The 56,902-nt window shown below is 61.2% G+C and carries 54 protein-coding genes (2 of these 54 cut by a window edge); 34 read left to right on the top strand and 20 right to left on the bottom strand.

What is annotated here, in order from left to right:
- The 7 genes from HCN50_RS33120 to rlxS all read left to right on the top strand — a co-directional run.
- Positions 1-251, top strand: the 3' portion of a protein-coding gene (locus HCN50_RS33120; protein WP_210264991.1) for a hypothetical protein. The gene continues 25 nt to the left of window position 1, outside the view; the window shows 251 of its 276 coding nt (coding positions 26-276); the start codon falls outside the window, past its left edge; it ends in the stop codon at positions 249-251.
- Positions 252-979: 728 nt separating this feature from the next.
- The gene (locus HCN50_RS20165) at positions 980-1,297 is read left to right on the top strand and encodes a DUF736 domain-containing protein (RefSeq protein WP_171711395.1); all 318 of its coding nucleotides are present in this window, start codon (positions 980-982) and stop codon (positions 1,295-1,297) included.
- Positions 1,298-1,466: 169 nt separating this feature from the next.
- Positions 1,467-1,706 carry a hypothetical protein gene (locus HCN50_RS20160; RefSeq protein ID WP_171711394.1) on the top strand — a complete coding sequence of 80 codons (240 nt, stop codon included), beginning with the start codon at positions 1,467-1,469 and terminating at the stop codon, positions 1,704-1,706.
- 652 nt (positions 1,707-2,358) lie between these two features.
- Positions 2,359-3,162 carry a DUF2285 domain-containing protein gene (locus HCN50_RS20155; protein WP_171711393.1) on the top strand — a complete coding sequence of 268 codons (804 nt, stop codon included), beginning with the start codon at positions 2,359-2,361 and terminating at the stop codon, positions 3,160-3,162.
- A 153-nt stretch (positions 3,163-3,315) separates the two neighbouring features.
- Positions 3,316-3,534 (top strand): helix-turn-helix domain-containing protein, encoded by a 219-nt coding sequence (locus HCN50_RS20150; protein WP_171711392.1) that lies wholly within the window; start codon positions 3,316-3,318, stop codon positions 3,532-3,534.
- Entirely contained in the window at positions 3,524-4,063 is a 540-nt protein-coding gene (locus HCN50_RS20145; protein ID WP_171711391.1) for a S26 family signal peptidase, read from the top strand. Before HCN50_RS20150 ends, HCN50_RS20145 begins: the two co-directional genes overlap by 11 nt.
- Before the next feature lie 332 nt (positions 4,064-4,395).
- Positions 4,396-6,363, top strand: coding sequence for a relaxase/mobilization nuclease RlxS (gene rlxS, locus HCN50_RS20140; RefSeq protein WP_171711390.1), 1,968 nt, complete (start codon positions 4,396-4,398; stop codon positions 6,361-6,363).
- An 8-nt stretch (positions 6,364-6,371) separates the two neighbouring features.
- Here rlxS and HCN50_RS20135 read toward each other — a convergent pair whose 3' ends face one another.
- The gene (locus tag HCN50_RS20135; RefSeq protein WP_171711389.1) at positions 6,372-7,721 is read right to left on the bottom strand and encodes a GSU2403 family nucleotidyltransferase fold protein; all 1,350 of its coding nucleotides are present in this window, start codon (positions 7,719-7,721) and stop codon (positions 6,372-6,374) included.
- A 424-nt stretch (positions 7,722-8,145) separates the two neighbouring features.
- On the opposite strand from HCN50_RS20135, the gene HCN50_RS20130 reads away from it, so the two are divergent.
- The 12 genes from HCN50_RS20130 (at position 8,146) to HCN50_RS20075 (ending at position 20,202) form a co-directional block, all read left to right on the top strand.
- Positions 8,146-10,173 carry a conjugal transfer protein TraG gene (locus HCN50_RS20130; protein WP_171711388.1) on the top strand — a complete coding sequence of 676 codons (2,028 nt, stop codon included), beginning with the start codon at positions 8,146-8,148 and terminating at the stop codon, positions 10,171-10,173.
- A gap of 12 nt (positions 10,174-10,185) precedes the next feature.
- Entirely contained in the window at positions 10,186-10,737 is a 552-nt protein-coding gene (locus HCN50_RS20125; protein ID WP_171711387.1) for a CopG family transcriptional regulator, read from the top strand.
- Positions 10,730-11,713 carry a P-type conjugative transfer ATPase TrbB gene (trbB, locus tag HCN50_RS20120; protein WP_171711386.1) on the top strand — a complete coding sequence of 328 codons (984 nt, stop codon included), beginning with the start codon at positions 10,730-10,732 and terminating at the stop codon, positions 11,711-11,713. Before HCN50_RS20125 ends, trbB begins: the two co-directional genes overlap by 8 nt.
- 117 nt (positions 11,714-11,830) lie before the next feature.
- Positions 11,831-12,100: a TrbC/VirB2 family type IV secretion system protein gene (locus tag HCN50_RS20115; RefSeq protein ID WP_235977108.1), complete on the top strand. Its 270-nt coding sequence runs from the start codon at positions 11,831-11,833 to the stop codon at positions 12,098-12,100.
- A complete protein-coding gene (locus HCN50_RS20110) occupies positions 12,100-12,357 on the top strand; it encodes a VirB3 family type IV secretion system protein (RefSeq protein ID WP_171711385.1) in 258 nt (85 codons plus the stop codon). Before HCN50_RS20115 ends, HCN50_RS20110 begins: the two co-directional genes overlap by 1 nt.
- Entirely contained in the window at positions 12,351-14,936 is a 2,586-nt protein-coding gene (gene trbE / locus HCN50_RS20105; RefSeq protein WP_171711384.1) for a conjugal transfer protein TrbE, read from the top strand. Before HCN50_RS20110 ends, trbE begins: the two co-directional genes overlap by 7 nt.
- Positions 14,937-14,965: 29 nt before the next feature.
- Complete coding sequence (gene trbJ / locus HCN50_RS20100) at positions 14,966-15,718, top strand: P-type conjugative transfer protein TrbJ (protein WP_171711383.1); 753 nt, start codon at positions 14,966-14,968, stop codon at positions 15,716-15,718.
- Between the two features lie 11 nt (positions 15,719-15,729).
- Positions 15,730-16,893: a P-type conjugative transfer protein TrbL gene (gene trbL / locus HCN50_RS20095; RefSeq protein WP_171711382.1), complete on the top strand. Its 1,164-nt coding sequence runs from the start codon at positions 15,730-15,732 to the stop codon at positions 16,891-16,893.
- 3 nt (positions 16,894-16,896) lie between these two features.
- Positions 16,897-17,601 (top strand): conjugal transfer protein TrbF, encoded by a 705-nt coding sequence (trbF, locus tag HCN50_RS20090; protein ID WP_171711381.1) that lies wholly within the window; start codon positions 16,897-16,899, stop codon positions 17,599-17,601.
- The gene (gene trbG / locus HCN50_RS20085) at positions 17,598-18,623 is read left to right on the top strand and encodes a P-type conjugative transfer protein TrbG (RefSeq protein ID WP_171711380.1); all 1,026 of its coding nucleotides are present in this window, start codon (positions 17,598-17,600) and stop codon (positions 18,621-18,623) included. The genes trbF and trbG overlap by 4 nt, the downstream gene beginning before the upstream one ends.
- 80 nt (positions 18,624-18,703) lie before the next feature.
- The gene (locus tag HCN50_RS33695; protein WP_235977062.1) at positions 18,704-19,894 is read left to right on the top strand and encodes a TraB/TrbI/VirB10 family type IV secretion system protein; all 1,191 of its coding nucleotides are present in this window, start codon (positions 18,704-18,706) and stop codon (positions 19,892-19,894) included.
- Positions 19,895-19,899: 5 nt separating this feature from the next.
- Positions 19,900-20,202, top strand: a complete 303-nt coding sequence (locus HCN50_RS20075; protein WP_171711378.1) for a DUF2274 domain-containing protein — start codon at positions 19,900-19,902, stop codon at positions 20,200-20,202.
- Positions 20,203-20,326: 124 nt separating this feature from the next.
- Here HCN50_RS20075 and HCN50_RS20070 read toward each other — a convergent pair whose 3' ends face one another.
- Positions 20,327-20,728, bottom strand: coding sequence for a hypothetical protein (locus HCN50_RS20070; RefSeq protein ID WP_171711377.1), 402 nt, complete (start codon positions 20,726-20,728; stop codon positions 20,327-20,329).
- A gap of 29 nt (positions 20,729-20,757) precedes the next feature.
- Between HCN50_RS20070 and HCN50_RS20065 the strand changes: the two genes are divergently transcribed.
- The 3 genes from HCN50_RS20065 to HCN50_RS20055 all read left to right on the top strand — a co-directional run bounded on the left by HCN50_RS20065 (position 20,758) and on the right by HCN50_RS20055 (position 24,484).
- Positions 20,758-21,081, top strand: coding sequence for a helix-turn-helix domain-containing protein (locus tag HCN50_RS20065; protein ID WP_311968079.1), 324 nt, complete (start codon positions 20,758-20,760; stop codon positions 21,079-21,081).
- Positions 21,082-21,513: 432 nt separating this feature from the next.
- Positions 21,514-23,586, top strand: coding sequence for a PQQ-dependent sugar dehydrogenase (locus HCN50_RS20060; protein WP_171711376.1), 2,073 nt, complete (start codon positions 21,514-21,516; stop codon positions 23,584-23,586).
- A complete protein-coding gene (locus tag HCN50_RS20055; RefSeq protein ID WP_171711375.1) occupies positions 23,546-24,484 on the top strand; it encodes an SMP-30/gluconolactonase/LRE family protein in 939 nt (312 codons plus the stop codon). The genes HCN50_RS20060 and HCN50_RS20055 overlap by 41 nt, the downstream gene beginning before the upstream one ends.
- 175 nt (positions 24,485-24,659) lie before the next feature.
- Here HCN50_RS20055 and HCN50_RS20050 read toward each other — a convergent pair whose 3' ends face one another.
- The 3 genes from HCN50_RS20050 to mblB are packed head-to-tail and all read right to left on the bottom strand — an operon-like array spanning position 24,660 to position 29,234.
- Entirely contained in the window at positions 24,660-25,859 is a 1,200-nt protein-coding gene (locus HCN50_RS20050; RefSeq protein WP_171711374.1) for a patatin-like phospholipase family protein, read from the bottom strand.
- Positions 25,837-28,077 carry an anti-phage 6A-MBL system cap2_3 protein gene (gene cap2-3 / locus HCN50_RS20045; RefSeq protein WP_171711373.1) on the bottom strand — a complete coding sequence of 747 codons (2,241 nt, stop codon included), beginning with the start codon at positions 28,075-28,077 and terminating at the stop codon, positions 25,837-25,839. The genes HCN50_RS20050 and cap2-3 overlap by 23 nt, the downstream gene beginning before the upstream one ends.
- Positions 28,074-29,234 carry an anti-phage 6A-MBL system MBL-fold protein gene (gene mblB / locus HCN50_RS20040; protein ID WP_171711372.1) on the bottom strand — a complete coding sequence of 387 codons (1,161 nt, stop codon included), beginning with the start codon at positions 29,232-29,234 and terminating at the stop codon, positions 28,074-28,076. The genes cap2-3 and mblB overlap by 4 nt, the downstream gene beginning before the upstream one ends.
- Positions 29,235-29,567: 333 nt before the next feature.
- Between mblB and HCN50_RS20035 the strand changes: the two genes are divergently transcribed.
- On the top strand, positions 29,568-30,812 hold the full coding sequence (locus HCN50_RS20035) for a Swt1 family HEPN domain-containing protein (protein WP_171711371.1): 1,245 nt from the start codon (positions 29,568-29,570) through the stop codon (positions 30,810-30,812).
- A 288-nt stretch (positions 30,813-31,100) separates the two neighbouring features.
- Here HCN50_RS20035 and HCN50_RS20030 read toward each other — a convergent pair whose 3' ends face one another.
- Positions 31,101-32,195 (bottom strand): site-specific integrase, encoded by a 1,095-nt coding sequence (locus tag HCN50_RS20030; RefSeq protein ID WP_171711370.1) that lies wholly within the window; start codon positions 32,193-32,195, stop codon positions 31,101-31,103.
- Between the two features lie 133 nt (positions 32,196-32,328).
- On the opposite strand from HCN50_RS20030, the gene dusA reads away from it, so the two are divergent.
- Both dusA and HCN50_RS20020 read left to right on the top strand, forming a co-directional pair.
- The gene (dusA, locus tag HCN50_RS20025; protein ID WP_171711369.1) at positions 32,329-33,324 is read left to right on the top strand and encodes a tRNA dihydrouridine(20/20a) synthase DusA; all 996 of its coding nucleotides are present in this window, start codon (positions 32,329-32,331) and stop codon (positions 33,322-33,324) included.
- A 276-nt stretch (positions 33,325-33,600) separates the two neighbouring features.
- Positions 33,601-34,215, top strand: a complete 615-nt coding sequence (locus tag HCN50_RS20020; RefSeq protein ID WP_171711368.1) for a hypothetical protein — start codon at positions 33,601-33,603, stop codon at positions 34,213-34,215.
- On the opposite strand, the gene HCN50_RS20015 is transcribed toward HCN50_RS20020, so the two are convergent.
- The 5 genes from HCN50_RS20015 to HCN50_RS19995 all read right to left on the bottom strand — a co-directional run bounded on the left by HCN50_RS20015 (position 34,208) and on the right by HCN50_RS19995 (position 39,644).
- Positions 34,208-35,302, bottom strand: coding sequence for a maleylacetate reductase (locus HCN50_RS20015; protein ID WP_171711367.1), 1,095 nt, complete (start codon positions 35,300-35,302; stop codon positions 34,208-34,210). The genes HCN50_RS20020 and HCN50_RS20015 overlap by 8 nt on opposite strands.
- A 75-nt stretch (positions 35,303-35,377) precedes the next feature.
- Positions 35,378-36,754: an MFS transporter gene (locus tag HCN50_RS20010; RefSeq protein WP_171711366.1), complete on the bottom strand. Its 1,377-nt coding sequence runs from the start codon at positions 36,752-36,754 to the stop codon at positions 35,378-35,380.
- A gap of 44 nt (positions 36,755-36,798) precedes the next feature.
- A complete protein-coding gene (locus HCN50_RS20005) occupies positions 36,799-37,824 on the bottom strand; it encodes an amidohydrolase family protein (RefSeq protein ID WP_171711365.1) in 1,026 nt (341 codons plus the stop codon).
- Between the two features lie 25 nt (positions 37,825-37,849).
- Positions 37,850-39,082 (bottom strand): acyl-CoA dehydrogenase family protein, encoded by a 1,233-nt coding sequence (locus HCN50_RS20000; RefSeq protein WP_171711364.1) that lies wholly within the window; start codon positions 39,080-39,082, stop codon positions 37,850-37,852.
- A gap of 43 nt (positions 39,083-39,125) precedes the next feature.
- Complete coding sequence (locus HCN50_RS19995) at positions 39,126-39,644, bottom strand: flavin reductase family protein (RefSeq protein WP_171711363.1); 519 nt, start codon at positions 39,642-39,644, stop codon at positions 39,126-39,128.
- Positions 39,645-39,823: 179 nt separating this feature from the next.
- On the opposite strand from HCN50_RS19995, the gene HCN50_RS19990 reads away from it, so the two are divergent.
- Positions 39,824-40,306 carry a MarR family winged helix-turn-helix transcriptional regulator gene (locus HCN50_RS19990; RefSeq protein ID WP_171711362.1) on the top strand — a complete coding sequence of 161 codons (483 nt, stop codon included), beginning with the start codon at positions 39,824-39,826 and terminating at the stop codon, positions 40,304-40,306.
- Positions 40,307-40,362: 56 nt separating this feature from the next.
- Here the strand turns inward: HCN50_RS19990 and HCN50_RS19985 are convergent, their stop codons facing one another.
- On the bottom strand, positions 40,363-40,557 hold the full coding sequence (locus tag HCN50_RS19985; protein WP_171711361.1) for a hypothetical protein: 195 nt from the start codon (positions 40,555-40,557) through the stop codon (positions 40,363-40,365).
- A gap of 437 nt (positions 40,558-40,994) precedes the next feature.
- Here HCN50_RS19985 and HCN50_RS19980 point away from each other — a divergent pair, with 437 nt between their 5' ends.
- A complete protein-coding gene (locus HCN50_RS19980; protein WP_171711360.1) occupies positions 40,995-42,473 on the top strand; it encodes a BA14K family protein in 1,479 nt (492 codons plus the stop codon).
- 137 nt (positions 42,474-42,610) lie between these two features.
- On the opposite strand, the gene HCN50_RS19975 is transcribed toward HCN50_RS19980, so the two are convergent.
- The 4 genes from HCN50_RS19975 to HCN50_RS19960 form a co-directional block, all read right to left on the bottom strand.
- Positions 42,611-43,168 carry a TIGR02281 family clan AA aspartic protease gene (locus HCN50_RS19975; RefSeq protein ID WP_171711359.1) on the bottom strand — a complete coding sequence of 186 codons (558 nt, stop codon included), beginning with the start codon at positions 43,166-43,168 and terminating at the stop codon, positions 42,611-42,613.
- A 28-nt stretch (positions 43,169-43,196) separates the two neighbouring features.
- Positions 43,197-43,400: a DUF1289 domain-containing protein gene (locus HCN50_RS19970; protein WP_171711358.1), complete on the bottom strand. Its 204-nt coding sequence runs from the start codon at positions 43,398-43,400 to the stop codon at positions 43,197-43,199.
- A 45-nt stretch (positions 43,401-43,445) separates the two neighbouring features.
- A complete protein-coding gene (locus HCN50_RS19965; protein ID WP_171711357.1) occupies positions 43,446-45,047 on the bottom strand; it encodes a sensor histidine kinase in 1,602 nt (533 codons plus the stop codon).
- A gap of 202 nt (positions 45,048-45,249) precedes the next feature.
- Positions 45,250-46,215, bottom strand: a complete 966-nt coding sequence (locus tag HCN50_RS19960; RefSeq protein WP_376700302.1) for an NAD(P)-dependent oxidoreductase — start codon at positions 46,213-46,215, stop codon at positions 45,250-45,252.
- Between the two features lie 80 nt (positions 46,216-46,295).
- On the opposite strand from HCN50_RS19960, the gene HCN50_RS19955 reads away from it, so the two are divergent.
- The 4 genes from HCN50_RS19955 (at position 46,296) to HCN50_RS19940 (ending at position 50,579) form a co-directional block, all read left to right on the top strand.
- Positions 46,296-46,733 (top strand): VOC family protein, encoded by a 438-nt coding sequence (locus tag HCN50_RS19955; RefSeq protein WP_171711355.1) that lies wholly within the window; start codon positions 46,296-46,298, stop codon positions 46,731-46,733.
- A 176-nt stretch (positions 46,734-46,909) separates the two neighbouring features.
- Positions 46,910-48,049 carry an Mrp/NBP35 family ATP-binding protein gene (locus HCN50_RS19950; RefSeq protein ID WP_171711354.1) on the top strand — a complete coding sequence of 380 codons (1,140 nt, stop codon included), beginning with the start codon at positions 46,910-46,912 and terminating at the stop codon, positions 48,047-48,049.
- Between the two features lie 185 nt (positions 48,050-48,234).
- A complete protein-coding gene (locus HCN50_RS19945) occupies positions 48,235-49,323 on the top strand; it encodes a TRAP transporter substrate-binding protein (RefSeq protein ID WP_171711353.1) in 1,089 nt (362 codons plus the stop codon).
- Positions 49,324-49,490: 167 nt separating this feature from the next.
- On the top strand, positions 49,491-50,579 hold the full coding sequence (locus HCN50_RS19940) for a TRAP transporter substrate-binding protein (RefSeq protein ID WP_171711352.1): 1,089 nt from the start codon (positions 49,491-49,493) through the stop codon (positions 50,577-50,579).
- A gap of 85 nt (positions 50,580-50,664) precedes the next feature.
- On the opposite strand, the gene HCN50_RS19935 is transcribed toward HCN50_RS19940, so the two are convergent.
- The 4 genes from HCN50_RS19935 to HCN50_RS19920 form a co-directional block, all read right to left on the bottom strand.
- On the bottom strand, positions 50,665-52,266 hold the full coding sequence (locus tag HCN50_RS19935; RefSeq protein ID WP_171711351.1) for a TRAP transporter large permease: 1,602 nt from the start codon (positions 52,264-52,266) through the stop codon (positions 50,665-50,667).
- On the bottom strand, positions 52,263-52,802 hold the full coding sequence (locus HCN50_RS19930) for a TRAP transporter small permease subunit (RefSeq protein ID WP_171711350.1): 540 nt from the start codon (positions 52,800-52,802) through the stop codon (positions 52,263-52,265). The genes HCN50_RS19935 and HCN50_RS19930 overlap by 4 nt, the downstream gene beginning before the upstream one ends.
- Before the next feature lie 382 nt (positions 52,803-53,184).
- Complete coding sequence (gene moaA / locus HCN50_RS19925) at positions 53,185-54,174, bottom strand: GTP 3',8-cyclase MoaA (protein ID WP_171711349.1); 990 nt, start codon at positions 54,172-54,174, stop codon at positions 53,185-53,187.
- A 255-nt stretch (positions 54,175-54,429) separates the two neighbouring features.
- Positions 54,430-55,116, bottom strand: a complete 687-nt coding sequence (locus HCN50_RS19920; RefSeq protein WP_171711348.1) for an HAD family hydrolase — start codon at positions 55,114-55,116, stop codon at positions 54,430-54,432.
- Between the two features lie 116 nt (positions 55,117-55,232).
- On the opposite strand from HCN50_RS19920, the gene rpiA reads away from it, so the two are divergent.
- The 3 genes in view from rpiA to gor are tightly spaced (at most 33 nt apart) and all read left to right on the top strand, a layout consistent with a single transcriptional unit that may run on beyond the window.
- Positions 55,233-55,931 carry a ribose-5-phosphate isomerase RpiA gene (gene rpiA / locus HCN50_RS19915; protein WP_171711347.1) on the top strand — a complete coding sequence of 233 codons (699 nt, stop codon included), beginning with the start codon at positions 55,233-55,235 and terminating at the stop codon, positions 55,929-55,931.
- Between the two features lie 25 nt (positions 55,932-55,956).
- Positions 55,957-56,502 (top strand): DUF2059 domain-containing protein, encoded by a 546-nt coding sequence (locus tag HCN50_RS19910; protein ID WP_171711346.1) that lies wholly within the window; start codon positions 55,957-55,959, stop codon positions 56,500-56,502.
- 33 nt (positions 56,503-56,535) lie between these two features.
- Positions 56,536-56,902 carry the 5' end (the start) of a glutathione-disulfide reductase gene (gene gor, locus HCN50_RS19905; protein WP_171711345.1) on the top strand. Its footprint extends 1,019 nt past the window's final position, so 367 of the gene's 1,386 nt are visible here — the first part of the coding sequence; the start codon lies at positions 56,536-56,538; the stop codon falls past the right edge of the window.

The following is a 56,902-nucleotide window of genomic DNA, read 5'->3' as shown; positions in this document are numbered from 1 at the left end:
TCGCGTCGGTCTATTCTGCTCAGATCTTTGCTCTCGCTGTAGACTCCCTTTCATTCCTGGTTAGGTTCACTGCCGGCGTGATGGTATTTCATAGTGCGGGCGCCATCGGCGCGTTGCTCGTCGGCATCGCTCCCGCCGCGATGATGCCCCTCATTGGTCAGATCACCTTTGCCACCGCGCGGTCATTTGTCTTGCGCGCAGCCATCGCGGCAGTCTTTACCATTTCGGCCGCCGTTGCCGTTATTATGTGATTCTCGGATATCCTATGTTGGAGTGCCATCCCCGCGCTGGCACGAGATCCTTGGCTGCATCGGTTCGATCTTCATCGGTGACACGGGGCGGGCGCGCATGACCGTCTTGGCCGAGCTTGGCCCGCTGCAGTCAGTCAGGGCAGGGCGAACCGAACGTCAACCAGTTCTCGCGGCTAGCACGGCTATAGCCCTTCGGCTCGGCGCCCAGGGTTCTCCTCAATCATTAGGCGCGTCGAGATCGCCAATGATCGGCATCGCAGGGAGGGGTGGTCTCCTCAGAGCACTACACGGCCATTATGCCAATCATCGGCAACTCTGTTAGTGTCGGGGCGGGCGTTCTCTAACGGCTGTTTCGGGGCGCCGACGCCCGACTTTTCCCGCAGGTTGTTTTCCTTTCTTCGCCTGACCCAATCGATCTCTTGTACAGGACGACCGACGTCCGCCGCCCCGTCTCCTTAAGGCTGTTCAGCGCACGGACGCACCTTGCCTCTTGATGGCTGATCTGGCCGAAGACCGGCTCCGCCTCGATCGTCTGAGCCGCAACGCCGCCGTTAAGACTTTCTTCCCCTGGGCTGACGCCCATTCCTCGCGAGCCAAGAAAGTCTTCCGGCTAGCGTCCTCCGCTACGCTCCGGCCCGCGAGCGGGTGCGTCGCCGATCGTCATTCGGCCTCTCGATCACCATCGAGGCCGCGGTGGTCGCGGGCTCGAAAACTCAAGGAGAAGTGACATGGCTAACATCGGTTCCTTTAAGAAGATCGGCAACGATTTTCAGGGCGAGATCGTCACGCTGAGCGTGCAAGCGAAGGGCGTTCGCATCGTCGCCGAGCCCAATCGCGCCAACGAGAACGCGCCCAGCCACCGCGTCTATGTCGGCCGGGCCGAGATCGGGGCAGCCTGGTCGAAGCGGTCAGAGGAGGGCCGCGACTACCTTTCGCTCAAGCTCGATGATCCTTCGTTCAACGCGCCGATCTACGCGAACCTGTTCGAGGATGAAGACGAAGGTCATACCCTGCTCTGGTCGCGGCCGCGGAAGAACGGCGACTAAGGTTCTCTCCTCCGAAGCCCCGCCCGACCCACTCGGGCGGGGCCCTTTTAGCCGCGCGACGGAAGCCGTTAATCTTTTGTTTACCTGAACTTAGGCCAACCGATTCGGCACGGCATCTCAATTCGTTCCCCCAAGTTTGCCGCAGCCGAGTCGGTGAAGAGTCAACCTTATGGGCAACAAATATACTGCATCGCGATCGGCGCGACTCACCCTATTTCTCGGCCACTACAAGCGCGTTCACCACTTCACGGAGCTGACGATGGCGAGTCCGTTCATGTTGTTTCCCGAGCCAGAAACGGTGACGCTTAAGCGCACTTGCCTGGCGCAAATGATTATCAGCCTTGCCGCGCTCACCTCGACCGGCGTCCTGCTATCGAAGGTCGTGACGGTGATGAATGGAATGCATTAGAGGCGCCGGCCAACTCAGGACAGAGCTGCCAGAAAGGCTGTAAGAATCTTAGGGCCGGACTGCACAGTGCCCAAGGCGCCATGCGGTCCGGCCCAACCATTGATCGATCCATTCAGACCAAAGCGAGGTCGACTATTGCAAACGTTGCCGCAGCAGACATCTTGCTAGGAACGAGCAGAAGGTCGTTGAAGACTTACTTCTTCATCTTCTTCTTTTTGGCCTTTTTCACGGTGGTCTTCTTCGCCTTCTTCGCTTTCTTGGCCATATGCCCCTCCGTTAAATCTCAAATGAGATCGCTTACTGCGCAGACCGGAATCGGCCCGCACACGAGAAAGCGTACCACAGAATATGCAAGATTGACATTGAGACGTCTTGTTCGCGAGGCTACCGCGTTCGAGTGTCTGCCGTGGGGCCAGCACGGGGGCGAGAGAAGGATTCTCGCAACCAGGGCCGATTGGCATTACGTGATCCGGTGTTGGGCGATCCGCAAAGACACTAGCAGAAACTTGCGCGGGCATGATCTCGACTCTGGCGGACTGATGCAATCGGCGCCCGAAATTACCCGCTGGGCCGTTCTGTTGCCCCATTTGGCCGAAACGATCAGCGCTCCGAAGTGCTTTCTAGCTTGGGGCAGGCCCTGAATCATCCCGTCATGTCTTCGCACCGCCGTGCGCGCGATGGCGTCGCTCGCCTTGATCCGGCGGGCTACGACGCATGCGACTGGGCGTGGGAGTTCTTGCGCCGGAACAAAGACTATATCGCCGAGTGGCGAGGCTCCGTTCCCCGACGTCTGCCGTACATCAGACTTAGCGATGGGACGTGGCTGTTGCGGCTGCGGCGACGCTTTCCTCGCGCCGAACGATGGGGACTTTATGCCTTTGCCGACCCCGCGCTATGCGCCCGGCAGGCACCGGTGTTCTGGCACGTCGATGCCCTGAAGCGGGTGATCCGCCTCAACACCCAAAGACAAAATGGGAACGAAAACACGCCCCCGTCTACGCTTGCGGACTTTAAGTTCAATCGAATGGCGGTCATCGGTGTCGACGAGGTCCCGTTGGTGTTGGTGAAGGGAGCGGGCGTTTATGTCCCCCTCGAAATCCGCGGTCTTCATGCCCTGACTGCGGCATTTGCGCCGGTCTTTGAGCTCCATGGCCTCGGCGACCTCTCCGCGCAAATCGAGCTTCTGAAGCGCCTGAAGCGTTTCACCGACCCTGTCCAGAGGCCGATACAAACGCCGCCATTCGCAAGCGACGAACGTATGCATCACGCCCTGATCGCGCTCGATGAAAGCCTGGAGGGCAAGACCTACCGCCAGATCGCAATCACGATCTTCGGGGAGAAAAAAGTTGCGGAGGAATGGTACGGGCATAGTCAATACTTGAAGGATCGCACGCGACGGCTTGTTGCCAAGGGAACCGAATTGATGAAGGGCGGCTATCGCGATCTCCTGAGCTAGCCGCTTCTTGTCGCGGCTGCTTGACGAGATTTGCTTTTGCAGGATGGCGAAACAGACCATGCCGCATTCGCCACTCCCAATCAGATGGCCAATGTGACGACGCTTCTTCTCACGCCTCGTGCTTGACGAGGTGGTTGACAAGGAGCGTCGGAAATGACGAAGTGTGACGACACAGGGTCCGATAAGCCGTTTCTCAATACAGTAGAGGCTGCTGCCTGGCTGCGCCTCACCAAGAATACCCTTGAAAAAATGCGGGTGAACGGCAGAGGGCCCGCCTACCGCAAGCACGGACGCTATGTCCGCTACCACATCGAAGACCTCATCGAATATTCGCAAGCCAATAAGCGGAGGTCAACCTCCGATGCTGATTGATCGCGCAAGTCGCTGGCGCCAACTGGCCGTGCTCTCGGCCATGTGCGCCAGCATCATCGCAGTGCTGATTTCCTTCGCGAACGGGATGCCGCTTTTGATCTACAACGCCTCGGGCAGCGCGCCACTCGGCTTCTACTATCTGGAGCAACGGCTGCCCGCGCACGGTGAACTGGCGCTGTTCAGACCGCCGCCGGTTATTGAGCTTTTGATCATCGCGCATGGCGTTTTGCCGCGGCCCGTACCCCTTCTGAAGCAGGTGGCTGCGGCCGGCGGCGATGAAGTGTGCCGCGCCAGAGCACCGATCGAATCAATCTTGGTTAATGGAAAGGTCATTGTAGAGGTGCTTCAAAACGATCGAGGGGGACGGCCCCTGCCAACCTGGGAAGGCTGCTTGCGGCTTGTTGAAGGAGAATTTTTCCTGCTGCAGCCGCACCCTCATTCGTTCGACTCGCGATACTTCGGCCCGGTGCTACGCTGCGACGTCCTAGGCGTGGCGCATCCGCTCTGGACCTGGAATCCAGATATTTGAAGTTCCATGACAGCGATCGTGCGTGTCAGAAAGGGCGCGCACCTTTCCCTGGTATGCCGCTGAGCCTTCGTTCGGGCACATCTCGAAGCTGCGGTGAAGCAAGCTCTTCCATTGAGATCAACGGACAGCGAAGCGGGAGGGCAAGATAAAAGCACTGGCGCCACGGAGCGCCTAAGTCGCTGTCTGCACATCCAAGGTTTAGCGCTCTCCGGATCTTTATTGTCACCAGGTTCGATCCAACGCAATGGCCGACTTGCCTATTGCGTCTTCGTCTTGGCGCGCGCTCGTCGGCTTCACATATCGGCAGCTTCTCCCAACGGCGGATGCATGCCATGCGAGAGATCGACGACGAATTCGAAGTGAAGCTCGGGCGGATTGGCAACCGCAGAGCCAGAAGGGCGACCAGCTATCTTCGACGCGTCCGCCATGAGGCGGCGAAGGCTGGCGCCGGTGCGCGAGCGGGTTCGTCGTTTCGCGGCGGCCGCATCGGCCGCGGCCACGCGCAAGGTGCGGTGTTGGCCGGGCGCGGAAGAAGCCAGGGCCAGCGCCGTGTCGTGGTCAAGGCCCGGATCGTGCGGATCAAGTCAGGTGACTTAAGTGCCGTGCGAGCCCACCTCCGTTACGTCCAACGCGACGGTGTCACGCGCGAAGGCGAGCCAGGGGAGCTTTACGACGCCAGCAATGATCGCGCCGATAGCAAAGCCTTTACGGAACGCAGCACGGGGGATCGCCATCAGTTCCGGTTTATCCTGGCGCCGGAGGACAGCGCAGAGCTGGCCGACCTGAAGCCGTTCGTCCGCGACCTCATGCGGCAGATGGAGCAGGACCTCGGCACCAGGCTCGACTGGGTTGCTGCCGATCATTTCAACACCGGCCATCCCCATACGCACATCGTCTTGCGTGGCAAGGACGGCGATGGAAACGACCTCGTCATCGCGCGCGACTACATCGCTCACGGCTTTCGAGCGCGGGCGGCCGAGCTCATCACGCGAGAGCTCGGCCCTGAAACAGAGATCGAGATCGCTCGCAAGCTTCAGCAGGAGATCACGGCCGAGCGGCTCACGCGGCTTGACCGGAGCATCCTGCGAGATGCTCAAGGCGGAGTTCTTGAGCTGGGTGCGCTGTCAGGACGGGAACCCTTCTGGCAAACGGCGCGGATCGGACGGCTGCGAACGTTGGAGCGCATGGGCTTGGCAGAGGAGAATGAGCCCGGCCGGTGGCGGATCGACGCCGAGCTCGAGCCAAAGCTCAGACGCATGGGGGAGCGGGGCGACATCATCAAGACCATGCACCGTGAGATGGCCGCTGCGGGAATTGCACGGGCGGCCGGTGACTACACGATCTTTGATCCGGAACGAGGCGTTCATAGCCTGGTCGGGCGGGTCGTTGGCGAAGGGTTTGCTGACGAACTGACGGAACGCCGCTATGTCGTCATCGATGGGGTGGACGGCCGAACGCACTATGCCGAGCTCGGTACCCTCGGTGCCAATGAGGAGCCACCTGTCCGGAACACGATTCTGGAGCTCAGATCGCGCGTTGCCGAACCGCGCGCAACCGACCGGACGATCGCAGAGATAGCCAACATGCATGACGGTATTTACAGCGATCGTCTGCATCGAGAATTCGATCCGAAGGCATCCGGCGAATATGTCGGATCGCACGTGCGGCGCCTGGAGGCGATGCGGCGCCAAGGGCTGGTAAGCCGTCTTGCCGACGGCAGCTGGAGCGTGGGGCGGGACTATTTCGACCGGGCGCTTCGGTACGAGAAACTCCAGCAATCGCGTAGTCCGGTGCGGGTCGCGGTGCTCTCATGGCAAAGGCTGGAGGATCTGCCGCAGGCGTTGGGTGCAACCTGGCTCGATCGTAAGCTCGTTGGGAAGGAGCCGGCTGAACTCGCGTCGACCGGCTTTGGCGCGGAAGTCGAGACGGCGTTGCGAACGAGGCGCCAATGGCTGATCGAGCAGGGGCTGGCGCGAGAGGAGGGTGGCCAGACGCGTTTTGCGCGGAACATGCTCGAGACCCTCGAGGCACGCGAGCTGGCGCGGACCGCTGCGGATATATCCGCGCGCACCGGCCTTGAACACGTTGATGCCAAGTCCGGCGACAAGATCGACGGCATCTACCGGCGTGTGCTGACGTTGAACAGCGGACGGTTCGCTTTGATCGAGCGATCCCACGAGTTCGTGCTCGTACCCTGGCGGCCGGTGCTGGAGCGAGCCCGTGGACAGTTGGTCACCGGTCAGGTCGGCGGGGAGGGCATATCCTGGTCGATCGGAATCAAGCGCGGGATTGGACGGTGACGAAGGACTTACTTCCGTTTGGACGCTCGTTGTATCGAAAAATGATCGACGTCGGATGTCTTGACCAGGACGGTGCTGGGCTCGTCGACCGGCGAGGAGAGATATTTGGCGCGAGCGATCTCCTCGATGCTCGACCTGTTCTTGAGGAACGCTTGCAGCCGACCTTCTTGCCCGAGACCGTCGGCACCGAAATGGTCGTCCAGCGCCTCGCGGCTGACCGCGCAGTTGACCGCGCCGCCGAGTGCCTGGCCCTGGAAGGTCACGACGTCGCGGCTGAAGTCATAGCGAGCAGGCGGATTGTCGAAGGAAAGATCGATGCCTGCAATGACCGAGCGAGGCGCGCCAATGGTTTTGAGCACCACATCACGAACGGAGCCAGCAAGCAAAGCCAGCCCTTCGAGCATCAATTGGCGCCATTTGGAACCGCGGCCATGGCCCTCGTCCCAAGCAGACTTCAGCTCCTGGGGCCGCTTTTCGGCGAGAACCGCGAGCAAGGCCTCTGCCTGCTGCAGGTCCTTGTCGCGTTTTGCAAACCCCTCCGGACGCCGGCGAGAGATGATGAGCTTGTGGACGGCATAACGCGCCGGAGCGGGTACATGCACGTAGACGCCGGCGCCATGCAGGATGACCGCGGGCTCAGGATCGCGGATCAGGAAATCCAAAAAACGAAGCGGCTGGGCGTCCGTGTTCAGGGCAGGTAGCTTTTGGGGACGGCCCGTCTCGTTGCCTTCGTGGGGCGTGAGAAAGTCGACGCGCAAGCCGCCTTTGGCGGCGTAGCTCGTCACGCGCCGGCCATCAGATACGTGAGGGACGGCACGAAATGATTTGTCGACTTCCTTCAGCACGTCCAGAACGGGCGGCGTGGAATCCTGGACCGCCACCGAGACATTCTTGAACTGGGCAATGTCGACGTCGCCGGTCTGGAGCGAGCCGGCGGACAGGCGAACGCCAAGCATGGCAGCATATGTTTGGTAGGCGATCGTTCCGACGAGCACGCCGCGAAGGCGAAACACGCCAGCCTTGGCAAGTGCTGCGATGACGTCGCCGATCTCGGGAATGGGACGGGGAAAACTGAACGAGCGGACCAGGGTGGACACAAGCGCCCGGCGCTCGCGTTCGTCCTCGCGAATTTCCTTGTGATGGGCGATGCGCTCCAGGAGTTCCGGCGTTTCCGGCCCGACATAGCGCTGAGACCGCTCGGCGCCGGTACCGGTCTGGAAGTACCAATATTTGCGGCCATTGATGCTCTTGGCCGTGAACGAGCCGGCGGCCGCGAACGCATCCTGAAAGGCGGCGTTGGCGGTGCGCTCAAGGAGCTCGGCATAGGTCGTCTGGGCGACGAGGGTGGGGGCAGGCATGGTCGTTTCCCGAGTTTATACTCAGCTTGCGGATTGAGTATAATTGGCGTCGAACCGGGCGTCCAGCGGGTTTATACTCACTTCGCGACGTGAGTATAACAGGAATTAACCGTGATTTCGTGCCGAATCGGCGCGCCTGGCCCATCAATTGCGTTGTTTGGCTGGTTCCGCCCCTGACCTTGGCAACCTGCGTTCGGCGCGCCGCTGTCCGCGAAGGATCATCCAAATTGAGCTGGTCACTCACCCTTTGTTGAGGCGTTGGGTCATCTCGGCCGAGATTTGACGCAGATCCTTCTCACCTCTCGCACGCCTCATCGACATTGCTCTCGCTTCCCGGACGCGATTTTTATTTCGATTGAACGCTAAGCGCATTCGCCCCTTTCATCGCGCCGCTCACGTGGGGTGAGTGGGTGGGGCGAGCCGGATGTTTCCAGCAAAAATCTATGTCGGTCAGATTGCCGTCGTCCTCGGCATCGTTGTCGCGTCGACCTGGGGCGCGACGCAATGGACCGCCGCGGCTCTCGGCTACCAGCAGCAGCTGGGTGAGCCCTGGTTCTTGATCGTCAGCTATCCGGTCTATCTGCCCTGGCGGCTGTTCGAATGGTGGTTTGCCTACGAGGCCTATGCGCCCGAGATCTTCGAGGAGGGAGGAGCCATCGCCGCAGTCGGCGGCATTGCAGGGGCGATGTTTGCGATCGTCAATTCGGTGTGGCGCGCCCGCCAAAGCCAACTGGTGACGACTTACGGTTCGGCTCGATGGGCTACGCGGAACGAAATCAAGACCGCTGGCCTGTTCGCGTCGAAGGGCGTGTTCCTGGGGCGGCTCGAGAACAACTATCTGCGCCATGATGGACCGGAACACGTCATGTGCTTTGCTCCGACCCGGTCGGGAAAGGGCGTGGGACTGGTGCTGCCCACATTGCTGTCCTGGACCTCGTCTGCGGTGGTCCACGACATCAAGGGCGAAAACTGGGAATTGACCTCCGGTTGGCGTTCGACGTTCTCGCATTGCCTCCTGTTCAATCCGACCGATCCAAGAAGCGCTCGCTACAATCCGCTGCTTGAGGTGCGCAAAGGGGCGGCCGAAGTCCGCGACGTCCAGAACATTGCCGACATCCTGGTCGATCCCGAAGGGGCGCTCGAACGCCGAACCCATTGGGAAAAGACCAGTCATTCGCTTCTGGTCGGTGTCATTCTTCACGTCCTTTATGCGGAAGAGAAAAAGACGCTCACCCGGGTCACCGAGATCCTGGCCGACCCTGCGCAGTCCTTTGAGAAGACGCTCAGGATCATGCTGGCCACCAATCATCTTGGCACCGAGGCCGAGCCGAAGGTACACCCGGTCGTCGCCGCGACTGCGCGAGAGCTGCTCAACAAGTCCGAAAACGAACGCTCTGGCGTCCTGTCGACCGCCGTGAGCTTTCTCGGCCTCTATCGCGACCCCATCGTCAGCCGAAACACCGAGAGCTGCGACTGGCGCATCGCCGATCTCGTGAGTGCCGACAAGCCGGTCACGCTCTATCTCGTCGTTCCGCCATCGGACATCAGCCGGACCAAGCCGCTGATCAGGTTGATCCTCAACCAGATCGGCCGCCGGCTGACTGAGACGCTGAACACCAAGGCAGGCGACCGCAGGCATCGCCAGCTCCTGATGATGCTGGATGAGTTTCCTGCTCTCGGCCGGCTCGACTTCTTCGAAAGCGCGCTCGCCTTCATGGCCGGCTATGGCATCCGCGCCTACCTGATCGCGCAGTCGCTCAACCAGATCGCCAAGGCGTACGGCGAGAACAACGCGATCCTGGACAATTGCCACGTCCGCATTGCTTTTGCCGCCAATGACGAGCGCACGGCCAAGCGGATCTCGGACGCGCTGGGCACCGCGACGGAACTACGCGCACAGCGCAACTATGCCGGTCACCGGCTGGCTCCCTGGCTTGGCCATGTCATGGTCAGCCGTCAGGAGACCGCGCGTCCGTTGCTGACGCCAGGCGAAGTGATGCAGCTGCCTCCCGACCAAGCCATCGTGCTGGTTTCGGGGCTGGCACCGGTCCGGGCGATCAAGCTGCGGCACTATGAAGACGCAAACTTCGTCAGTCGTCTGCGCAAGCCGCCAACTTTGGTGGGCGACGAATATGCTGATCGGCCGGTGGCTCGCACTGACGATTGGCGCGGCGAAGTGCGCACCACCGACCTTCGCCTTGCGACCCTGCCTTATCGCGAACTCATGCAGACCGGCGGCGAGGAGGGTGGTCTCAAGCAGAAACTGGCGTTGTTCGACGAGGCCTCACCGGCTGTGAACGAGCCTCGCGCCTTCGAGGAGCGATTGCTCGACGACGAGGCCGACATCGCCGCCGACCGCAGCCAGATGCAGCAGGCAGCAAGCGCGTCAAGCAACGTGCGCCGAGCCCATGCGGTCACCCGCGACGACGACGATCTTCTTCCCTCGTTCTGAAGAGCATCCCCGATGAAACCCAAACTATCGGCCTATGTCTCCGACAGCGTGGCAGAGCGGCTTGAGCTCGCAGCCAAGCGCCCCGGGGCCAACAAATCGGCCATTGTCGATGCCGCGCTTGATCGCTTTCTCAACCCCGAGCGGGACACGAGCGGCGATGCGGCGCTGATCCGAAGGTTGGACCGGATGAGCCGGCAACTGGAACGCGCCGACCGCGACGTGAGCGTCCTGGCGGAGACCATCGCGCTGTTCATCCGCTACTACCTGACCATCACCCCGCCGCTGCCCTCGCAAGATCAGGACGCCGCGCGTGCGCTGGGCCGGGAGCGGTTCGAGATGTTTGTCGCCCAGGTCGGCAAACGCGTCGCCTCCGGTGGCCGGCTAGTCGCCGACGTCATGGACCGCGTCAGCGCCTCGAAACCGGATCTCTTCATGCGGAACCTAGAGGAGGGCGCCCCTCTGGGCGCTGCCCAAACTGCCGATACAGGATCCCGCGCGCCGAACGCGACGGGTGAGCCGCCGGAGCGTTCTCCGGCAGGGCGAGAGGAGGTCGGCAATGTCTGATCTCCTCTCGCCAGAGACTCGCGAACGACGCCGCGGCATGCTGCGGACCGCGATGGGACCCGCGATCGCGCTTGCTCTGGAAGAGCCTGATGTCGTCGAGGTCATGGTCAATCCCGATGGGAGGCTTTGGCTTGATCGGCACGGGACAGGCCGCGCTGACACCGGCGTCGTTCTGACGCCGCAGGAGTCGGAGCGGATCATCCGGCTTGTTGCGAGCCACGTGCGGGCGGAAGCGAGCGGTTCGTCTCCCATCATCTCGGCGGAGCTCCCTGAGACTGGTGAGCGCTTTGAAGGCGTCTTGCCACCCGTCTCGCTCGCGCCATGCTTTGCGATCCGCAAACCCGCAACGACCACGTTCCGACTGTCCGACTACGTCAAGGCGCAGATCGCCTCGCCATTGATGGCAAAGGTGCTGACATCGGCGGTCACCGAAGCGCGCAGCATCCTGATCGCCGGGGGCACCGGCTCGGGCAAAACGACGCTCGCCAATGCGCTTCTTGCGGAGATCGCCGGCCTCGAAGAGCGGGTGGTCATCATCGAAGACACCCGCGAGCTGCGCTGTGATGCCAAGGACGCCGTGACGCTCCGCACCAAGCCGGGTGTGGCAAGCCTTGCCGATCTGGTGCGCTCCACGCTGCGTTTGCGGCCCGACCGCATCATCGTCGGCGAGGTCAGAGGCGCCGAAGCCCTCGACATGCTGAAGGCCTGGAATACGGGCCATCCCGGCGGAATTGCCACCGTCCACGCCAACTCGGCACGAGCTGCGCTGTATCGGATTGAGCAACTCATTCAGGAGGCGGTCGCAACCGTGCCACGCCGGCTCATTGCCGAGGCGATCGACCTGATCGTCTTCATCAAGGGACGGGGACCCGCGCGGCGCATTGAGGCCGTCGCCGAGCTCAAAGGCCTCGATCCGTCGGGCGACTACCTGCTCGAGACCCCGCCCGGACTTCCGAACACCGCCCATCGCCCCTGACCTTAAGGAGACTGCAACATGTCTATTCGACTGCGTCTAAACGTGCGTTCGCGCCTTCGCGGCTTCTGTTCGGTCGGCGGTTTGCCTCTGGTCGAGCTCGGCGTGGCCTCGACTTGCATGCTCCTCAGTGTCACGGCGGCACACGCCGCTGGTTCGGGCATGCCATGGGAAGCCCCGCTCGAGCGCGTCCTGGAATCCGTCCAAGGGCCCGTCGCCAAGATCGTCGCCGTCATCATCATCACGGTGACCGGCATATCGCTTGCCTTCGGCGACACCTCCGGAGGATTCCGCAAGATGATCCAGGTCGTGTTCGGTCTCTCGATCGCCTTCGCCGCAAGCTCCTTCTTCCTTTCGTTCTTCTCGTTCGGCGGCGGAGCACTGATCTGATGCGTCCCGATGGTTTTGAACTTGTTCTCCACCGCTCGTTGACTGAGCCCATCCTGATCGGCGGTGCCCCGCGTGCCGCCGCCATCCTGATCGGGACTCTGTCAGCCGTGCTGGCGCTCGGCCTGCGGCTTTGGCTGGCGGGCCTCGTCCTCTGGGTCATCGGCCACAGCGCGGCCGTTTGGCTCGCAAAACGCGATCCGGCCTTCGTCGAGGTCGCCATCCGTCACACCAAGCACAAAGGGCGGCTCGCATGCTGAACTTGAGAGAATTCCGCGGCAATGCTTATCGGCTGGCTGATTGGCTGCCATGGGCATGCCTGGTCGCTCCAGGCGTCATCCTGAACAAGGATGGCAGCTTTCAGCGGACGATACGCTACCGCGGGCCGGACCTCGACAGTGCAACCGAGGCCGAGCTGATGAGCGTGGCGTCGCGCGTCAATAACGTTCTGAAGCGTTTCGGCTCAGGCTGGGCTCTCTTCTTTGATGCCACGCGCATCCCAGCCTCCGAATACCCGCGGTCGGAGTTTCCGGATCCGGTGTCCTGGCTGATCGATGAGGAACGACGCGCCGGTTTCGAAGGCCCCGCCGGCGTTGCATGGGAGGACCCGTCACGTCCCGGCGGGCAGCATTTTGAAAGTGTGCTGCATCTGACCCTGATGTACTTGCCGCCGGCCGAGAGGATCTCGCGCCTTGAGAGTCTGTTTCTTGAGCGTCCGAAAGAGAAAGATCGCGCGGCCAGAAGAGATCGGTGGATTCGTCGGGATCGATCGGCTGCCGATGCCGATCGACGCGAGAGCGCAACGCTGCTCGACATTCCCGATGCCGATATCGATGGCCAAAGGCCTGAGAGAAGCGAGCAGGGCTACCGGGATCACCTCCAACGGTTCATCCAGGAAACCGACCGGACGATCGATCTGCTCTCGTCGGTCTTGCCCGAGATCTGGCCCCTCAACGATGCGGAGACGCTCACCTATCTTCATAGCTGCGTCTCGACCAAGCGCCATCCGGTCCGCGTTCCCAAGACTCCAGCCTATCTCGATTGTTTCCTGAGTGATGAGCCGCTAACTGGCGGATTGTCCCCGGCCATCGGGCGGAGCCATCTGCGTGCGCTCACCGTCCTCGGGTTTCCGCACGTTACCTTTCCGGGCCTGCTCGACGAACTGAACCGGCTTGGCGTTGCCTACCGCTGGGCAACCCGGTTCATTCCGCTTGATCGCACGCAGGCAAACGCGACGCTGTCACGTTACCGGCGGCAGTGGTTTGCTAAGCGGAAGTCGCTCGGTGCGATCCTGAAGGAGGTCATGTTCAACGAGCAGGCGGCGCTGCTCGACACCGACGCCAGCAACAAGGCTCTCGACGCCGACGCGGCGCTCTCGGAGCTCGGCGACGATCTGGTTGCCTTCGGCTACATCACGACGACGGTTACCGTAAGCGACGAGGATTCGCATCAAGCGGAGGAGAAGATCCGCGCGGTCGAACGGGTGATCAATAGCCGCGGGTTCACGGCCATCCGCGAGAGCGTCAATGCGGTTGAGGCCTGGCTCGGCGGGCTGCCGGGGCAAGCTTATGCCAACATCCGCCAGCCCATCATTCATACGTTGAACCTCGCCCACATGTGCCCATTGTCGGCGGTTTGGGCCGGACCCGAACGGTGCGAGCATCTCGATGGACCGCCACTTCTGATCGCCAAGACCAAGGGCGCGACCCCGTTCCGGTTGTCGCTCCACGCCGGCGACGTCGGACATACCATCATTGTTGGTCCTACCGGGGCGGGCAAGTCAGTCCTGCTTTCGATGCTCGCCCTTCAATTCCGGCGCTATCCCAACGCCCAATTGATCACGTTTGACAAGGGTCGGTCGGCACGGGCTACCACGCTCGCGTTATCAGGAGCCTGGTATGAACTGGGCGCCAAGGGCGGCATTGCATTCCAGCCGCTCAAGGATGTCGCGGAGGAGGGAGCGAGGCTTTGGGCTCTCGACTGGCTTTGCGGCGTGCTCGCCCATGAGCGCGTGACCGTAACGCCCGAAGTCAAGGAGGCGCTGTGGGCGGCGCTGAGGAGCCTCGGTTCGGCGCCCGTCCCGCAGCGAACAATGACCGGGCTCGTCGCGCTGCTTGCCCGCGACGCGCTACGGCAGGCCCTACAGCCTTACACGCTCGAAGGACCCTACGGTCGGTTCCTGGATGCTGACGCCGACCGTCTTTCCGGTGCGGACGTGCTGACCTTCGAGATGGAAGAGCTAATGGCGTTGCCCGGCCTGGTGGCGCCGGTTCTGACCTATCTCTTCCACACCCTGGAGGACCGCTTTGACGGCCGGCCCACCTTGCTGGTGCTGGATGAAGCCTGGGTGTTTCTGGACGATCCGCTGTTCTCGAGCCGCATTCGTGAATGGCTGAAGACGCTGCGCAAGAAGAACGTCTCGGTCATTTTTGCGACCCAGTCGCTTTCCGATATCGCGGACAGCCAGATTGCGCCTGCGATCATCGAATCCTGTCCAAGCAGGATTTTTCTGCCGAATCCACGTGCGCTGGAGCCGACCCAGACCGAGACCTATCGCCGGTTCGGCTTGAACGACACGCAAGTTCGGTTGATCGCGGAGGCGTTTCCCAAGCGCGACTACTATCTGCAGTCCCGCGCCGGCAACCGCCTGTTCGAGTTAGGCCTCGGACCGGTGGCGCTCGCGATCGTCGCGGCATCCTCGCCTGAGGATCAGCGTGCCATCGACGCGGTTCTGTCCCGCTCGGGGCCCCATCATTTTGCCAAGCGCTATCTCGCCGAACGAGACCTGCACTGGGCCGCGAACCTGATCAGCACCTTCGAACAGGCCCAGAAAGCCTGACCCCAATCCTAACATCTGAGGAGCTATCCATGCTGAAGATCTTTGGCACGCCCGTCGCATGCCAGACGCTAAAAGCGAGCGCAATTGTAGCGCTGTCCCTCGTCATTGCGCTGAACGGGTCCCACCGGCTGGGGGCGCAAGTTGTCGTCTTCGATCCATCGAACTACAGCCAGAATCTCCTGACGGCTGCTCGTACGCTTGAGCAGATCAACAATCAGGTCAGAAGCCTTCAAAACCAGGCGCAGTCGTTGCTCAATCAGGCCAAGAACCTCACGAGCTTGCCCACAAGCGTCATCGGCCAGCTCTCCTCGACGATCAATCAGATGAATGGCCTGATCAGTCAGGCAAAGAACATCTCGTTCGACGTTCAGAAGACGCAGCAGGATTTTGGGCGGTTTTACCCTCGCGAATACGCAGCGGCCGTCTCGTCGGACAAGATGGTGCAGGACGCGACAGCGCGTTGGGACAATAGCTACGATGGACTGAAGCAGTCGCTCACCGTTCAATCCGCCATTGTAAGTGGCTTGGATCAGGACGGCCAGACGCTTCGAACACTGATGGCGAATTCGTCCTCTGCGGTCGGCTCGCTACAAGCCCAACAGTCTGGCAACGAATTGCTTGCGCTGCAGATCAAGCAATCGTTGCAGACCCAGGCGCTCATGGCAACCCAAGCGCGCGCGGACACGTTGCGCGCCGCTGAACAGCAGGCGTCGTCAGCCGCCGCAAAGGAGCGATTTACCCGCTTCATCGGTGATGGCCATGCCTACACCAGCGGCAAGTAGGTGAGGGCGCCATGGCTGATCTCTCCGTCATTGACCGCTTTACCGAGACCTTCTCGCGCTACATCGAATCTGGATTTGGTCTTCTGTCCGGCGATGTCTCATTCTTGAGTTCAACTTTGATCGGCATCGACCTGACGCTTGCCGGACTTGCCTGGAGCATGCGCGCGGACGACCACATCCTGGTCACGCTTGCGAAGAAGGTGCTTTATGTCGGCGCCTTCGCATTCATTATCGGCAACTTCAAAAGTCTCGCCGATATCGTCTTCGCGTCGTTCTCCAGCATCGGTCTGAAGGCATCCGGCGGTAGCTTAAGCGCGGCCGACCTGGCGCGGCCGGGCTTTGTCGCCTCTGCCGGGTTTACGGCTGCTCATCCTCTCCTGGAGGAGACCGGCCAGTTCTCGGGCTTTGATGTCCTGACCAACCTGCCGACGATCCTAATCCTGCTGTTTTGCTGGATCCTAATCGTGCTCGCGTTCTTCATCCTCTCGGTGCAGCTCTTTGTCACCCTGATCGAATTCAAACTGACGACGCTTGCAAGCTTCATTCTCGTGCCGTTCGCGTTATGGGGAAAGACCGCGTTCCTCGCGGAAAAGACGCTCGGCAACGTGGTCGCCTCAGGCGTGAAGGTGATGGTTCTTGCGATCATCATCGGTATCGGCTCGACCATCTTCGGCCAGCTCGCGAGCACGCTGACGCGGCCGGTCGACATCGTGTCGGCCATGAGCTTGTTGCTTGCGGCCCTTTCGCTGTTTGGGCTTGGCATCTTTGGCCCGGGAATCGCGGCGGGATTGGTCTCTGGCGCGCCTCAGCTTGGCGCAGGCGCAGCAGCAGGAACGGTGGCGGGTGCGGCGGCCATCGCGATCGGCGGCGGAGCGGCGGCCGCGGGCGGTCTTCGCATTGCGGCAGGCGGTTCAATGATGGCGGTTCGCTCCGCGGCATCGCTTACGGGAGCATCTTCGGCTGCGGGCACGTCTGCCCGAGCCGCAACCGTGGATCAGCTTTCAAGGGGGAGCGCTGGCAGCGCAACGAACGGGGCGGCTGCGTTAGGCGCTGGGCGTGCGGCGGCGCCGTCAGGACGCGGACATGCAAGGGAAGCGGCACAAGTCGCTGCTCACACCCTGAAGGAGGGTGACAAGGGCGGGCATTCGTCGGGTCCGAAGCTGGGGGAGGAGTAGGATATGGCAAGTCATCCCTTTCAGCGCGTGTCCGTTCGGTATGGCGAGACGCCAGAGCCGGTCACGCCCTACCAGAAGGCAGCCCAGGTCTGGGACGAGCGGCTAGGCTCTGCCCGTGTTCAGGCGAGCAACTGGCGTCTGGCAGCGCTGGCAGCCATCGGCCTGTCCAGTGTTCTTGGATTGGCGATCGTTACGCAGATCGCTCGCTCGGGTGTCGTTCCCTATGTGGTCGAGGTCGATCGGCTCGGCGAAGTCCGAGCAGTCGGGCCGGCACTCGAAGCCTATCAGCCGTCAGACGCGCAGATCGCGCATTTTCTTGCGCGGCTCATCGAGAATGTTCGTTCGTTGTCGATCGACCCGATCATTGTCCGGGCGAACTGGCTGCGCGCCTACGACTTCGTTACCGACCGCGGCGCGCAGGCGCTGAACGACTACGCGCGGGAAGCCGACCCGTTCACAAAAATTGGGTCCAAGACGGTGACGACCGAAGTCATCTCGGTGGTGCGTGCGTCCGGCGACAGCTTCGAGATCCGCTGGAAGGAGAACACTTACGAGAACGGCGCGATCGCAAAGACTGAGCGTTTCACCGGTCTTGTCACCACCGTTCTCAAGCCGCCCGCGGATGCCGAAACGCTGCGGACGAATCCTCTCGGCCTCTACGTCCATTCCCTCAACTGGTCGCGCGACCTCATTGGAGACGCCAAATGAATTCCAAAGCCCTCACCAAGCTCGCGTCGACCAGTGTCCTCACCTTATCGCTTGGGCTTGCCGGATGCGCCACCAAGCTCAATCTCGAAGCGCCTTATGATGAGATGACCTTTGAGAAGGCACTTCCGGACGCCGACCCGCCAGCGCCGGTGCAAGTCGTCGAAACGCCCAAGGTCCTGCCGTTGCCTGGCCAGCTGAAGCCGCTTCCGACGAAAGGTGCCAAGGAAGAAAAGCTGCCGCCGGAGCAGGCGATCGCGAAGGCAAACAAGGCGGCGCGGATGGAGCCGACACGCGCGGGCTATATCAACGCCATCCAAGTCTACCCCTGGACGGAAGGCGCTCTTTACCGGCTCTATGCAAGTCCAGAGAAGGTTTCGACCATCGCGCTGCAACCGGGCGAGGAACTGATCGACGTCTCGACCGGCGATACAGTTCGCTGGGTGGTCGGTGATACTTCGAGCGGGCAGGGCAGCGCCCGGCGGGTGCACATCCTGGTCAAGCCAACGCTTCCGGATATCCAGACCAATCTCGTGGTCCTGACGGATCGGCGTGCCTATCACCTCGAGCTCGTCTCGACCAAACAGACGTATATGGCGTCAATCTCTTGGACCTATCCCACAGATACGCTTGTCGCCCTCCACAAGCAGAACGTCGTCGCCCAGGAAATCGAGGAGCGGATCGCCGATCGCGGCGTGCGGCTCGACAGCCTGAACTTCCGCTATCGGATTGAGGGAGACGATCCGCCGTGGCGTCCGCTGCGCGCCTTCGATGACGGCCGCAAGGTCTACATCCAGATGCCGTCCGGCCTATCGCAAGGGGAGGCGCCGCCTCTGTTCGTTGCCGGCGCTGATGGCCGGCCGAACCTCGTCAACTACCGGGTCCGCGGTTCCTACTACATCGTCGATCGGATGTTCGGTGCCGCCGAGCTTCGCCTTGGCGAAAATCCTCAGCGCGTTGTTCGGATCATTCGGATCGACGCGCGGCCCGTGTCACAGGCCTTCAGCACCGGGAGCGCCTCATGACGAGCCTGGATCAGGATCCGGAGCCGCTGGAACTACGGGCGCGGCCGCGGCCCGTTCGGCGCCTGAATAGGCGCGCCCTCATGATTGGCTGCGCCGTCGCGGCGCTGTTCATTGGCGGGGCGATACTCATTGCGCTCCGACCGCACTCCTTCAAGCAGTCGGAGCGGACCGAGCTTTACAATACCGACCGCAAGCAGACCGCCGAGGGCTTGAGCAAGCTGCCAAAGTCCTACGAGGACCTGCCTCCATCGACCCCGAGACTTGGACCACCATCCCCGGGGGACATCGGCCGGGCTTTTGCCGAAAATGAGAAGAAGGCCGGCGTGGCATCGGACACGGGCTTCCGCACCAACCCAGAGGAAGATGCCGAGCGAGCCGAGCGAATCCGCCAGACACGGGTCGCTCAACAGGCAAAGGAGTCGGGCTTGTTCGTGCGCCTGTCCGAAAAACAGGAGAAGCGCAAGCAGACAAGCACTACCGAGGCAACGGCTGCTGCACCATCGGCATTCCGGCCTCCAACGTCCGATACAGGACCATCTGCCGCGGAGCTCGCAAAGACTGCGCAGGCAATGATCGACCGCTCCAGCGAGATCATTCCCTCGTCGCAGGCGCGAAAGCTGGCCTTCGTGGGAGCGAAAGCCGACACGGAGACCACCAATCCCCATGCGCTCAAACCGGCACCATCCACCTATACCGTGATGGCGGGGTCGATTATTCCGGCGAGCCTCGTCACTGGGCTGAATTCGGACTTGCCTGGCACCACCATCGGCCAGGTCACCGAGAACGTCTACGACACGGTAACCGGCGAGCATCTCTTGATCCCGCAGGGGACAAGGATCGTGGGCAAGTACGATAGTGTCGTCGCCTTTGGCCAGAAGCGGGCGCTGGTCATCTGGAGCCGGCTCATCCTGCCCAACGGCAATTCGATCGTGATCGAGAACCTTCCGGCGACTGATGTTGCAGGCTATGCCGGGCTCGAGGACCAGGTGGATTTCCATACTTGGCAATTGCTTAAAGGCGTGGCCCTGGCGACCCTGATCGGGGTCGGGACCCAGCTGTCGATCGGCAACGACGAGAGCGATCTCGTGAAAGCGCTGCGGGAAAGCACGCAGCAGACGACCAATCGCGCCGGCCAGCGCCTGGTCGAGCGCGAGCTCGACGTGCAACCGACAATCACGGTGCGGCCCGGATGGCCGCTGCGGGTGATTGTTTCGAAGGATTTGGTGCTGAAGCCCTATCGGGACGTTCAAACATCGGCAAAGGCGAGATAGTGCCGATGAAGCTTTCGAAACTGCCCGACCGCACCCCGGTCAAGCTCAGCACCACGCTAACGCCGACCCTCGCGGCGCGGCTTCGCGACTACGCCGATTTTTACGCTGAAACCTACGGGACACGGGAGGAGGTGACCGATCTCGTGCCGTTCATGCTAGAGGCGTTTCTAGATGGCGATGCGGATTTCAGACGCGCCAGCCGAACAGGCGGCGTGAAGAATACGGCGGACGCCACTCATCAAATTCTTGAGGATCGCCGGACCCGTAAGGGGCGAGATCAAGGTGAGGAGAGCCCGAGCAAAGATTAGGCGGATAAATCACTCCGCCCGTGTATCATGTCTTGGTGCGGCGCTCATTGTTAGCGCGCGCGAGGAGGCGACTCGTGAGTTCACCTAGGAAGGGGGGAGTGGACCCGAAGATCTCAATTGTGACTTAGAAGTGGCCTTTGGAACTATTTGCCATTTGGCCAATCGTCTCGCTGACGAGGCTGGCCGAATAATTGAGGCGCTGCAACAATATTTCTAGATCTGCGACTGTCGCTTCTTCCATACGAAGATTCTCCGAATTGAGCGATCGAGCGATAAATGCATCAATCGGCTCGGCAACGATCGAATCGCCACCTTCGACACCCCTCACTGTTGATACGATGTGTCCGTCAGGTGTTGTCACAATCACCAGGCCTGAATGCGCGAGGATTGTCGACTCAGCAATTGATGCAGGTAGCTCAATTGCGCAAATAACATCACCCGTTTCAACGCAGCGATATCCAGCACGATAGGAAATAGGACCGGTAGCGCCGCTACCCTTGGCGGCAACCTCCAAAAACGCTTCCACTGTACTTCCGCTGTGCTTCATCTGCCCAAATGAACGTCGCATCTTCGGGGGAAATACCCTGTCTCGGTGCATTATGTAACTTAAAAGCGGTCGCCTTAAAAGCGTCAATCCGCACCATGTGCGCGGTGAAACGGACGCACAAAGGCCCTCTGCGCGATATCCTGGCGAGAAATATGCGCCGGCTACGTGCTGCGCGTGGCTTGAGCCAAGAGGCTCTCGCCCACGATTGTGGGATTAACCGTACATATCTAAGCGGAGTCGAGCGTTCGGAGCGCAATGTGTCGATCGACAACATTGCTCGCATTGCAAAGGGACTCGACGTTGAGCCTTGGAAGCTCTTGCGTAAAGAGTAGGTTACGGGATGGTTTTCTCGTAGGTTCCGGGCTATGCGCCTTCGATATTTGTGCACGACTGAGGCATTGTAGTCGTGAGTAATGCAGACCGTTCGCATATCTCGAAGCAATGCTAAACGTCACGCTAGCTCTGTTTGGAACTACAACGCTGGTTTCATCAAGATAGTTGGCATTCACCACAACGGCGTTCATTTAGGGTGCAGCAGAGAAGCCAGGCTGACCAATCAGAAAACTAACGAAAGATGATAAGTCCGACTGGACTAGATAGGTTTCCACAGAAGCTTATCAGTCTGAAACGGGCGACACTTGGGACGATCGATCCGATCGAAGAAGAGAAAGACGCTTGGTTGTAGTTCTAGAGGGCGAGTATCAGAGGTCATGTTATGGTATGATGCGTGGCGACTCGGGTCTGCGACAAATTCGGAGATTGCCATGGCTCATGCTGGTCTTGCCCGTTCTCCCCGGCGGGGGATTCGAGCGATCGCTGCGCTTGCTGCCGCTGCTTTCTGCGGTTCGTCGGCTTGGCCGGCTGAACCCGAAAGGAAGAGTGGCTACGCGATTGGCTCCGAGCAATGTGGCGGCCGTGGGTTATCCTTTCCCAAGATCAAGCTCGACATGAAGAAGGGATTCTGCGCCGGGCTGGTTCTGAGCGATGAGGACGGGCTAAGGTTCCCACGCTCCATCGTGCAAATCCCTGGGCACGAGCAGTTCGTGATCTCAGACATGGGAGGGTGGAATCGCTCAGACGGCCGGCTACTGCTGCTCGACCCTCGCGCCGCCGAAGGCAGGCGGGTCAAGGAAATCGTCACGAACCTCGAATATCCGTTCGGCCTTGCGATCGGGCCGGATAAGAAGGTCTATGCCTCAACCCATGAGACGATATTCCGGCTCGATCCGCTCGCGGCAAACCCGAGGAGCACGATCGAGACGATAATCCAGGGTCTGCCGGGCCGTCGGATCTCGCTTCCGGACGGCACCATGATTGAGGAGAGCAGTCATTCGCTCAAGCATTTTATCTTCGATAGGACGGGCCGCATATTCATCAATGTCGGCTCGCACAGCGACGACTGCATCACGAAGCCGCCGATTACCAAGCCGTGCGCTGCGGGAGAAGGCGTATCGCCGCTTGCCGCGATCTGGATGTTCACGCCACCATCCGGCGGAGTCTTTCCAGCGCTAAGGCCGAATGATCCCAATCCGCCGCGCGAGATTTATGCACGCGGTCTCCGCAATTCGATGGCGCTTGCCATCCATCCGCGCTTTCCCGACGCGGGTTACGCCTTTCTCCAAGGCGAGAACGCGCGGGACCTGCCGGATATCTTCAAGCCGAATGAGGAGATCAACGCAATCGAGAAGGGCAAGCATTACGGCTGGCCATATTGCTATGACCTTTCATCGGCAAGCCCTGAATTCAAGGTGGTGCTTCAGTCTGGGCCGTACAAAAACTTCTGCAATAACACGGCCGTCTACAAGCCGCCTTACTCTTTGCTGCCACCGCACGGCGCGCCGCTCGGGATGCTGTACTACCACGGGGGCAAGTTCCCGGAGCTTGACGGTAAGCTTCTCGTCGGCCTGCACGGGTACCGCCCGACGGGAAGCCGTCTTCTCATCTATGATGTCGACGGCCGCGGCTTTCCGAAGATAAGCCCGCCGCCCGTCCGCTATCAGGTGAGCTGCGGTGCGGAGCCCAGCCGCGCCTTTCAGACCGACGCCGGAAATGCTCCGGCTGCGGCCTATGAGGAACTAATATCCGGCTGGCACAGGGTGAATGGCGTGCGTCCACAAGGCGCCCCGGTCGGCATCACCGTCGCGGCCGACGGCGCGATCTGGATCGCCGAGGACAAGAACAAGTCCGTGATCCGTATCGACCGTACCTCCAGCAATCCTTCCGATCCGCTGCCGTGTGGTGTACGGACGCCGGAGCAGATCGATGAGCTTGCGCGCTTCGTCGCTAACGATCCCAAGAACAAGGTCCGCCTGACGGGAGTCCGGACCAACCTCGTCGAAAAGCACTGCATCGGGTGTCATTCGGATTTTGGTCTCAAGAAAGGACAGCCGGAAGCGGAGAAGGATCAGACTGTCTTGCGCTTCATGCTCGCGCAGGATGGATGGATTTATCCCGGCGACCCTGATTCCGGCAAACTGCGCATCCGGCTTCGCGGCCTCGGAGCGGAGAAGCTCATGCCTCCGGGCGGCGAGAAGCTGCCGCAGACAGAGCCGGGCTACGCCCAGGTTCTCAACCTTGCCGATTATCTCGCCGGGACAATGGTTCCCGGGACGAGAATGAGGATCAAGCCTGGCCCAGTGCAGAGGAAATTCTTCAGCAAAACCGACAAAGAATGTGGCGAAATCCCGACGACGAAGGTCGTCGTAGTGACACAAAAGAACGCTGCAGCTAAGCCCGGCTTTAGCCAGTTCTACCGGCCGGCCGACATCTTTCTCAACGGTGAGTGTACCGACGCTGATGGCTACTATATCCGGCAAGAGCTTCTGGTGCCTTTGTAGCGCGGTCCTGATCCTCACTGCAGCAGCCGCGCACGCCGAGCAGAGACTTTTTGAAAGCGTCCAGGTCACGCCTGCGGGCGAATACACTTCCGGCATCGAAGGGCCTGCCGTCGATCTCGACGGCAATCTCTATGTCGTTAATCTTGGCAGGCAGGGCACGATCGGTAGGCTCGCGCCCGGAAGCGGGGCTTCCGAAAAGTTCATCGACCTTCCCGAAGGCAGCGTCGGGAATTCGATCCGCTTCGGCCGCGACGGTACGATGTTCATCGCCGACTATAAGAAGCACAACATCTTCGCGGTGAAGAAAGGCGGTACAACGCCCGAGGTCTGGTTTCATTCTGACCAGATGAACCAGCCCAATGACATGACGATCGCGCGAGACGGCACGATCTATGCGAGCGATCCGAACTGGAGGGGGCGCAGCGGGCAGATTTGGCGGATCGAGAAGGCTGCTGACGGGGCGGTACGGGGGCAAGTCATGGCAGCATCGCGCGCTATGGGCACGACGAACGGTATTGACCTCAGCCCGGACGAGAAGACCCTCTACGTCGGAGAATCTGAGAGCGGCCAAATTTGGGCTTATGCCGTTTCCGGCAGCGAGCTGACCAATGCGAGGCTCGTCAAGACTTTCGAGCGCGATACGATTGATGGGGTACGTGCTGACGTCGAAGGAAAGCTACTGATCGCCCGTATCCTGAAGGGTTCAATTGCAATTTTGACCCCAAACGGCAAAGTCAAAAGAGACATTGCACTCAAAGGCAAAGAGCCATCAAATCTCGCCTTTGGCGGGAAAGACGGCAGGACGATCTTTGTTACGCAGCGACAGGGTGGCTTCATTGAATCCTTCCTCACAGACCGGGAAGGGCGCGAGCACTGTCTACAAAGAACTGATTGTTAGACGTAACTGATAAGGTTTCGAGCAAAAGCTTATCAGTTGGCGACTAGATTGATTTCCACCAAAATCCGATCAGTCTTGAACGGCCGCACGCAGCTTTAGTTGCTTCGGGGTTTAGGGAGGTGCCACTACCAAAATTGAAGCGGTGTTGTCCCACATAGCTTGAACTGTCGTGTTTCTAAAGCTGTGGCAGATATCGATCGATAATGATGTGGGTCAGCTGCTCACCTCTCATGGTCAGCAGGCTGAGGTCTTTCACCGAGATAGGAGCAAAATCTGTCGGATAGTCGCGAACTGTGTCGCGAGTGACCAGGTCAGGCGGCTTGTACGGAAGTCGGTGATCCTGTTGACCGAGATAGACCATTCCGAAGCCGTCCAGCTCACCGGTTTCCACATGACGGTGTAGTCTGGAGTAGACGTGGTCTTGCGATTTGCGGTGCACCGCTTCGAAGGACTTTGTGACGCGGCCGACACACCAGAAGGGATGATCGCCTCCGTCGAGCTGGCCTGGCCCCGCGTTGAGACTGATAATATGCGTCACCGGATATGTGTCGGTGATATCGCCGTCTCTTCCAGGCTCCAGCACAGAAACTCCCAAATTATCGAACACCCCGCCATCGGTTAGGACAACGGTTTGGACTTTCGTATTGCCGGCTTTGCTAAATTGGAAAGTCTCGATGAGCGGCGGCAGGATGATGGGGAAGGCGGCCGATGCCGCCACCGCCTTCGCGACGGTTGGAGCCGGTCCAACAACCTTCCCGTAACGCCAAGCTCCCGACCTTTGCGAGCCAAAACGGAATGCGGTACCGGTCTTCAAGTCACAGGCGTTGATGACCACGTGCAGGTCCGGACGCGCAACGTCAAGCACTGTGTTTGATCCAAAGAGCTTTTTGAGAGCCTGCTCGAACGCCGTCGTGAGGCTTCCCCAAACCGGCAGCGACTGCCGAAACGCGACTAGCGCGCGCTCGATACGTCGTGTCGGAGCGCCGGTAAGGGTTCGACAGACGCACAGGATTGATGAAAGGCACCAGAGGATAGCGGACGGCAGTCCGCTAACAACCAGCGTGAGGAGAATCTTCACCCCTTGTGCGCTGGTCAGCAGCTCTCTCAGGATCATCCGCTGGATGCCTTTCCGGAGAAGCTCGACGAGCTTTCTGTCAAATGTAACAAAATCATCCGAGCTATAGGCGTAGCAGGCGCCGATTACGCTTCCTCCCGACACGGTGGATAGAACCCGCACCTTCCCTAGAAGACCTCTGTCGTGGAGTGCGCGCAAACAGCCGAGGTGGAACGCCATTGCTCGTGAGCCGCCGCCGGACAGGGCGAGGCCAATGAACGGTCGCCTCGGCAACGGACTACTGGTAATCGGCTCGCTCAAAGACCGTTCCCGAAATGAGGGGCCGGGATGAATCAGCCCCGATGATGATCATCAAGAAGCGCTTTGCTTGGAATTCGTCACTCGTGAGCAGGTTCGTCATCGCACTGTAGTCGGTGTCGCTGGGAAGCGGGATTCCTCCCGGATGCGTGTGCCACATGCCGACAAAGGCAACGGATTTCCGTGTCCTCTTGGTCTTTTCCGCATTCACTTCAGAAACACCAGCCGTCCCGCAGACGAACGCGGTCGAGGATTGGACGCTATCAGGTGGCGGTCCGCTGATTTCATCGACCCAGACAATCTTCAGGAATTCGTCGACGTGGCCGAACAAGATTCCGCCCGTCTCTACGCGCCGGCCGTTGACCCGCTCGGACTTGCGCATCCATGCCCGCATTCCAGAGAGCGCCGTCTGGGTGACGCGAATCTGGTAACTATTTCGGCCGTCGACAAGAATGATGTCGCTGGGCCATTCGAACTCGAACTCGTTGAGGCCACCTGTGCGCTGGCCCGTCAGGTCGAAGGACCGGGCACGCGCAACAACCATTGAGGGATACGCCAGCCATCTGCTCGCGACGTTCGTCATCAAGGCTGTGAGTGCCATCACGTCAGCGGCAGACCCTCGGAATGTCGGGCTGGAACAGCCGGGTTCTGGCTGAAACAGGCGTGTTCGATCCGGAGTCACTGGCCAAAATTCGTCAAGGACGTGCTTTCCCTTGGCAAGATTCGACAGCGCGACCTTGGCGCGACGGTCAAGGTCCAGCGTGATGCCCGGCACAGCCTGGAAAGCCATGGTCATCAAACTCTGGTCCGCTTTGTGTCCCAGAGCCATCGAAATGATCGGCGGATGTAATTTCGGCCAAGTCCTGAACTGTTTCTCGAGCGACGTCGCGACCGTTGTCGAGGCGGTAGCGTTAATGATCACGTCAGCGGCCAGGATGTCGGCGCGGCGCTCCGGGACCTCCAGCAATCTGACGATATCCGCAGGTGATGAGAGAGCCTCGACGGCCGGATTAGCGTATCGGACGTTCTGGGCGGTTGCCTTCGCCTTGTTGGCGCCGATTTGATATCTGTCGAAAAGCTGTCTAACAAGAACACCTGGCTTGACCGAGTCCTTGTCGTAGAGCTGCAACTTGCCTACGCCGGCCCGGGCAAGCAGCATCGCGACCGCGCTACCGATCGCCCCGCAACCGAGAAGGACGACGTGACGGCCCTTCCACCAGGCCGAAGCGCTTTCGGCGTCTCGTCTGGTGACGATTTCGGGTCGATCCTCGTAGACGCTGCACCATTCGATATTAGCCTTCACGGCCCAATCGTAGAACTCAGCAACGTCACTAGCATTGTCGTCGGTAGCAGCCCTTATCGCTGCACGCATTTCGTCGACGCGCTGTGCATCGATGCGCCAAGCAGCCAAATGTTGAAGACGTTGACCTCCGGCGATTCCCCGCATCGCGGCGCCCAGGATGAAGATGAGCGGCTGGCCGCTTTCGCTCCTGAGCACGCCTAGCTGAATCATCAGCCGAATGATCTGGATCGGAACTCCCCGGGCATTCAACTCGTCAAGAAGCCCAGAGACCGACTTGGGATATTCGTGCGGCATCCCGTTCGGGAGAAGGACAGCAGCGGCGAGACGACCATCCGGAATAGCACCCGAGCTTTCAACCCATTCTCCGAGTTCGATACGGTTCTCATTTTCGCGCGTGACCTTTGCGTATCCCGCCCAGAACGGAGGTTCGGGGACCGGCGTGTCTTGTGTGGGGACGATCTTCAGGCTGCTGACCGCGTAGGTGACGGGTGGGTGCAGCGGCATTCCAGCCGGATCCAGTTCATCCGCGGCAGCAGCGCGAAGCCAATCGTCGACGCGCTGCATGTACCCGAAGAGGCCGTCTTCCGGCTGCCACTCGCTGTCGGGCGCCTGATAGAGGCAAATGTAGCTGCCCCATTGCACGTGCGAGAAGTCGCCGTAACGCTTGTGCGCGAAGTCTAGGCGCGGCAACTCTAGGGGAAAATTGGCGGGAAGCTTGAGAAGTAGGCGTTCGCGCGACCTGAAGGGAATCCCACCGGGCTTTCGTGGGTATCCGGAACAGTCCACTGAAAGGGAAACGAGTACGGCTTCTCCGTCTTCGGTTGGCTCGACGGTGTCGAGAACCTCGAGCGAACCGAAGGAAGCTTGGACGATTTCGGAAAGTTGCTCTAGCGCCCAAGCTTGTCCGTCGGATTTCATTCGCGCCCGAAACCTACTTTGGCGGTTGGAGGAGCCGCGCGTCCGCGGGCTGCGGCGACAGCGGCAGCCAATGTCTTGCGCGCGCCATCGGAGACCTCGTAGTCGTCATCGTCGAGGAATACGCCGTTTTCATTCACGCTGAAGATAATCGGACGCAAATTCTCCGGCGTGCTGTATTCGCCGGTGCATAGGAACGCCGTGTTGACGATCTCCTCATAGCGGTTCCTCGCCTTAACGTGGGGCGGGTTATCGCCAGAGGAATTCGATGCCGGAAACTCCGGCGAGCTTGCGACGATATAGCCGATATCGAGCTGGGGCCCCTGCAACTCGTCCATGGCGTCCTGCTGAAGGACGTTGTCTTCGTACATGACCTTCTTCGAGCAGTGGTGCGGCGAAAGGAGCACGTTCCAATTCAACATAGCATCATTGTTGTGAGCGTGCGTCTGCGCGAAGATCTGCATTAGGGTCGGGTAGGAGACGTCACCAAGGAAGAGCCCGTACATCGGATGATTCTGTGAGCCGATGATCACACGCATCGCCACGCTGGTCTCGTTGCGGGCGTCGGCTTCGCCCTCCTTGAACGGCCCGTGAATGAAGGCATGAAATCGGTCGCCAACGGCCGCGCCGTCAAGACATGTGATCTCGGAACCCGGACGGGTGCGGAACTGCTCAGGCAAGTTATGGTAGCGCTCGCCAGGCTGAAATAGGGAGCTATAGCCGATAACTCGTACGCGGTTTCCCGCGCCAGGGTCGCCACCAGCATTGATGGTCTTCGTGGCACGGCGCCGCGCTTCTTCGCGAAACACTTCGGCATCCTTGCACAGTACCTTCTCGTCCTCGTACTCGCGGAAGATATGCGGGCTGTGCCACAACTCGCCGATCACAACGCGCTTCAACAGATCCTCGAAGCCGCGGCAGTGGTCCTGGTCAGGATGTGTCAGCACAAAACAGGACAGGTAGGGCTTGCCATTCCGTTGCGGCAGCTTGGCCACGAGCTCATCCACCAGCGGAATGTGCTCGTTGTCGTCTTCCTCGGCCATCACCTTGTCGTTCAGATCGATTTGCATGACTTCGGTTTCGCTGATGACAACGGTCGTACTGTCGCCGCAGCCGACAGGCCAGAAAATGAAGGACGGTCCCTTTACATCTGCGAACATCACGCCTCCTCGGCCGGTCAGGCCTTACATCATAATTTTCACCTGAGTTGGTCGCCCAAAAGGCCACCCCTCTCGATGGCGATGCGTCGAGCCAGTCAAACACTATAGGGTGATTCGGGTATACAAGCGAAGCGAGTAATGCTTAAAGAACGAATCTAGGGTTGAGCTCAGGATTCCTGTGGATTTCTTGGTTTCTGGACTTCGCTTTATCGTCGCCTGGCGGGTCACGACCTATCGCTACGGTACAACTGTCGGCCGGCTGGATCCGCTGTCGACGGGGGACCGCGCATTGAGACTTCGGCTATAATTCAGTTACCGCGAGAGTCGTAACCAATGAAGCCCTCTGATCTCATTCAGAAACAGTTCGAGGACAGCCAACTGCTATCTAAGCAGTTGGAGGTGTTCAAGCAGATGGAGATGATCAGGCAAACGGATCTCCAACGACTTACCAGCTCATTTGCGGCCACCGACTATCTCCGCGAAATCGAAAAGTCCATCGCTCAGATCAACCTCGTGAAGTTTGACACGTCGGCCTTCGCCGAATCTGCGCGCATCGCGTCGGCGCAGTTGGCCGCGCTGAAAACAAATATAGCGGCGGTTGGGGCCGATCTTAGCGATGCCCTTAGCCGAATTGCCGGAGTGCCTTCGAGCATCAATCTATTGCGGGATCACGCTTTCAACTTCGAGCAGCAGTTTCGCTTGATCAATGCGCAAGACTTCGCGCGATTATCGGAAATATCAATTCCGCAGATACAGGTCCCTAACTGGACGGCCGAATTCGCGATTGGTAGTCTCGAACTACAACGTCAACTCGAGCAGATTCAATCTCCTATCATTCAGATAGCTGATAGCTTCAAGTCCCTGCGCGGCTTTAGCGAGCTGTCTGCGATCGGCGCAGCAGTGAAGTTAGCTCAGCCTTTCGATACGCGGCTGGTCAAGAGTCTTCGTCAGGAGTTGGGCGACTGGCGGGAGGTGGAGACGGATGCAACGGACCTTCTCGATGATCCCCAGGCACGGATTTCAATCTATTCGGAGCACGGCTTCAATGCCGAACTGACGGATTTTCCCGCTGAAGGGTTCGAGAGTGCCCTGACAGCAACGGGAATTGACCTTGGCGTCGTCAGCACGGTCCTTGCTCCGCCGCCCCCTGAGATGGTGCCGGCCTTTAACGTCCAAGCCTACCAATGGCTTTTCGTTCTCGAACGCGAGCTCCGCGCTTTCATCCTCAAATGCTTGACGGAAGCGAGCAGCGGCAGTTGGGAAGATCGCCTGCCGTCCGGCATGCGCGACAAGTGGCGGGAAAAGAAAGCAAAGGCCTTGGCCCAGGGGGAGAACGAGCAGCCGCTCATCAACTACGCGGATTTCGCAGACTACACGGATATTTTGTTGGGCAAAGCTAATTGGCGGGATTGCTTTAAGGGCGTATTCAAGCGCGAGGAGGCCGTCCGAGAAGGATTTAATCGCTTGCGTCCTGTTCGGCTAGTGACCGCTCATATGCGGGTGATGACGCATGAAGAATGGTTGATGTTGAATTTGGAAGTCAGGCGGATCCTTCGAGCGATAGGCGTGCAGGTCTAGGCCGATTACTCATTGAACATCTGGCCCTGGTGCCGCAGAATCCGCTCGATTTGGGCGAGGCTCTTACAATTCGCCAGTGCATGCTCGCGCCGTCTTTGGCGCCGCTGCGCCAGATCACTTCTTGCGCACCATACGGGCCGCACGAAGCTTGATCCTTGAAAAACTGCTTTCAACAATGGCAGGTCACAGGCAATTCGCAACTGATAAGGGTATTACACAAGCCCTATCAGCGATCGGACTGTTTCCATAACATTCGATGGACGAATGTTCGCGACGTCTTGCGGACCCCTAGGAGGCTGTTAGCGTCTCAACGAATTCTTCTATCGACGGCTGCTGCGCGTACTGGAGCTTCAGAAGATCTTCAACCTTAAGGTTGGTATATCGCTGGAGCTGTCGCCAATCTTTGTGGCCGGTGACCAGTGCAACCTTTTCGATAGGAAGTCCTGCCTCGAACAAACGGCTTGTTCCCTCGTGACGCAGATCGTGGAAGTGCAGGTCTTCGATCTTGAGTTCAACGCATGCCCGGGTGAATGCCGCACTGACGGATCTGTGGTTATGGGGAAAGATCCGTCCATAGCCTCGAGTTACAATCCGCTGCTGAAGCACAACCTCCCATGCGTCATAGCCCGTTAAGTTGAGCAAAGGTACTTTCTGGTCATTTCCCTCCTTATTCCTCGGATCCTTTCTGTCTTGAATGACCACCAGTCGTTTTTTCATGTCGACCAGCGGCCACTCGGGTTTGCAGATTTCTTCCTGGCGCAACGTCGTTGCCACGGCGTATCTGACGATCCGTCCCATTGGTATGAATTGCCGGGGGTTCGTCTCAAAGTATTCGATTAGTTCGTCGAGTTCGTCTTGTGTGGGCCGTCGGTCACGCTCTTTGCTCTTTCCAACCAAATTGAGGTGACTTAAAGCGACGCGTGCGAGGCGAGCTTCCTCAGCTGAAACCTCGATGCCGTGCACAGCGGCGGCGTGCGTAATGATTGTGCGGATGAAAGACAAATCGATCGACAAGGTCGCGGGGCCAGCGCCTTGCTTGGCGCGCTTTCTTCCAAACTCGATCAGCCGCTCTCGATTGAGCGCGGGCAGCTTCACACTGCCGAGCTCAGTCTTGAGCGACGCCATCACGGCAGCTTTTGACCGGCGAGGGGGCTTTCCAACTTCGCGCATGTCTTCGTCGTGCAGGTCGATCAGGTCGCCAAATGTTCGAACGTTCCGGACCACGCGTGGCTTGGACGATCCGTTGCGGTCGATATTGCGCTCCATCTCGAGCGCCCATTCTTCGCCGTCCTTGCGTCTTCGGAACGTCTCGGCCACATAGCGGGTCTTGCGGCGGACCTGGACGCGCCAGTTTCCAGATGCCAACTGAGTGAAAGTCGCCACGCGTGTGCACTCCGGCTTTCGTGTGCACTATGTGTGCACCGAGAGGTCAAAACGAGTACAAACGTGTGCAATCTCGTCTAGTTTAGAGTGCACACGTTCTTCTTTCATCCCATTGAGAGTGTAGGGTAAATCATTGGAATCGCAAGACTATCGCTTTTCTGTGGCACCCATGATGGACTGGACGGATCGGCATTGCCGTGTGTTCCACCGTCTGATGACGCGTCGTGCGCGGCTTTATACGGAGATGCTGACGACCGGTGCCATCATTCACGGCGACCGCGGGCGGCTGCTTGGCTTCAATCCAATCGAGCATCCGGTGGCGCTGCAACTCGGCGGGTCCGATCCGGACGATCTCGCCACTGCGGCGAAGCTCGGCGAAGATTTTGGTTACGACGAAATCAATCTCAATGTCGGCTGTCCGTCCGACCGGGTGAAGGACGGCCGCTTCGGCGCGTGTCTGATGGCCGAGCCGGCGCTCGTTGCCGAGGGCATCGCTGCCATGAAGCGTGCGGTGAAAATTCCCGTCACCGTCAAGTGCCGGATCGGCATCGACGAGCAGGATCCGGAAATTGCGCTCGACGTGCTGGCACGCGGCGTGGTGGCGGCCGGGGCCGACGCGCTGATCGTGCATGCGCGCAAGGCCTGGCTCAATGGATTGTCGCCGAAGGAAAACCGCGACATTCCCCCGCTCGATTACGGCAGGGTCTATCGGCTGAAGGCGGCGCTTCCCCATGTGCCCGTCGTCATCAATGGCGGCATCGGCAGCATTGCCGAGGCGAAGCGGCACCTCGACCATGTCGATGGCGCGATGCTGGGGCGGGCGGCCTATCAGGAGCCGTGGCGCTTGCTGGACGTCGATCCGGAATTGTTCGGCGAGGCGGCGCCATATGCCACCATGAAGGACGTCTTCGAAGCGATGTTGCCGTACATCGAAGAGCAGTTGGCGCAAGGTACGAGGCTGCATGCGATGACGCGGCACTTCGTCGGCGCCTTTCACGGCGTGCCCGGCGCGCGCGCCTTCCGCCGCCATCTGGCGGACAAGGGCGTCAAGCCCGGCGCCGGTGCCGGCGTGCTGCGCGACGCGATCGCGCTGGTCGAGCACCGTGCGGCAGCTTCGATTGCCGCGTGAGCGCGACCGGCGCAAGACTGCGGCCGCAGCGCGCCGTCCAACTCATCAAAGTGCGATAGGTGCTGCCAAACGCAGCTAACGCCAGAACAGCGCTAGCAGCAGGATTACGGGAAGCGGAATTCCCAGAAGCCACAGCAGTGCGCCTCTACCAAATGTCATTTCCACCCTCCTGGAACTGTTTGGAATTCAATGAATAAAGGCCTCCCATGTTCCGCGAAGGAGGAACCAAAGTTTCCTGCCAGCATTGGAACCAAAAATAGTACTGGAGGAATGATCATGGCTTCACGCACATTTCCAAACGCTTTCTTTAGTTGGACCTGGTCGGCCGTGCTGGCTGGCGTATTTGCTTCGCTGGTCGTCCAGATCTTGCTGACCATGCTGGGGTTCGGCATCGGCCTGCTTGCGATTGACGTGCCGACCGCCCAATCGGCGCCCGCCAGTGCTGGCTGGGCCGCATTCGTGTGGTGGGCAGTGTCAGGAATCATCGCCGCCTTCGTGGGAGGCGCCGTCGCGGCTACTAACTCGCCGGATCAGACAGGCCTCGGTCGCGTGGGTCACGCGCTGGGGGCCTGGGCGGTAGCCACCGTTGTGGTGGTTGCGGCCGCGGCGATGCTTCCGGCTTCCGCGACCAGCATTGCCAGCAATCTGGTCGGACCGTCCTATGCTGCCAGCGCCCGCATCGCGTATTTGTCGGGTGTTCCCGGGCGCGAGACGGTCGGCGCAACCACCAGATCACCGTCGCAAGCGCAGATCGAGGAGGCGCGCAAACACTTCGCTTATGTGATGTTTGCCAGCTTCTGCGCTCTGCTCCTTGGCGCCGGGGCGGCCTACGCGGCTGGAATGGCGACCACGAGCCAGGCGGTCAAGGAAGCGGCCCGGCCCGTCACGTAGAGGTCGCGAGTCCTGCGCCTGCGCAGGAAAGGCGCGGCGCGTCGCCGCGCCAGGCGCGCGCGATCAGTTCGCGGATCGCCGCTCGCTCGATCGGGCGCGGATTCCAGTAGGGATTTTTGACGGCAAGGTCAGCGGCCTGATCGATGCCGCTCTCGGGCATGCCGATCTCGCGCAGCGACAACGGCGAGCCAAGTTTTCGCGCCAGATCCTGAAGACCGAGCGCCGGGTCAGGCTCCCCGAGCGCGGCGGCCACCTGCGCCATCGCGTCGGGCGCGGCGGGTGCATTATAGGCGAGGGCGTGCGGAAGAACGACGGTGTGGGTCTCCGCGTGCGGCAGATTGAACAGGCCGCCCAGCGCGTGGCAGAGCTTGTGATGCAGGGCCATGCCGACGGCCCCCAGGCAGATGCCGCACAGCCAGGCGCCATAGAGCGCGCCGGTGCGCGCGGTCTTGTCGTTCGGCTGGGCGCAAATTGTCGGCAACGCCTGGGCCAGCGCACGGATTCCCTCCTCCGCCATCAGCGAGATCAGCGGGTTGCGATCCCGTGCGTAGAGCGCTTCGACCGCATGCGCGATGGCGTTGATGCCTGACGTCGCCGATAGCTTCGGCGGCATCGTCATGGTGAGGTCGACGTCGTAGATGACGGTCTCGGGAAGAATTTTCGGGCTCGACTGCGTGGTCTTGATCCCGCCGCTGGTCTGGCCGACCACCGGTGTCATCTCCGAGCCGGAATAGCTTGTCGGCAGCACGATTTGCGGCAGGTCGGTGCGCAACGCGATCGCCTTGCCGAGGCCGGTGGTCGAGCCGCCGCCGATCGCGACGAGACCATCGGCCCGCATATCACGCACGGTTTCCATGGCCCGTTCCGTCACCTCAACGGGCGTATGCATGACCGCGCCGGTGAAGACGCCGGCGAAGCGCTCGCCGATCATCTCCCGAATGCCGGCGACCAGATCTTTCTGTCGCGGGGTCGCCAGCACGAGGGCGCTGGTGACGCCGAGGTGCGATAATTCATAGGGCAATTGACGCAGCGTGCCGGCGCCGAACACCACCCGCATCGGCGCGCTCTGGTAGACGAAGTCTTGCATGACGGCTCCTTGCGGGGAAAGGGCCGGCTCCGGGATCGCTGCCGGAGCCGGACTTTGCGTGTTGACGCCTCGCCCTCAAGAGGCGGGCTGTGCAACCTTGCGCAAACCGGCAGCCTCTTCAAGGCTGCTGGCGCGTAGGCTTGCCGGCCGCCTGGCCAGCAGGATGATCGCACCGGCGGCGATGGCGGAGATGCCAATCGACAGGAACATCGGCGTCGGGCTCTGGTAGATCTGCTGCAGTGTGCCGGCGACGAACGGTCCGAGAATGGCACCGACGCGTGCGACGCCGAGTTCCATGCCGACGGCAGTGGCGCGCACACTGGTCTCGTAGGAAGACGCAGTGAAATTGTTCAACACGAACTGCGCACCGATGATGCAGAAGCCGGCGGTCGCGACCGATGTGATATTGACGATGTGGTCATTCAACACGACCAGCGACAGCACCGCGACGCCGCCGATTGCCCACCATATTGCGATCAGCCCGCGGCTATAGCCTGTGCGGTCGACGAGATGGCCCAGCACGAGCGCGCCTGCGAACGACATGATCTGCATCAGCGCGCCGAAGCCGAAGCTTGCGGCAAAGGTTTCTCCACGCTGCATCATCACGGTCGGAATCCAGCCCGACAGCCCGAAGATGCAGAACAGGCTGAGGAATGCTGATGCCCAGATCGCGAGCGTGGTCCGGCGATATTTGGCCTGAAGCAGCGCCGCGACCGAATTGACTGGCTTCTCGGTCTGCCCGACGGCGATATCGGCTGAGGCGTAAACGCTCGCGCGTTCGGGCCGGAGCCTGGTGAGCATGTCGCGGATTTCGTCGACGCGGCCCTGCAAGGCAAGAAACTTGGGCGATTCCGGCAGCATCAGATGCATGAACGGCAGCAGCAGGAAGGACAGCGATCCGATCCAATACAGCGAGGTCCAGCCGAATACCGGCGTCGCAAACACACCGGCGACGCCGGCGAGGGTGCCACCGAGCGCCCAGCCAAGCGCGACGCCCCACAGTGCAAAGGTGTTCGCCACGCGCCGTGGCGCCAACTCGTTGATGTAGGTGGTCGCGAGCGGCAGCAGCACGCCAAGGCCGATGCCGGTCAGAAGGCGCAGAATGCAGAATGACAGGAACGAGTTCGCCGAAGTTGCAGTCAACAGCGTAAAGATGCTGGTGATCCACAAGCCGCCGAGCAGGGTGCCGCGGCGGCCGAGGCGGTCGGCGATGACGCCGTGGATCGCGGCGCCGAGCAGGAATCCAACCAGGCCGCTCGAGATCAACAGGCCCGCCTGCCCGGCCTGAAGGCCCCAGGGCTTTGCCACGTAGTGAATGACGTAGGCCGGGTTGAACGTGTCATATCCGTCAAACAGCGTGAGCAGCCCCATCACGGCGCCGAGGCGCCAATGAAAGTTTCCGACTTTTGCTTCGGCTAACTCCTCATGAAGATCGATTGCCTGCGCGGCCATGGCCCGTTCCCTCCAGGATTGCGTTCGTTTCGTTGTGAGACCGCCTATTCCGCGGCTTGATGGATATCCTGTTCGGCGACGGCGTGGTCGCCGAGATCAAGCTTGAACAGGTCGATGGCATTGCGCCGGCCGATCTTCAGGCGATCATTGTCGCTGATGCTGGCGCTGTTGAACCAGTCGGAGGCGTGATCAACGTTCTCGAACGGCCAGTCGACCGAAAACAGGATGCGGTCCGATCCGATCTCCAGAATGGAATCGATCAGTGTTTGCGTGCGGAAATTGCCCGACGTAGTCAGGAAGAAGTTGGCGTTGAAATAATCGCAGATCTGCTTTTGCGCCTTGTGCTTCGGCGGCGCCTTGACCCAGCCGTTGCGGTGATCGACGCGCCACATGCTGTAGGGCAGGCCTTCCCCCATGTGGCCGAGGATGATCTTCAGTTTGGGATAGGCATCGAACAGGCCCGATCCCATCAGGCGCAAGGCATGCACTGCGGTCTCCTGTCCGAACGCCCAGGTTGGGCCCATCAGCCACGGATGGCCTTCATAAATCCTGCAATCTTCCGGCAGCGGATTGCGCGGGTGCAGATAGAACGGCAGGCCGGTTTGTTCGACCGCCGCCCAGAACGGCCAATATTGCGGCAGGTCGTAGTAGACCGGCGTCCTGCCGTCGCCGACTTGCGAGAAGCCGTTGACCAGCGCGCCGCGGAAACCGAGCGTTCTGATGCAGCGCTCGAGTTCTTTGATCGCAAGATCGGGATCCTGCATCGGCAGCGCGGCAAAGGCCTGGAAGCGCGAGGGACGTTTTGCCACCTGCTCGGCCAGAAAATCATTGGCCCGGATTGCGATTTCATTGGCGCGCCTGACGTCGGGAATTGCCTGAACCGCGGGCGCGTTCAGTGACAGGATCATCATCTCGATGCCGTGCCGGTCCATTTGCGCCAGCCGCTTGTCTTGAATGTCGAGCAGGCGGTCCTTCAGCTCCGGCCAATAGGATTCCGGGACGAAGCCCGCCGAATCCATCAGCGTGTCGGGAATGGCGAAATGTTCCTCTAGTGCGATCTTGCCCTGCATGTCGTCCTCGCTGGTCTGATGTTGGTTAGTACTGACCCTGCGGCGTCAGCCCGAGCGCGAGCTGGCCATACATGGTGCCGACGGCGTCCCAGTTCATGCTGATGTGGCGGCCAACGGCGTTGGCATCGCGCCAGGCGCGCTGCACGGGGTTGGAAAGATCGAGGCCGAGGCCGCCGGTCGAGGCGTTCAGCGCTTCGCTGGCGCGGATGGCGAGCGCAACCGAAAACGCCTGGCCGCGGCGGCTGACGATGCGGTCCTCGATCGAGATCGGCCTGCCGTCGCGGACCGTCGCCGCACGATCGCGCAGATCGCGCAGCAGCACTTCGCGCGCGGCATCAGCGGCGGCGGCGGCTTCCGCCACGCGCAACTGGATGGTCGGAAAATCCGCCATCCGGTTGTTGTGACCGGCGACCGCGCCGCGCGTGATCCGCCTGGAGGTGACGGCGAGGTAGTCTTCCAGCGCGCCGGCAGCGGCGCCGACCGCGGTGGACGCCAGGCAGGAGGGAATGTTCGACAGCATCGGAATAGAGAAGGTCGGATTATTGGTGTACAGCGCCGCGCCCGGCGTTTTGCCGGATGTGGTGTCGGCAAACGACAGCAGGCGATGCGCCGGCACGAACACCTCGTTAAGCACCAGCGTCTTGCTGCCGGTGCCGCTGAGGCCGACGACGTTCCAGGTATCGTCGATGACGTAGTCGGAGGCCGGCACCAGCAGGAAGGCCGGCGCAAACTGGCCGCTGTCGGTCTTCGACGGCAACAGCGCCGCACACAACGACCATTGCGCGTTGTCGCAGCCGCTGGCGAACGACCAGCGCCCGGTCAGGCGGTAGCCGCCATCGACCTCGACTGCCCTGGCGGCCGGCGCGTATGAGCCGCAGGCGAGTGCGTCGGGATTATCATCCCAGACGTCGCGCTGCGCCGTTTCCGGAAATCCCGCGATCAGCCATTGATGGGCCCCAAGCAGGCCGCCGACCCACGCGGTCGAGGCGCAGCTTTTCGCAAGCTCGATGTTCAGTTCGACCAGCACGTCGAAATCGTGTTCGTAGCCGCCGAACAGCGTCGGCTTGACGATATCGAAATAGCCGATGTTGCGCAGCGCCGTGATGTTCTCCTCAGGAACGCGGCCGGCCTTCTCCGCGGTGTGGGCGCGCGCCTTGATCTGCGGCGCGATCTGCGCCACGCGGCGTCGCAATTCCGCTATGTCGGGGCGAGGGGCCGGCGGCGCAGGAACATCCTTCAACTGGGCGACTGATACCATGGGTTTGCTCCGTATCTACGATGGGCTGAAAGGCGAGGGCGGATTACGCCGCTTGACTGTCGTGGGGCACCGAGAAGCAGTAGGTGGCGTCCTGGTAGATCAGGGGCTCGATCGGATCGCGCACCTTCACGATCTCGGCTTCGCCAATGAAGATCGTGTGCGTGCCGTAGGGCATGGCGGCGGCCTTCTTGCAGAAGATGTTGATCTGCGCGTCGGCGAGATAGGTGACGCCCTCGGGCGAGGTCATCCAGTCGCCGAGCCCGAACCGCTCCTCGGCCGGGACCGCGCCGCTGAAGGCTGATGACAGCGTGATCTGGTCACGGCGCAGCACGTTGACGCAGAACCGGCGCGCCAGCAGCATGATGTCGTGCAGCAGTGTCTGCTGGTTGACGCAGACGATCAGCGAGGGCGGGTCGAGCGACAGCGACGTCACCGCAGTTGCCGTCATGCCGTGACGGCGGTTCTGATCTGCAGACGTGATCACCGACACGGCAGCGGGAAATCGCCGCAACGCGCGCTTGAACGTTTCACGCAATTGGTCGGATGCCGAATCCAGCGACATGGTTTCCTCCACTGAACGTTCCCGCTCTTAGATCGGCGGCTTAATTTTCAGAGACAATAATTGCATTTGCAAATGACATGTCAACGAAAAATTTTCAAATGCAACAATTGCCTTGAAAACTGATCGGCGCGCGGCTATTGGATGGGTGCAAAAGTTGCACCAGAGCAGGATGCAAGACGTTGTATCGGCTGACGAATTCCTTGCCCTACATGCTCAACCGCGTCGGCGTGCGGATGGGCGACCTGTTTTCCAGGCGCATCGCCGGCTACGGCGTGACGCTACCTATGTACCGTGCCATGGCCGCCCTTTGGGAGGTCGGCGATCAGCGCCTCGGCGATCTCGCCGCGATGACGACGATCGAGATATCGACATTGTCGCGGCTGGTCGGCGAGATGAAGCGGCGAGGCCTGGTGACACGCACTCGGCTGAAGGACAATGCGCGCACGGTGGCGATCAATCTCACGCCCAAGGGGCGCGCGCTGGCGGAAGAGTTGATTCCGATCGCCGTCCACTTCGAGAACGTAGCGGTCCGCAATTTCCCCTCGAAGAATATTTCGGATCTGAAGTCGGTGCTCGCGGAGATCTACGACAGCCTGAATTCGATCGAGCCCGAAATCGAGGAAGTCAACAAGGCGCGCAAGGCAGCAAGGACGAAAACGTGACGCTTGCCGATAGCACGAGGCGGGCGACAGATCAGCCCTGCTGACTTTCCTAGCCCTTAGCTGCGCATGGTGGCGCGAAAGCCGACGAAGCTCAACGCGCCGGCCACGATGACCGCAATCCAGCTCGCCCAGATCGGCACATCAACGCCATTCAAGGTGACGTGCCACCCCATCGCAATTCGTATCAACTGCAAAAGTGCGATCAGGGCAAAGATGGTGGCGGCCAGTGTGCAAAAGCTCCTTATCGTCATTGCCAGTCTCCAAGGCGCACACGACGTGCTTATGCCCCGCCAGCCAAGATGGGGAGGGGCGGGCGCGTCGGCCACTCTCCTTGAACAGGAAAGTGGTCTAACAAGCCACTCTCGATGTGTCGTACCATCGCCGTTTCGCGACGCCGCGAGTCGGGATCACTTCCGCCTTGGCGCCTTTGAGACGTCCCGACGGCAACTGAGGAGGCGTGATCGGTGCATCGCCAAAAACAACGCGAATGACCCGAAGCCGACTCTCGTGTCCGGCTCTGCTCACTCCAGTGCGGACATGCGGCTCAACGCGGTCAGGACCTCCTGCGGACTAGACGGTGGTGGTTTCCTCACCAAAAGTAACTTGAGACCCGCCACGGGTGGGAATACGCTTCCTGTATTGGCGGAGAGAAATGGCACGATAACTCGACAGAATAGGGGTGGTTTACATGCCCTATAAGATGGGGACCGCACCGAGGAATGAACACGTCGTCCTCGTCGAGGATAGGACGTTTGGGACCTATGATGTCGCTCACTGGTCGCCTGAGGCGGGTGGATGGGTCCGTGAAAACGGCGAGCCGATCAAGTACACGCCGTCGCATTGGTATCCAATAAATTACCTTCAGGAAGCGGACGATCTGTCGAGCGGCCTCTCCGAGGCGTCGACGTCCATGTCGCGGGAGCGCCGCCATCGCTTCTTTGCCTTTTTCTTGGTCGCCACAGTCCTGGTCGCGGCGGCGCTCATCGGCGTAGCTGCGCTCGTCAGGCAGGCCCTGCCGACACTGGAGGCGCGACAATCTTTGGAGAGCGAGCCACGTCAAGAGGTTTTGGCGAAGGAGCCTGCCGAGGTCCGCCGCGCCGTCGATGGGCCCAATCTGAAGCTGGAAGCAGAGGCCGCGACCGCCGCACAATCGCTCGGCCAGGAGCGCGAAAAGGTAGCCGCCCTCGCGCGAGATGCCGCCGCTGCAGAAAAAGAGCTGGCTGCGCTGACAACCGAACCGGCGAGGGCGCGGGAGGCCGTCGAGACGCAGCTGGCGCTGTCGAGCAAAAGGGGCGACGAGACGGCGCAGCTCAAGCAGGCGTCCGAGAGCGAGATGGCGGAGCTGCGGCAGTCTCTGCAGCAGGAGCGCGACAGGGCCGAGGCGCTGGCAACCAAACTTGCGAAGGCGCGGGAGGCCGTCGAGACACAGCTGGCGCTATCGAGCAAAAGGGGCGACGAGACGGCGCAGTTCAAGCAGGCGGCCGAGAGCGAGACGGCGGAGCTGCGGCAGTCTCTGCAGCAGGAGCGCGACAGGGCCGAGGCGTTGGCAACCGAACTCGCGAAGGCGCGGGAGGCCGTCGAGACACAGGTGGCGCTGTCGAGCAAGAGGGGCGACGAGATGGCGCAGCTCAAGCAGGCGGCCGAGAGCGAGATGGCGGCGCTGCGGCAGTCTTTGCAGCAGGAGCACGACAGGGCCGAGGCGCTGGCAACCGAACTCGCGAAGGCGCGGGAGGCAGTCGAGACACAGCTGGCGCTGTCGAGCAAGAGGGGCGACGAGACGGCGCAGCTCAAGCAGGCGGCCGAGAGCGAGATGGCGGAGCTGCGGCAGTCTTTGCAGCAGGAGCACGACAGGGCCGAGGCGCTGGCAACTGAGCTCGCGAAGGCGCGGCGACAGAAACCCGTTGCTGTGGAAGAGAGGCCTGGTACCTCGTTGCCCGCCTGGGCAAACAATGATGCCTTCGTGAAGCCCGCCCGGACCGCAAAGCAACCGGCCGTGGCGCCAGACAACAGCAAACCGGCAGTTAAACTTGAAACAGTTCCATTACCAAAGCCGCGCGTGCGCGCTGTGAGTGCAGCCCCTGGCTACAGCTGCCACCACAATCGGACCTACGATCCAGCATCCGGAACCTACAAGGGCTACGACGGACAGCGCCATTCCTGCCCATAAGCTCAGTCGGCATTTTGGAGATAATATAGCTGACCATACGCATTCTGCCGCCAAGATGCACTCATACCCTTCGAACGGCTTGCGCAAATAGGCGATGCATTCGGCGAGCGGACATGATCAGTCTATCACTACGCGTGCTAATTCGCCGCCGAACGGCTGCGCTTGTTGTTGGCCGCCGCCACTTCTGGATAGCCGTGCAGCTTCAGCTTGTCGGCTTGCACGCCCCAGCTTTCGAGGCGGTCCAGAAAGCTCATGCCGAGCAGGTTGGTCTTGAGCTGCCCGCGCGGCACCACCAGTGCGGGGATGGATTTTTCGACCAGCGCGCCGACCGCGAGGCGATCGAGCGTGAGCCGCGCTGCCTTGGTGTGGCCGCCGGCGGTTTCGAGCTCGACGTTGTATTCGAGCATCTCGATTGGCAGGCCGATCGCCTTTGCCGTCTCCCAGGTCAACACCACCGAGGTGGCGCCTGTGTCGATCACCATCGGCGCCTTGACGCCGTTGATCTTGGCGTGCAGCGCGAATTCACCGGCCTTGCCGCGCGCGATCTCCACGGCGGGCGCGGGCTCGAGGCCGCGTTGCCACAGCATTTTCGTGACCGAGTTGCTAGCGCGCGCGATCTGGGCCGGATCGCCATAGGCGACGACGGCGCCCGCGGTGGCGGCGAGCATCGCCAGAACGAGCATGATGCGGATCACTTGGCGCCTCCGCTGCTCCGTCTGGTGATCAGCCGCGCTCGGCGCGCGCCGGCACCGGCACGAGGCCGGCCTCCGCCATGCGCGCCGCAAGCCGCTCCATGATGGCCAATCGCTCCGCCGTTGCCATGCTGTGCCAGCGCGCGATCTCCGGCAACGTTCGTCCGCAGCCGAAGCAGAGTTTGGTTTTGGGATCCATCGTACAGACTGCGATACACGGCGTTTCTTTGCTCATTCCTGGATAGTGAAACGGTTTGAGTCCTCAGCGCAAGCGCTCCGGCTACAACCCCGTGCCGGCACTCATGATGGGCTTGTGACGCGGCCGCCGCTTGTCGTCGGCCGATGCGGTCGGTTCCGGCTGCAGCGGCGGAGCTTCCTCCTCGGCCATCGGCGCCAGCGCGCTCATCACGCGTTCCGGCGGGAAGGTGACGATGACTTCGGTGCCGATGCGTAGTTTCGATTTCAGCGTGAAGGTGCCGCCATGCATGTCGATCAGGCTCTTGGCGATCGGCAGACCCAGGCCCGCGCCCTGTTCGGCCGATTTGATCGAGTTGGAGCCCTGGCCGAACGACGCCAGCACGATCGGGATCTCGTCCTCGGCAATGCCGGAGCCGGTATCCTTGACGCTGAGATATTGCCCGCCGGACGCGGTCCAGCCGACCTTGAGCCAGATATCGCCGCCGGGCGGGGTGAATTTGATCGAGTTGGATATGAGGTTGAGCACGACCTGGCGCGTGGCGCGCTCGTCGCCCCAGATTCTCGGCATGCCGTGCTCGAACACCTCGTGGATGGTGATGCCGCGGCTGGTGGCGCGCAACTTCAACAGATGATGGCAGTCGGCGACGACATGCACCAGCGACACCGCTTCCTCGTTGAGTTCGTAGCGGCCGGCTTCGATCCGCGACAGATCGAGAATCTCGTTGATGAGGTTGAGCAGGTGGACGCCCGAGTTGTGGATGTCGGCGGAATATTCCTTGTAGACCGGCACCGCATGCGCGCCGAAGATTTCGCTCTTCATGACTTCGGAGAAACCGAGGATCGCGTTCAGCGGCGTGCGCAGCTCATGGCTCATCTGCGCCAGAAAGCGCGACTTGGCGACGTTGGCGGATTCGGCGCGGTGGCGCGCTTCGTCGGATATCGCCTTGGCCTGTTCGAGCTCGCCAATCAGCGCGTCCTTTTCGGCGCGCGCTTCCAGGGTTTGCAGCGTCGTCGAATGAAGCTGGTGGGCGAGCAGCGCAAAATAGCTTTCGGCGGCAACCGCCAGTAGCGCGAGCGCGTAATTGTCGAAGGTGCCGCCCATCACGAAATTGAGCGCGATCGCCGCCGTCACCGGCGCGGTTGCTGCCACCGCCGCAATGGGCAGCGTTGCCGCCAGCATGCTCGACACCGCGATCACGAGCAGCATCAGGAACATCATCATCGTGTTCGAGACGGTGTCGAGGCCGGCCGGGTGCAGCAGGATCGCGGTCCAGCACAGGCCGTAGAGCAGGTCGAGCAGGACGAATCGGGTCTGCCATTTGCGCGTCGCGGCAAGCGTGGGCTGCTCGTTAAGGAAGCGCTTGCAGTTGCGGATGATCGCGAAATGGATGCAGAGCATGCCGCCGGTCCAGACCGCGGCCGGCACGGCGTACTTCCACAGGCCGAACAGCACGCCGGTCGAAACCACCAGCAACATGACGACGAAGGAGGCCGATACCCTGGTCTGGGCGTATTGCCGGAGCAGTTCGGTATCGAAGGCGGGGCGCGTCCCGCTGGTTGATGTTAACCGATCCCGCGCTTCGCGCACACGTTGTGCCGCCACGCGCCGCGTGTTCACCGGTGGTATCACCGGCGCTTCGGCCGGAAGCTGGACAACCTCGGGCTTTTCTGCGGGGTTACTCATCAAACAACACAAATCCTGCCCACGAACTGCGCGGGCTTTTGCATTGTCTATCTGTGCCGCTAAAACATTAAGCGATGACTTAAAGAGCTAAAAATTCTCGTTAACAGGAAGTTAAAATTAACCTCTCGGGCAGGCGCAACCCCCACTTCTGACGGGATAGGAAGCGGGGGCCATCGTTCGTGCCTTAACCTGTTTCTTTAACTCATCGCTCCAGCCGCGCGAGCAGGCTCGAGGTATCCCAGCGCTTGCCGCCCATCTTCTCGACCTCGGCGTAGAACTGGTCGACGAGCGCGGTCACCGGCAGGTTGGCGCCGTTGCGGCGGGCTTCCGCGATGCAGATCGAGAGGTCCTTGCGCATCCATTCGACGGCAAAGCCGAAGTCGAACTTGCCCTCGTTCATGGTCTTGTAGCGGTTCTCCATCTGCCAGGATTGCGCCGCGCCCTTGGAAATGGTCTCGATCACGGCAGCGACGTCGAGCCCAGATTTCTTGGCGAAATGAATGCCCTCCGACAGGCCCTGCACGAGGCCGGCGATGCAGATCTGGTTGACCATCTTGGTGAGCTGGCCGGCGCCGGCGGGCCCGAGCAGTTTGCACATCCTGGCATAAGCGCCGGAAATGATCGGCTCGGCCGCGGCATAGGCGTCTTCCTTGCCACCGCACATCACAGTCAGCACGCCGTTTTCCGCGCCGGCCTGGCCGCCGGACACCGGCGCGTCGATGAACTTGAATCCCGCCTTGACGGCGGCGGCATCGAGCTCGCGGGCCACCTCGGCGGAGGCGGTGGTGTGATCGACGAAGATGGCGCCCTTCTTCATGCCGGCGAAGGCGCCGTCGGGACCGATCGTGACCGCGCGCAGGTCATTGTCGTTGCCGACGCAGCACATCACGAAATCCTGACCTTCGGCCGCGGCCTTCGGCGTCGGCGCGGTGCGCCCGCCGAATTTGTCCGCCCACTCCTTCGCCTTGGCTCCGGTCCGGTTGTACACGGTCACGTCGTGGCCGCCTTTTTTCACCAGGTGTCCTGCCATGGGGAAGCCCATTACGCCGAGACCGAGAAAAGCGACTTTAGCCATGTGTGTTACCTTGAAGTTTTGCCGGCGGCATTGGGCTGGCCGGGCGTTGTTCTGGAGGGAGCCGCACCATACAAGCTGCGCAGGGCAGGGCAACGGCTTCGTTTGGCGGTTAGTGCAGGTTTCGTGCTAGGATAGGGGCCCAAAGAACCTCACAAAAAAGGGAGTGATATCGCATGGGCGTCAGCGTGGGCGTGCTCGACCATTTCAACATCCGGACCCGAAACCTTGTCGATACGGTCCGGTTCTATGAGGACATTCTGGGCCTGGAAAAGGGCGCCCGGCCGAACTTCGCCTTCCCGGGAGCGTGGATGTACAGCGAAGGCAAGGCAGTCGTGCATCTCGTCGATATCTCCAAGACCGATGAGCCGCAGAAGCCGGATTCCGGCGTCGTTCATCACGTCGCTTTTGCCAGCCAGGGCTTTGACGGCATGAAGCGGCGGCTGGAACAAAAGGGCATGGCCTACGATTCCCGCCAGGTTCCGGGCGGCGACCTGTGGCAGATCTTCGTCAATGACCCCAATGGCGTCATGATCGAACTGAACTACGAGGCAGCCAAGGAACGGGCAGCGGAAGCCCCTGCCGAGCGGCGGGACGACGTGGGAGCAAGGTAGCCTTTTGCGCTCAACCGCTCTAAGGGTCGCATCGGACTGGCACAGCGTTTTGGAACGAGGCTCCGCCGTTCGGATTGGCTCCGAAGTGAGCGGGGTCGCGTCAAGAAGGCGCGTCGATACAAGAGAATAGGGCCCGGTTCTCACTCAGAACCTGCAGGGTTTCAGGAGATGCGCGAGTGAGCGTAACGCAGCAACAGGTTCTCGATTCCCTTACGCAGGTGGCTTCGCCTCGTGGCGTGCCCCTGACCAATGCCAATGTGCTGTCGGCGATTTCGGTCACCGACGGCAAGGTGTTCTTCTCCATCAATGTCGACGCGGCTGAGGCCCGGGCCTGGGAAAGCGTGCGCGCGCAGGCCGAAGCCGCGGTGCGCGCGATCCCGGGTGTCAGCACGGCAATGATCGCGCTGACGGCCGAGCGCAAGCCCGGATCGCCTAGGCCAGAATCAGCGCCCGCACCGCACCGGCATGCGCACGGCGTGCAACCGGCTTCCGCCCATCGGCCGCCGCAAGGTGGCCCGTCGCCGATGTCGAAGCAGGCGGAAATCCCCGGCGTCGCCGCCATTATCGCCGTGGCCTCCGGCAAGGGTGGCGTCGGCAAGTCGACCACCGCGCTCAACCTCGCGCTCGGCCTGCGCGATCTCGGTCTGCGTGTCGGCCTGCTCGATGCCGACATCTATGGTCCGTCGGTGCCGCGGCTGACCGGCATCAACGAGAAGCCGCAGCTCAACGACGAGCGGAAGATGATCCCGATCAAGCGTTTCGGGCTTTCGATCATGTCGATCGGCTTTCTCGTGGAGGAAGACACCGCGATGATCTGGCGCGGGCCGATGGTGATGTCGGCGATCACCCAGATGCTGCGCGACGTCGCCTGGGGCACGCTCGACATTCTCGTCGTCGACATGCCCCCCGGCACGGGCGATGCGCAACTGACGCTGGCGCAGAACGTGCCGCTAAAGGGCGCGGTGATCATCTCGACCCCGCAGGACCTCTCGCTGATCGACGCGCGGCGGGGGCTTGCGATGTTCAAGAAGGTCAATGTGCCGGTGCTCGGCATCATCGAGAACATGAGCTACTTCCAGTGCCCGGAGTGCGGCACGCGCTCCGACATTTTCGGCCATGGCGGCGCACGGCATGAAGCGGAACGGCTGGGTGTCTCGTTCCTGGGCGAAATCCCCTTGCACATGTCGATCCGCACCACCTCGGATGAAGGTAACCCAGTGGTGGCGAGCGATCCCGACGGGCCGCATGCTGCAATCTACCGGGCCATCGGGACCAAGGTGCGCGACCAGCTTCAGGACGCCATCGCCGCGGCTTAAGGCTTACTTATCAGCCCTCATAAGACTTTCGTTTAATCAGTGCAGTCATGCCTTTGTCGCGTTTTCGCTGGGCAACTTCCGTGTTAAAGCCGCCCCCGCCAGAGCGCCCCGGATGACGTGGAATTCGCCCGCCGGAGGACATGCTCGCGGAATAATGGAAAACGTCCCGTCTTAAGGAGACTTGAATGAAGCGTCGTGATTTTTTGAAGGTTTCAGCGGCCGGTGCTGCCGCGACAGCCGTTGCCTCGCCGGCGATCGCGCAATCATCGCCTGAGATCAAATGGCGCCTGACGTCGAGCTTCCCGAAATCGCTCGACACCATCTATGGCGGTGCCGAGCAGGTGGCGAAGTACGTCGCCGAAATGACCGACAACAAGTTTCAGATCCAGGTGTTCGCTGCCGGCGAAATCGTCCCCGGCCTGCAGGCGCTGGATGCGACCTCCAACAACACCGTCGAGATGTGCCACACCGTCTCATATTACTATGTCGGCAAGGATCCGACGTTTGCGATCTACGCTTCGGTCCCGTTCGGCCTCAACGCGCGCCAGCAGAACTCCTGGTGGTACCAGGGCGGCGGTGAGGCGCTCGGCAACGAGTTCTTCAAGAAGTTCGGCGTGATCGGCTTTGCCACCGGCAACACCGGCACGCAGATGGGCGGCTGGTTCCGCAAGGAGATCAAGACGGTTGCCGACCTCTCCGGCCTCAAGATGCGCATCGGCGGCATCGCCGGCCAGGTCCTGCAGAAGGTCGGCGTAGTGCCGCAGCAGCTCGCCGGCGGCGACATCTATCCGGCGCTCGAAAAGGGCACCATCGATGCGGCCGAGTGGGTCGGTCCGTATGATGACGAGAAACTCGGCTTCCAGAAGGTTGCGAAGTACTACTACTATCCGGGCTTCTGGGAAGGCGGCCCGATGGTCCACGCCTTCGTCAACCTCGAGAAGTGGAATTCGCTGCCAAAGAACTATCAAGCGATTCTGGCCAACGCGACCGCGCACGCCAACACCTGGATGAATGCGCGTTACGACATGCAGAACCCGTCCGCGCTGAAGCGGCTGGTCGCCGGCGGCACGCAGCTTCGTCCCTTCACCAATGAAGTGCTGGAAGCTTGCCTGAAGGCCACCAATGAATTGTGGGCCGAGATTTCCGGCAAGAACGCCGACTTCAAGAAGTCGATCGACGCGATGCAGGCCTACCGCTCCGACCAGTATCTGTGGTGGCAGGTTGCCGAATACACCTATGACAGCTTCATGATCCGCTCGCGCACCCGCGGCTGATTACGTCTTAATTCGTAGAAAGCGCAGCCCGGCCTTCGCAAGAAGGCTGGGCTTTTTCGTTGCCCCGTAGCATTCGGGATGGAAATCGGGAACCGGTTGTTCCATGCTGCCCAGCGGAAGGCCTCGCCAAGAAGGCCACGACACGTTCACCAACAGGGATGGATTCAATGAAAAGAAGAGATTTTCTCAAAGTAACCGGCATTGGCGCGGCGGGCGCGGCAACGCTGGCGGCTCCGGCCATTGCTCAATCTATGCCGGAGCTGAAATGGCGCCTGACGGCAAGCTGGCCGAAGTCGCTCGACACCCTGTGGGGCGGGGTGGAATTGATGGCCAAGCTCGTCGGCGAAGCCACCGACAACAAGTTTCAGATACAGGCCTTCGCCGGCGGGGAAATCGTTCCCGGCCTGCAGGTGCTCGACGCCGTGCAGAACGGCACCGTCGAGATGGGCCATACCGCGTCCTATTATTACTTCGGCAAGGACCCGACCTTCGCCTTCGGCACGGCGGTGCCGTTCGGCCCGAACCAGCGCCTGAACCAGGCATGGTACATGCTGGGTGGCGGCAGAGAGCTGCTCAACCAGTTCTACAAGAGCTACAACGTCACCTCGTTTCTGGCCGGCAATACCGGCTGTCAGATGGGCGGCTGGTTCCGCAAGGAGATCAACACCGTCGAGGACCTGAAGGGATTGAAAATGCGCATCGGCGGCTTTGCCGGCCGCGTGATGGCGAAGCTCGGCGTCGTCCCGCAACAACTTGCCGGCGGCGACATCTATCCCGCGCTCGAAAAGGGCACTATCGATGCGGCAGAGTGGGTCGGTCCCTATGACGACGAAAAGCTCGGCTTCAACAAGGTCGCGCCGCATTACTACTATCCCGGCTGGTGGGAGGGCGGCCCGATGCTGCTCGGCCTCGTCAACCTAGATAAATGGAATTCGCTGCCGAAATACTATCAGAGCGCGCTCGAGCAGGCCGGGCAGGCGGCCAATAGCTGGATGATGGCCAAATACGATCAGGGCAACCCGCCGGCATTGAAGAAGCTGCTCGCGGGCGGCACCAAGCTGCACAGCTTTTCGCCGCCGATCATGCAGGCCTGCCTGAAGGCGACCAAGGAGCTGTACGCCGAAACGTCAGCCTCCAATCCGAACTTCAAGAAGGTGCTGGACTCCATGAACGCGTTCACGACCAACGGATACCAGTGGTTCCAGGTCGCCGAACTCGGCTACGACAGCTTCATGGCGCGCAATCCGCAAGGCTGACGGGTCCCGCAGATACTGCGTTAAAGGAAGACCCCGGAGCGAAAGCTCGCGGGGTCTTTTATGCGGTCGCCATAAACCTGCGTCGCTATTGCTTCGGCCCGCCGAAATCCAGCGGCGGCAGCTCGATCTGCGGCACCTCGATCTTGACCTTGCTGAGGTCGACGTCGAGCGGCTTGTCAAGCAACGCGGTGACCACGACCGGGAAGGCGATCACGATCGCCACCATGATCGCCTGCAGTCCGATCCAGGGCAGCGCGCCCCAATAGATGTCGGAGCTCTTCACTTCCTTGGGCGCAACGCCGCGCAAATAGAATAGCGCAAAGCCGAACGGCGGGTGCAGGAACGAGGTCTGCATGTTGACGCAGAGCATGACGCCGAACCAGATCAGCGCCGCGTCCGGCCCGACCACCGGCGCCAGCACCTTCTGCGCGATCGGCGCCACCATCGGCAGGATGATGAAGGCGATCTCGAAGAAGTCGAGGAAGAACGCCAGGAAGAAGATGAAGAGGTTGATGAAGATCAGGAAGCCCCAGACGCCGCCGGGGAGCGAGGTCAGATGGTGCTCGAGCCACACGCCGCCGGACACCCCGAGGAAGACCACCGAGAAGCAGGTCGAGCCGATCAGGATGAACACCACCATGGTGGAGAGGCGCATCGTAGACTCATAGCCCTGCTTGATCAGGTCGCGCAGGTCCGGAATGCGGACAGCTTCCAGGCAGAGCCAGACCACCGCGAGATAGAGCACCGCGAAGGTCAACTTGAGTACTTTGCCTTCGCCGAGGAGCATTCCGACGATCACCGCGACGCCGGTGGCGGCGATGCCGAGGAGGAGCATCTTGTGGCCCTTGTCGCTGAGATCCTTGTGATGGATCGCCGCGAGCACGATGGCGCCGATCGCACCCATCGCGCCGGCTTCGGTCGGCGTCGCCAGGCCGAGCATCATGGTGCCGAGCACCACGAAGATCAGAACGGCCGAAGGAATGATGCCCATCAGGCATTTACGCCAGAGCGGCCAGCCCCGTAGCGTCAGCGCGTCCTTGGGGACCGCCGGAACGTGGTGCGGCAGAAAGATGCTTAGAAAGAATGTGTAGCCGGCGAACAGCACGATCTGCAGGATCGACGGTCCCCAGGCGCCGAGATACATGTCGCCGACCGATTTACCGAGCTGGTCAGCCATCACGATCAGCACCAGCGAGGGCGGCACCAATTGCGTGATGGTGCCGGATGCCGCAAGCACGCCGGTGATGTAGCGGGTGTTATAGCCGTAGCGAAGCATCACCGGCATTGAGATCAGCGCCATGGCGATGACCTGCGCCGCCACCGTTCCGGTGATCGCGCCGAGAATGAAGCCGACGATGATCACGGAATAGCCGAGGCCGCCGCGAACCGGGCCGAACAGCTGGCCCATCGAGTCCAGCATGTCTTCGGCGAGGCCGCATCGCTCCAGCACCGAGCCCATGAAGGTGAAGAAGGGGATCGCCAGCAGCAATTCGTTGGAAAGCACGCTGCCGAAGATGCGGCCCGGGATCGCCTGCAGGAAGTTGAGGTCGAAGAAGCCGAGGTGGATCGACAGGAAGCCGAACGACAGCCCCAGCGCGGCCAGCGTGAAGGCCACCGGGAAGCCGATCAGCATGGCCAGAATCAAGCCGCCGAACATCAGCGGCGGCATCATCTCCAGCGTGATCATTGGGTGGGCCTCTCATACTTCGCATCGATCACGACATAACCCTGCAGCGCTGCGATGCGCTTGATCACTTCAGAAACGCCCTGCAGCGCGAGGAACACGAAGCCCACGGGCACGACCAGCTTGATCGGCCAGCGCAAGAGGCCGCCGGCGTTGCTCGACGTTTCGCCCACCTCGTAGGCCTGCATGAAGAACGGCCACGAGAGATAGCTGAGGAGCAGGCAGGACGGGATGAGGAAGAATAGCGTGCCGATCAGATCGAGCTTGAGCTGCCCACGCTCGGACAGCATCAGATAGAGGATCTCGACCCGGACATGCTCGTTCTTCTTGAAGGTGTAGGAAGCGCCGAACATCACGAAGACGGCGAACATGTACCACTGCAGTTCGAGCCAGGCGTTAGAAGAGTAGCCGAACGCGTAGCGGATCATCGCATTGGCGGCGCTGACCACGCAGGCTGCGAGCACGAGCCAGTTACAGACGCCGCCTAGTTTCTCATTGAGCCAATCGATTGAATTACTCAGTGCCAACAATGGGCGCATTACGCTCTCCTCGACACGTCAGTGATGCGTGCCGGATGTCTTCATTGATCTTGCGTTGCCATCTTGCGCCGGAGGCCTCGAGCGGTCGTCATGCATTCTCCACGCATGTACGCTCCCGCGCGAAAAACGCGCGAGCCCGCAGCCCATTCGCAGATGCGCTTGCAACGATACGTCCTCCCCCGTCTTGCGCTACCGCCGTCTTGTCCGCAACCCTCGGGTTGCAGCGGCCTGTTCCCGGCCGTGCTGGCGTGAAAGCAGGCGCACCATTTCAGCGCGCCGCGGCTGCGTCAATCGGAAAATGGACAAATTGACGCGGGGAGCAATTGATTGGTTGGCCTGATAAATCCGCGTTTCTACGGGTGAGAACGTTAACTGGCGGACTCTAGCCGCCGGTCACGCTCATATGGCGCGAGACGCTCGGGCGATTATGCCGGCGGTCGATGATGAAGTCGTGGCCCTTCGGCTTCAGCCCGATGGCGCGGTCGATGGCCGCGGACAACAGATCGTTGTCGGCGGACGCCCGCAACGGTTTGCGCAAATCGGAGGCGTCCTCGTGGCCTAGGCAGGTGTGCAGCGTACCGGTGCAGGTGATCCGTACCCGGTTGCAGGACTCGCAGAAATTATGGGTCATCGGCGTGATGAAGCCGAGTTTGCCGCCGGTCTCGGTGACGCTGACATAGCGGGCAGGGCCGCCGGTATTATCGTCGAGATCCGTCAGGGTGTAGTGCTGGGCGAGGCGGGCGCGGAGCAGCGACAGCGGCACGTACTGGTCAATGCGCCCTTCGCCGATGTCGCCCATCGGCATGACTTCGATCAGCGTCAGCGCCATGCCCTTGCCGTGCGCCCATTCCATCAGCGAGGGGATTTCCTCCTCGTTCATGTTCTTCAGCGCCACGGCGTTGATCTTGACCGCAAGACCTGCGTCGCGCGCGGCCTCGATGCCGGCCAAAACCTTGTCGAGATCACCCCAGCGGGTGATCGCGCGGAACTTTTGCGCATCGAGCGTGTCGAGTGAGACATTGACGCGGCGGACGCCGCAATCGCGCAATTCGGCCGCGTACCGAGCCAGTTGCGAACCATTGGTGGTCAGCGTCAGCTCATCGAGCGCGCCGCTGCCAAGATGCCGCGATAGCGAGCGCACCAGCGACATCACATTGCGCCGGACCAGCGGCTCACCGCCGGTGAGGCGGATCTTGCGCACGCCCTTGGCGATGAAGGCCGAGCATAGCCGGTCGAGTTCCTCCAGCGTCAGCAGGTCCTTCTTCGGCAGGAACGTCATGTCCTCGGACATGCAGTAGAAGCAGCGAAGATCGCAGCGATCAGTCACCGAGACGCGCAGATACCGGATGGTCCGGCCGAAAGGGTCGACCATCGGACGTATCAGATGATCGGGTGACGGAGATCCGCTCATTCAAACTGCCTCTTGCGGGCCTTTGCCCGTTGGTTCGCTAACATAATGTAGGCACCTTGCAAGGTGCCTACAATCCGCAACATAGCGAAGGGCCTGAAGCGAGGAGCGCCAGGGGTCAGCGCGCGCAATGCGTCACAATCCCCAACGGGAACCATAGGAGTGCCGGAATAGGCTCGCAAGCGGGGCAGGTTAAAATACGTACAATGAATCATATGCTTAGGATCGAGACGGAACCTTGCTGAGGCTTTCCACCGCTGCCGGCAGATCGCGCATATGGCCGATCAGCAGGTCCGGCTTCAGCTCGGCGATCGGCACATCCGTGTAGCCAAACTCGACGCCGATAACGGGAACGCCGGCCCGCCTCGCCACTCCGATGTCGGGACCGGCGTCGCCAACCATGATGGTCGCGGCGATATTGCCGCCTGCCCGCGCCACTGTCTGCTGCAGAATGATGGGGTCGGGCTTCGAGACGCCGAACGTGTCGGCGCCGCAAATGGCGGAAAACCGTCCGCTTAGACCCAACTGGTCGAGCAGCCGCTTGGAGAGCCATTCCAGCTTGTTGGTGCACACCGCTAGGCGACAGCCCTGCGCCGCGAGGTCGTCGAGGGCTGCTTCCAGCCCCTCAAACGCCCGCGAGGCATCGGCAATGTGGGCGGCGTAATAGTCGATGAAATCCTTGGTGAGGCGGTTGAGGTCGTCTGTGTCAATCACTCGGCCTTCCACCTCAAGCCCGCGCTCGATCAGCTTTCGGGCGCCGGCGCCGATCATGTTGCGCGCCGATTTCAGGGGAACGGGCGGCAGGCCTTCACGGCCAAGCACGTAATTGAGCGCGGCAATCAGGTCCGGCGCGGTATCGACGAGGGTGCCGTCGAGGTCGAAGACAATGGTGCGGGGAAGGGCCATCGGAATTGGCTAGCGGCAGGCGCGGCGTCGTGCAAGTCCTCATGGTGCTGTTCCTTCCGGTCAAACGACGCTAGACATGCGCCCGCGGATCGGCGGATTCCCGGGAGCGTCAGCACGTGAACATGGACCAATTGAAGCGGCAGGCGGCGGCTCAGGCGCTGGAGCAGGTGCAGGACGGCATGAGGCTCGGGCTCGGCACCGGCTCGACCGCCAAGCATTTCGTCGACCTGCTCGGCGAGCGGGTTGCCGGCGGATTGCGCGTGATTGGCGTGCCGACCTCGGAAGCGACCCGCGCCCAGGCCGAGGCCTGCAAGATTCCCCTGACCACGCTCGATGAAATCGACCGGCTTGATCTTACCGTTGATGGCGCCGACGAGGTCGATCCCGCGCTTAACCTGATCAAGGGCGGCGGCGGCGCGTTGCTCCGGGAGAAGATCGTGGCGGCGGCCTCGGATCGCATGATCGTGATTGCCGACGATACCAAATGGGTCGATGTTCTGGGCAGTTTCCCCCTACCTGTCGAAGTGGTTCCGTTCGGGCTGGCCGCCACCCAGCGAGCGATGGCCGCGGCATTTGCCCAAAGCGGCGTTTCCGGGCAAATGGGGCTCCGCAAGGGCGCGGATGGCCACGTTTTTGTCACCGATGGCGGCCACTGGATTGTCGATGCCCATCTGGGCTGCATCACGGATGCGCCGCGTCTGGCGAGCCTGCTGAGCCTGATCCCGGGTGTCGTCGAACACGGTTTGTTCATTGGCCTGGCCAGCACCGCCGTCCTGGCAGGCGCCCAGGGAATTCGCGTAGTTGAGCGGCGGTAACGCCGGTAATCGAGGAGAATCAAGAATGAAGAGCCTTTCACGGATTTTGTCGGCGGCCGGCCTTGCAGTGGGGCTGGCCCTGACCACCGTTCCCGCCGACGCGCAGCAGAAGAATGCGCCCGCGGCGCCTGCGACCGCGCAACTCAAGCCCGGTTCACCGGCGGCGATCGCTGCAGCCAAGGAAATCCTGGCGATGAAGAATGCCAGCGCGATGTATGCTGCAGCCGTTCCCAACCTGGTCGAGCAGACCAAGAACGTGCTGATGCAGAGCAATCTGAACTATCAGAAGGACCTCAACGAGGTCGCGGTGATCGTCGCCAAAAATCTCGCCGGCCGCGAGAAGGAGATCGGCGAGGGCATGGCGCAGGTCTATGCCAACGAATTCACCGAGCAGGAACTGAAGGATCTCGTCACCTTCTACAAGTCGCCGCTCGGCCAGAAGCTACTGTCGGCCGAGCCGCGCGCCATCCAGTTCAGCATGTCCTATATGAACCAGTGGGCGCAGGCCTTTGCCGAAGTCGTCAACGGCCAGTTCCGCGCCGAGATGAAGAAGCGCGGCAAGGAAATCTGATCAACACCAGGGGCGGCTTCGGGCGGGGTTGAAATGGCTAAGTTCGACGTCGATCTGTTCGTTATCGGCGGCGGTTCGGGCGGCGTTCGCGCCGCCCGCATCGCGGCTGGCTACGGCGCCAAGGTCATGGTCGCCGAAGAATACCGAATGGGCGGCACCTGCGTGATCCGCGGTTGCGTGCCGAAGAAACTGTTCGTGCTCGGCTCCCACGTTCGCCACGAGATCGCCGATGCCGCAGGCTTCGGCTGGACCATCCCTGAAGTCACCTTCGACTGGCCGACCCTGGTCGCTAACAAAGACAAGGAAATCGCGCGGCTTGAGGGCATCTATGCCGCCAATGTCGAGAAGAGCGGCGCGCGGATCGCGAAGACCCGTGCGGTGCTGGAAGACGCCCATACGC

Source organism: Bradyrhizobium archetypum (genome assembly GCF_013114835.1).
Lineage (GTDB): Bacteria > Pseudomonadota > Alphaproteobacteria > Rhizobiales > Xanthobacteraceae > Bradyrhizobium > Bradyrhizobium archetypum.
The sequence above is the reverse complement of the archived record's forward strand: the minus strand, read 5'-3'. Positions and strand labels throughout refer to the sequence as shown.

Bases quoted from the DNA above. Each gene is read 5' to 3' on its own strand.
- HCN50_RS20165 (WP_171711395.1), top strand. From the start codon at position 980: ATGGCTAACATCGGTTCCTTTAAGAAGATCGGCAACGATTTTCAGGGC.
- HCN50_RS20160 (WP_171711394.1), top strand. From the start codon at position 1,467: ATGGGCAACAAATATACTGCATCGCGATCGGCGCGACTCACCCTATTT.
- HCN50_RS20155 (WP_171711393.1), top strand. From the start codon at position 2,359: ATGTCTTCGCACCGCCGTGCGCGCGATGGCGTCGCTCGCCTTGATCCG.
- HCN50_RS20150 (WP_171711392.1), top strand. From the start codon at position 3,316: ATGACGAAGTGTGACGACACAGGGTCCGATAAGCCGTTTCTCAATACA.
- HCN50_RS20145 (WP_171711391.1), top strand. From the start codon at position 3,524: ATGCTGATTGATCGCGCAAGTCGCTGGCGCCAACTGGCCGTGCTCTCG.
- rlxS (WP_171711390.1), top strand. From the start codon at position 4,396: ATGCGAGAGATCGACGACGAATTCGAAGTGAAGCTCGGGCGGATTGGC.
- HCN50_RS20135 (WP_171711389.1), bottom strand. From the start codon at position 7,721: ATGCCTGCCCCCACCCTCGTCGCCCAGACGACCTATGCCGAGCTCCTT.
- HCN50_RS20130 (WP_171711388.1), top strand. From the start codon at position 8,146: ATGTTTCCAGCAAAAATCTATGTCGGTCAGATTGCCGTCGTCCTCGGC.
- HCN50_RS20125 (WP_171711387.1), top strand. From the start codon at position 10,186: ATGAAACCCAAACTATCGGCCTATGTCTCCGACAGCGTGGCAGAGCGG.
- trbB (WP_171711386.1), top strand. From the start codon at position 10,730: ATGTCTGATCTCCTCTCGCCAGAGACTCGCGAACGACGCCGCGGCATG.
- HCN50_RS20115 (WP_235977108.1), top strand. From the start codon at position 11,831: ATGCTCCTCAGTGTCACGGCGGCACACGCCGCTGGTTCGGGCATGCCA.
- HCN50_RS20110 (WP_171711385.1), top strand. From the start codon at position 12,100: ATGCGTCCCGATGGTTTTGAACTTGTTCTCCACCGCTCGTTGACTGAG.
- trbE (WP_171711384.1), top strand. From the start codon at position 12,351: ATGCTGAACTTGAGAGAATTCCGCGGCAATGCTTATCGGCTGGCTGAT.
- trbJ (WP_171711383.1), top strand. From the start codon at position 14,966: ATGCTGAAGATCTTTGGCACGCCCGTCGCATGCCAGACGCTAAAAGCG.
- trbL (WP_171711382.1), top strand. From the start codon at position 15,730: ATGGCTGATCTCTCCGTCATTGACCGCTTTACCGAGACCTTCTCGCGC.
- trbF (WP_171711381.1), top strand. From the start codon at position 16,897: ATGGCAAGTCATCCCTTTCAGCGCGTGTCCGTTCGGTATGGCGAGACG.
- trbG (WP_171711380.1), top strand. From the start codon at position 17,598: ATGAATTCCAAAGCCCTCACCAAGCTCGCGTCGACCAGTGTCCTCACC.
- HCN50_RS33695 (WP_235977062.1), top strand. From the start codon at position 18,704: ATGATTGGCTGCGCCGTCGCGGCGCTGTTCATTGGCGGGGCGATACTC.
- HCN50_RS20075 (WP_171711378.1), top strand. From the start codon at position 19,900: ATGAAGCTTTCGAAACTGCCCGACCGCACCCCGGTCAAGCTCAGCACC.
- HCN50_RS20065 (WP_311968079.1), top strand. From the start codon at position 20,758: ATGAACGTCGCATCTTCGGGGGAAATACCCTGTCTCGGTGCATTATGT.
- HCN50_RS20060 (WP_171711376.1), top strand. From the start codon at position 21,514: ATGGCTCATGCTGGTCTTGCCCGTTCTCCCCGGCGGGGGATTCGAGCG.
- HCN50_RS20055 (WP_171711375.1), top strand. From the start codon at position 23,546: ATGGCTACTATATCCGGCAAGAGCTTCTGGTGCCTTTGTAGCGCGGTC.
- cap2-3 (WP_171711373.1), bottom strand. From the start codon at position 28,077: ATGAAATCCGACGGACAAGCTTGGGCGCTAGAGCAACTTTCCGAAATC.
- mblB (WP_171711372.1), bottom strand. From the start codon at position 29,234: ATGTTCGCAGATGTAAAGGGACCGTCCTTCATTTTCTGGCCTGTCGGC.
- HCN50_RS20035 (WP_171711371.1), top strand. From the start codon at position 29,568: ATGAAGCCCTCTGATCTCATTCAGAAACAGTTCGAGGACAGCCAACTG.
- HCN50_RS20020 (WP_171711368.1), top strand. From the start codon at position 33,601: ATGGCTTCACGCACATTTCCAAACGCTTTCTTTAGTTGGACCTGGTCG.
- HCN50_RS20015 (WP_171711367.1), bottom strand. From the start codon at position 35,302: ATGCAAGACTTCGTCTACCAGAGCGCGCCGATGCGGGTGGTGTTCGGC.
- HCN50_RS20010 (WP_171711366.1), bottom strand. From the start codon at position 36,754: ATGGCCGCGCAGGCAATCGATCTTCATGAGGAGTTAGCCGAAGCAAAA.
- HCN50_RS20005 (WP_171711365.1), bottom strand. From the start codon at position 37,824: ATGCAGGGCAAGATCGCACTAGAGGAACATTTCGCCATTCCCGACACG.
- HCN50_RS20000 (WP_171711364.1), bottom strand. From the start codon at position 39,082: ATGGTATCAGTCGCCCAGTTGAAGGATGTTCCTGCGCCGCCGGCCCCT.
- HCN50_RS19995 (WP_171711363.1), bottom strand. From the start codon at position 39,644: ATGTCGCTGGATTCGGCATCCGACCAATTGCGTGAAACGTTCAAGCGC.
- HCN50_RS19985 (WP_171711361.1), bottom strand. From the start codon at position 40,557: ATGACGATAAGGAGCTTTTGCACACTGGCCGCCACCATCTTTGCCCTG.
- HCN50_RS19980 (WP_171711360.1), top strand. From the start codon at position 40,995: ATGCCCTATAAGATGGGGACCGCACCGAGGAATGAACACGTCGTCCTC.
- HCN50_RS19970 (WP_171711358.1), bottom strand. From the start codon at position 43,400: ATGAGCAAAGAAACGCCGTGTATCGCAGTCTGTACGATGGATCCCAAA.
- HCN50_RS19965 (WP_171711357.1), bottom strand. From the start codon at position 45,047: ATGAGTAACCCCGCAGAAAAGCCCGAGGTTGTCCAGCTTCCGGCCGAA.
- HCN50_RS19955 (WP_171711355.1), top strand. From the start codon at position 46,296: ATGGGCGTCAGCGTGGGCGTGCTCGACCATTTCAACATCCGGACCCGA.
- HCN50_RS19945 (WP_171711353.1), top strand. From the start codon at position 48,235: ATGAAGCGTCGTGATTTTTTGAAGGTTTCAGCGGCCGGTGCTGCCGCG.
- HCN50_RS19940 (WP_171711352.1), top strand. From the start codon at position 49,491: ATGAAAAGAAGAGATTTTCTCAAAGTAACCGGCATTGGCGCGGCGGGC.
- HCN50_RS19935 (WP_171711351.1), bottom strand. From the start codon at position 52,266: ATGATCACGCTGGAGATGATGCCGCCGCTGATGTTCGGCGGCTTGATT.
- HCN50_RS19930 (WP_171711350.1), bottom strand. From the start codon at position 52,802: ATGCGCCCATTGTTGGCACTGAGTAATTCAATCGATTGGCTCAATGAG.
- moaA (WP_171711349.1), bottom strand. From the start codon at position 54,174: ATGGTCGACCCTTTCGGCCGGACCATCCGGTATCTGCGCGTCTCGGTG.
- HCN50_RS19920 (WP_171711348.1), bottom strand. From the start codon at position 55,116: ATGGCCCTTCCCCGCACCATTGTCTTCGACCTCGACGGCACCCTCGTC.
- HCN50_RS19910 (WP_171711346.1), top strand. From the start codon at position 55,957: ATGAAGAGCCTTTCACGGATTTTGTCGGCGGCCGGCCTTGCAGTGGGG.